The organism is Oerskovia enterophila (genome assembly GCF_044748475.1).
Classification (GTDB): Bacteria; Actinomycetota; Actinomycetes; order Actinomycetales; family Cellulomonadaceae; genus Oerskovia; species Oerskovia enterophila.
Genome location: NZ_JBIVFZ010000006.1, coordinates 56,295 through 110,693 on the forward strand (window position 1 = coordinate 56,295; position 54,399 = coordinate 110,693).

Sequence of the window (54,399 nt, forward strand, 5' to 3'; positions counted from 1 at the left end):
GGATCCCGTCGACCCTGACCAGTCCGCTCGCCACGTGCGGGTCGGCGTCGAGCGTGACCGCCGTCGTCCCCGGTGCGACGCGCAGCTCGTACTGCGCACGCGCGGGCGAGAACTCCGGCGCGAGGACCCCCGTGTCGAACGAGAGCGCCGAGAGCTCCGGGGTGCTGTCGAACACCGCGGACCTGTCCGTCCGGACCCCGAACAGCCCGCCGACCAGACCACCGGTCGACTGGAAGCGCACCGTGACGACGGGGATCTTCTGGCCGTCCTCGTCCAGGACGAGGTTCCCGCTGCTGTCCTTCTTGTAGCGGGTGTCCGGGCCGGGCTCGAGGAACCGGGCCGGGATCTCGGTCGAGTCGACGTAGAAGCCCTGCTCGTCCTTGTTCTCGGCCTTGTCGGTCACGGTGACGGTCTTGAGCCGCACGTCGTCGACGTACACGTCGAAGCTGCGCCCGCGGTCGCCCGAGTAGAACGTCGCCCCCAGGTAGTTCTTGTCCGCGCTCGGGTCGATCACCAGGTCGTAGCTGAACCATCCGCCCGCCTGGGCGTCGCGGTACTGGCGCCCCGCGAAGACCCCGACGCCCGACGCGCTCGAGCGCAGGTTCTTCGCATTCTCGAAGTTGTTGTTGTCGAAGCTCGCGAGGCTGTCGATCGTCAGGTCCTTCGCGCGTTCCTCCTGCTTGGCCCGCAGGATCCGGTCCTGCGCGGCCTGGCCGTCGGGCTCCTCGAGGTTCATGTAGATCCCGTACCGCTCGTCCCAGCGCGAGGTGTGCGAGGCGTACACCAGGTCGCCCGCGTCCGAGGTGTTCTTCAGGACGAACTGGACGTCGCCGGCCGCCGAGTCCTCGATGCGCACGACGTTCTCCGCGAGGCGCTCCTTCCAGGTGGCCGCGTCCATGCCCGCCGTGGTGATGGTCGTCTGCGCGTCCGGGTCGAAAGTCGAGATGCGCACGAGGATCCCCGTGCCCACCGAGCCCCCCTGGTCCCGGGTGCCGAGCCCCGCGCTGAGCACCACGGGCCCGTACTTGAAGGCCACGAAGCTCTCGTTGTCGGCCGTGCTGTGCAGCGTGACGTCGAGCGGCATCGTGTACTCGATCACGTCGCCTGCGCGCACGTCCGTCAGGACCACGTACCCGCGCGAGAGCGTCGGGGTGACCGCGGCGCCGTTGACGGTCACGGCCGGCTCGCCCGCGATCCAGTCGGGCACGCGCAGGCGCAGCGCGGTGCCCTCGGCGACCGCTCCGCCGTCGAGCGCCCCGACCGTGAACCGGACCGTGTCCTCGTTGGGGAGGTTCGCGGTCTGGGTCAGCACCAGGTTCTGCTCCGCGTGCTCGAACGTCGAGCTGAAGAACATGTTGACGTAGACCGACCCCTCGCCCGTGAAGTAGATCGAGTCACCGAGCTTGGAGAAGTTCTCCATGCCCGTGCCCGTGCAGCACCAGAACTCGGTGAAGGGCAGGTTGAACACCTTGTGGTACCCCGGCGCCATGGGGTTGAAGTACGTCGTGGTGCCCGTCTCGGGGTTCTGCGAGGCGAGGATCGTGTTGATGAACGTGTTCTCGTAGTAGTCCGCGTACCGCACGTCCTTGCTCAGCCGGAAGAGCTCGCGCGACAGCTTGAGCATGTTGTACTCGTTGCAGGTCTCGGACGTCTCCGCGTTGGCGCGGGTCCCCTGGTTCGCGGCCCGGTCGAACAACGAGTCCGCCGCGTGGAAGTGCTCCGACTGGCTGTTGGCCCCGGTCACGTAGGTGTGGTGCTCGACCACGATGTCGAAGAAGTTCTCGGCCGCCGCGAGGTACATCGGCAGCTCCTCCTTCTCCTGCGGGGTCAGCAGGTCGTAGTACTCGGGGTTCTGCGTGAACACCGTGTACCGCTTGAGCGCACCGATGAGCTTGGGGATCGTCGTGTTGGCGTGCTTGCCCGCCAGGACGTCCTGGCCCGACGCGAGCTGCCGGAAGAGCGTCACCTCGTCGAACGCCTCGGCGGCGTCCTTGATACGGACGTCTCCCGTGAGGTCGAACAGCTCGTAGAGCGCCTCGTTCATGCCGCCGTACTCGGTGCGCAGCAGCACGTCGGTGCTCGGGAGCTTCGCGACCCGGCCGGACACGTAGAGCCCGAACCCGGTCGCGACCTCGCGCGCCTTGTCCCCCGTGGGCCCGTCGACGTACTCCGCGACGTCGAGCAGGCCCGCCAGGACCTTGTGCAGGTTGTACCAGGGCACGATCACGTTCTCGTCGGACGGCCCGGTGCCCTGCACCTGGTCCAGGACGCTCTCACGGAACGCCGAGACGTAGCCCGCGCTGCCCGGGTGGGCCGCACCGTAGGCGTCCTGCACCCGCTCGAGGCCGTCGACGGCCGCGACGATCTCGGCCGCCAGCGCGTCCTTGGTGGCCCCGTCGGGCGTGCCCGAGTACGACATCGCGAGGGCCGACATGTAGTGCCCGAACGCGTGGCCGCGGAAGTTCACGGCGTCGCTGCGCTCCCAGCCGCCGTACCCCTGGGGGGTCGTGGGCTCCAGACCGGCGACCTTGTAGAACTCGTAGAGGAACTTCTCCGAGCTCAGGCTCAGGAGGTAGTCCTGCTCCTTGGACGCGGCGTTGTCCAGGAAGTCGTCCGACAGCAGGACCGTGGGCAGGCCGCTGTTCTCGAGCGGGTCCATCGACACCAGTGCGGGGACCACCACGTGGAGCTCGCGGGTCACGGGCGGCCCGTCGAGGTACCGCGCCGTGGCGGTCAGCGTGACCTCGGCGTCGTCCTGGCCCTCGGCGGGCCGGGTCACGGTGCCGTCGGTCGCGACGACGTCGGGAGCCGACGACTCCCACGTGATGGTCGAGCCGCGCGAGCCCCTGGCCGCGAGGACGAGCGCGACCGTGACCCGCTCGGGCAGCGAGAGCCCGTCGGCGTCGGCCTGCGCGACCGCCTCGCGGTCGATCACCCGTCCGGACTCCTCGTAGAGCCCGACGACGTCGGCGAGCGACGCGACGCCGTCGTACAGGCGGTACTGGTCCAGCCCCGCCCGCAGGTAGGACCCGTTGTAGGACGGACCGTTGAACCCGATCGTCTTGGGCAGCGTGGGCGACGAGCCCAGGACACCTGTCGCGCCGCCCGAGCCGATCGGGCTCGCGACGGTCGCCGGGACCTGCTCACCGTTGCGGTAGAACGCCACGTCCTTGGTCGCCGCGTCATACGTGACCACGAGGTGCGTCCACTCGTCCGCGGGGAGGAACGACGCGCGGTCGGCCGAGGCCACCCGGACCTTGTACGGCTGGCCCGACGCCGGGCCGATCGACAGCGCGAGCGGCGACGTGTCCGACTCCGAGGACAGGTACCAGCCGTCCGAGTTGTACGCGCCCTTGTTCCAGCTCACGACCTGCTCACCGGTCATCTTCCCCGTGGGTCGCAGCCAGAACGACAGCGTCAGGTCCTCGGGCTGCAGGTCGGTCGACGCCCCGAGGTCGAGGAACGTGCTGCCTCCCAGCTCGACGGCCTGCGAACCCTCGGCGACCCCCGGGACCCAGCCCAGGTTCGTCGTCGTCGAGCCCGCGTGCCCCTTGGCCACGACCGGGTGCGCCGCGGGCGAGACGTCGGCGAGGTCCCCCTCGAAGCGCAGGTCCAGGACCGGGGCGGGCAGGCCGGCGTCGGCGGCTGCGGCGACGGGCGCCCAGCCCGTGAGGACCAGTGCGGCCCCGAGGAGCGCCGCGACGGCGCGTGCTCCCGGGTGCGGTCTCGGTCGGCGCGTGACGACCGCTTCTCTGTGCGTGCTCATCGTGCTCTCTTCCGTTCGAACGACAGTGTTCGGAACCGGCCCGTCGACAGCTGACGGGCCGGACGTTGCGGGGAGCTCGCAGGTCCCGCTGGTGCAGGTCACGAGCTCTGACGGGTCGAGCGTGCGGGCTCGGGCATGCCCGCGATGTGCAGTGCGGGAGCGTTCGAGCCCCGTGCATGAACGTCCGACAACCCGACGGCGCGCCGTGCGCATGGTGGCCTGCCCCGGGTATCTCCCCCGTCCGGTCTGCTGCATGTTAGCGCTCACACACGGCAGGGTGTCAAGGTCGCCCCCTCGGCGACGCAGGACATGTCCCTGCCGCGTGCGAGCCGTCGCGACCCGGCCTACGGTGCGGAGACCTCGAACCCTTCTGGAGTCGCCTTGACCGCACTGCCCACCACGGCGCGGCCCACCGCCGTCGTGCTCGACCCCTCCCGCCCGGACGCCGGGCGGGCTCTCCGACTGACGGCGGCACTCGCCGACGTCCCCGTCCTGCGGGGAGACGTCGGCCCGGCCCTCGCCTGGGCGGCCCGCGTCGGGCGGACCGTCCCCGTCGCCGGCACCGGAGGGGTGCTCGAGCCCTGGGAGCTGCTCGCCTCGACCGCAGCGGTGGACGTCGGAGTGGCCCGCGTGCTCGAGCCGCACCTCGACGCCCTCTCGATCCTTGCCCAGGCCCCCGGTGGCGTGGACCTGGCCTCGATCGGCGCCGACGAGGACAGCACCTGGGGGGTCTTCGCCGCCGAGGGGCCCGGGGCACGCCTCGAGGCGGCACGGTCGAAGGAAGGCTGGCAGCTGACCGGCACCAAGCCGTGGTGCTCGCTCGCCGCCTCCCTCTCCCACGCACTCGTGACCGCATGGGCCGGGGACGGACGTCGGCTGTTCGCCCTCGACCTCCGGGCGCCGGAGGTCAGCCCCGACCCGGGACCATGGGTGGCTCGAGGGCTCCCGGAGATCGTCAGTGCGCCCGTGCGTCTGCGGGCGGCCCGCGCGGTGCCTGTCGGCGGCCCGGGGTGGTACCTCGAGCGGCCGGGCTTTGCGTGGGGCGGCATCGGTGTCGCCGCCTGCTGGTGGGGTGGGGCCGTGGGCCTGGCACGCGAGCTCTTCGCGTCGACGCAGCGTCGAGACCCTGATCAGCTCGCGCTCGCCCACCTGGGCGCGGTCGACGTCGCTCTCTCGGGCGCCCGGGCCTCGCTCGCAGAGGTGAGCCGACTCGTCGACGAGGCCACGACCGAGGCGCTCGCGCCGGGGGTGCTCGCCCGTCGAGCGCGAGGTGTCGTGGTCCGGGCCGTGGACGAGACGGTGAAGCACTGCTCCCACGCTCTGGGTCCAGGGCCGATGACCGTCGACGAGGGCTACGCGCGCCGGCTCGCCGACCTCACACTCTACGTGCGCCAGCACCATGCCGAGCGCGACGACGCCTCGCTCGGACGTGATCTCGTCGCCCGCACGAGCGCACCGTGGTGAGGTTCGACCACCGGGACGCCGGGACCACCGAGGCCGCGTGGCGCGCCGGCGGGTTCCTCGACCGTCTGCCCCCACTCGTGGTGTCCGCGGCCACCCCGCACCTCGTCGTGCTCGCTGCGCACCCCGACGACGAGGCGCTCGGGGCCGCGGGCCTCCTGGTACGGTCCTCGCGCCAAGGAACTCCTGTCACCGTGGTCGTCGCGACGGACGGCGAGGGGTCGCACCCCGGCTCCCCGACCCACTCTCCGGCGGACCTCGCAGCACGGCGTCGCCTCGAGCTGATCGAGGCGGTCGCCTGCATGGCACCAGACGCCGACGTGCGCTTCCTGGGCCTGCCCGACGGCGGCCTGCGCGAGCATCGGGCCGCGCTGCACTAGGAGCTGAGCAAGGTGCTGGTCTCGGTCGGACCGAGCGACAGAGCGCCCACCGTGGCCCCACCGGGTCGGCTGCTGCTGTGCGCGCCGTGGCGCGGGGACGGACACCGTGACCACCGCATCGCGGGCGAGGTGGCGGCCGCGGTCGCTGCGGAACAGGATGCGCAGCTGGTGCAGTACCCGATCTGGTGGTGGCACTGGGCCTCTCCCGATGACGTCGGCGACCAGGTGACGATGAGACGGCTGACGCTCACACCGGACGAGAGGGCCGCCAAGTCCCGGGCTGTGTCGGCGTACCGGTCCCAGGTGAGTCCCCTCTCACCCGACCCCCGAGACGCCGCGGTGGTCGGCCCCGAGATGCTCCTGCGCGCCGAGCGTGAGGTGGAGGTCTTCGTCGCGGACGAGCCGCGGGGCGCCGCCCCCGGCCAGGCTGCCGCCAGGACCACGGCGGAGACTCTTCCGGTGGCCTTCTTCGACGACTTCTACCGGGGGCGGAGCGATCCGTGGGGGTTCGAGACCCGGTGGTACGAGAGGAGGAAGCGGGATCTGATGCTCGCCGCGCTGCCTCGGCCTCGCTTCCGGGCCGGGCTGGAGATCGGTTGCTCGACCGGGGTCCTGACGGCCTCCCTGGCCGCCCGGTGCGACCGGATGACGGGTGTCGACCTCGCGCAGGCTCCGCTCGACGCGGCCCGCAGGCGTCTCGGGCAGGCCGTGGAGCTCTTGCGCCTCGAGGTGCCGCGAGAGTGGCCCCCGGGGCGGTTCGACCTCGTGGTCCTCTCCGAGGTCGGCTACTACTTCAGCGCAACCGACCTGGAAACGGTGATCGACCGGGCCCTGGAGTCCATGAGCGACGACGGCGTGCTGGTCGCCTGCCACTGGCGGCACCCGGTCGCCGGGTACCCGCTCGGCGGGGACGAGGTGCACGCCGCCCTGGCCGCCCGACCTGGTCTCGCCCGGCTCGCACGTCACCTCGAGCAGGACTTCGTGCTCGACGTCCTCGTCCGCCCTCCTGCCGTGTCCGTGGCCACCGCGGAGGGGCTCGCATGACCCCGACGGACCGGGTGACGGGGCTCGCCGTCGTCGTCCCGGTGAACGACGAGGAACCGCTGCTGCCCCGGTGCCTCGCCGCGCTGGGGGTGGCCGTCGGAGCGTTGAGGAGCGCGCGACCCACGGTCCGGGTCGAGGTCGTGATCGTCCTCGACGACTGCGTGGACGGCTCGGTGAGGATCGCGAGAGCTGCACCGTTCACCGTGATCGAGACGTGCCACCGCAGGGTCGGAGCCGCACGCGCCTCGGGCGTCGCCGCAGCGCTCGAGCGACTGGGCCCGGGTGGGTCAGGCTCCTGGGTCGTCAGCACCGATGCGGACTCTGCTGTCCCCGCACGGTGGTTGACCCACCAGCTCGATCTGGCCGAGGACGGCGCGGACGTGGTGATCGGCACGGTGCGCCCGGACTTCGCGGACCTCTCTGCGGAGCAGCGCGAGGCATGGGTCGCGACCCACGCCCCGGGCCACGCGAACGGGCACGTGCACGGCGCCAACCTGGGGATCCGCGCGGACGTCTATCTCGCGGCAGGCGGGTTCCCGGGGGTCGCCGAGCACGAGGACGTGGGCCTGGTGGAGCGCGCCCGGCTCGCGGGCGCCCGCATCGTCGCCTCGGACGCGGGCTGCGTCCTGACGTCGGGCCGCTCGACGGGTCGCACTCCCGGCGGGTACGCGCGGCACCTGCGGGAGGATCTCGTGCCGGCATCTCGGGTCGGTTGAGTCGGCCGCGTACCGGGCCGACGGCGCCTCCCGGACGCGCCGGCCCCGTCACCACCGCACGGGTCCAGGGACGACGCGTCCCCCTGCCCGCAGGTGCGAGCAGGGGGACGGCGCGTCGTCGGTCAGGCTTCCTTCTTGGCTGCGGCCTCCGCCTTGCGAGCGGCACCGGTCTCGGTCGTCGCGCCCGAGGTCGAGAGCTCTCCGCCCGAGGACTCGAGGTGCGCGCGGACGAACCAGTGGAACAGCTCGAGGTCGCGCAGGTGACCGACCAAGAGGTCGTTGGTCACGGTGTCGAGGTCCTCGGTGTCGGCGGCGGCCTGGCGGTGGTCGGCGATGACGCCCCGGTAGACCTCGTCGAGGGCACCGAGATGGGCGATCGTCGACGCACGGCCCAGGCTGTAGTCCTCCCAGGTGCGCTCGGCGACGATCGCACCCGGCGTGCCGCGCGGCGGGACGCCCAGCGTGGCGATGCGCTCGGCCGTGCTGTCCACCATCTCGCGGACGGCATCGACCTGCGGGTCGATCATCTCGTGGACCGCGATGAAGTGCGGTCCCACCACGTTCCAGTGGATGTGCTTGAGCGTCAGCGCCAGATCGTTGAGCGCGTGGAGACGCCCCTGCAGGATCGCGGCGACCTTCCCCCCGTCCTCCAGGGTCAGCGACGGGACGGTGTACTCGGGCAGCTCCTTGCGGACAGCCATGTAGTCCTCCTCGATGCTCGTTCCTTCAGCTTCCTTCAGCGCAGTGCGCTTCCTCCATCGTGGCCGCGTGGCAGAGGCCTTGCAGCGCGAGCCGTGGTGAGACGCGCCACGTCCCCCGTGCGCTAGGCCTTGCTGGTCGGTGCGAACAGCGGTTCGGCGGCCGTGGCCATCTCGAGGTCGGCCGTCGCCTGGATGAGCGCGAGGAGCTCGGGATCGAGACCGGGAGAGAACTCCTCGTACCGTTCCCGGGCGATGGTCGACGGCACGCCGGGCGGGGCCTGCTCGGTCGCGTCGAGCTCCGTCCCGTCGTTCGAGGGCGACATCCCCTGGAAGATCCGCCCGGCCTCCGAGGCACCCTCGAGGTCGAACGTGTACTGCTTGGACTGAAGCCCCAGGTCGACGAGCTTCTTGACCTCGGGGAACTTCTCAGCGTTCGTCTTGGGTATGGGCAGCAGCTTGCCCCAGTCGACACCCAGCGTCTCGAGGGCCCGGGCATAGGCGTTCTCGTGCGCCTGGTCCCTGACGATCAGGTAGGAGATCGTCGACCGGGCGGTCTTGTTGTCGGTCATCTCGTAGATCCGGCACTTCTGCAGACGTCCCGTGGACTCGAGCATCAGGTTGTAGAGCAGGTCCAGGACGAGGTTCCCCGAGTTGTAGACGTAGCTGCCGCTCCACGGGTTGCCGGCTGCGTCGACGGGCAGGGCACCTTGCGCGGCGACCAGGTAGTGATGGATGTTGCCCTCCCCCAGGGCCAGGTCGAGCGGTGTCTTCCCGCCGGCGCCGGGCGTGTCCAGGGGGTCGGTCTTCTTCCCGTTGTAGCGCGGTGAACCGTCGAGGAGTCGAGCGATCGTCGTGCCGATCAGCTCGACGTGGCTGATCTCCTCGGTCCCGATCCCCTGGAGCAGGTCCCGGTACGGCTTGCCCGTCGGGCCGCGGAAGTTGATGCTCTGGAACAGGTACTGCATCATCGTCCGCATCTCGCCGAACTGGCCACCCAGGCCTTCCTGGAGGGCGTTCGCGGCCGCCGGGTCGGGTTCGTCCGCCACGATGTCGTTGATCAGTCGCTGCACGTGCAGATACATCTCGAGCCTCCTCGGTGAAACCGATGTGGATCCGTCCACCGTGCGCTCCACGTGCACCGCCGGCCTCTGGGGCGCCCGGGCAGCCCTGGGGACTGCGAGTCGCCCCACCACCGTCTACGGTCGTCAGAGGACCGTCCTGTCACGGACGCGGCGCGCACCGCGGTCCCCCCGACCGGCCGCCGTACCGCCGCTCGACCGACCGCACGGGGCGGGGTGACCTGGTCGGGCGTGCGGGGCGCGCGGCCGTCTCAGACCCCTGCGCCCCGGTCGACGCCGAGCGTCGCGACGAGGTCCTCGTGGAGCTCGAACCACACCCGATGGCACGACTCGACGTCGGTGCGGTCGACCCAGCCGCCGTCGCCCGCCTGCACCCGGTGGAGCGCGGCGGAGAAACGCACGTCATAGCCCGAGAACCGGGAGAGCACGTCGCCGAGCCGTCGCACGAGCGGTGCGAGCGCGCGGTCGAGCGCGGCGAGCTCGCCCAGCACCTCGGCGTCCCACGCCGGGTCGGTGTGGTCGTTGGCGGCGAGGCGGTCGCCGGACGTGGGCCGCAGCTGCCAGGACGTGCACGCCTGCTGCAACCGCGCGTTGAGCGGGAGGAAGTCGCGGTGGACCTCCCTCACGTCCTCGGCGCGCCCCGTGCGCGTGAGCTCGGCCGCGAGCTGCCGCTCGTTCTCGACGCGCCCCGCGACCGTGAGCGACCACCCCGCGAGGCCCGCGAAGCCCGATCGCTGGACCCAGCCGCGCGCCTCGGCGTCCTCGAGCAGCTCCCCCGTCTCGTCCTGGTCTGTCCCGAACCGGCGGGCGAGCGACGGGACGCCGGCGAACCCGACGACGCGCACGGCGTGCAGGACGAGCAGGTCGACGGGCGAGTCCTGGGTCACGTGCGCTCCTCCTGCTTGGCCGCGAGCCGCTGGTAGTGCTGCTGGCACGCCTGCGGCGAGTTGAATCCCATCGCGTCGGCGATCTGGGCCCAGGTCAGTCCCGCGCTGCGGGCCGTGAACAGCAGCGCGTCCTCGAGCCCGGCCACCTCCGCCCGGGCCGCGGGCAGGAGCGCGAGCGCGCTGAGCAGGTCGGTCGGAGCCAGCTCGGACGAGCGCCAGAGCGCGAAGCGCGCGAGGTCCACGGCCGACGGCGGCACGGGGGCAGGCTGCCACGGGCGGTCCGCGAGCGCGTCCGCACCGAGGCCCAGGAGGTGGGTGCGCGCGTCGTGCTCGCGGCGCGCCTGGTCCTGGTCGGCACCCGCCGTCTCGTGCCCTGCGCTGGCCAGGTCCTTCTTGCGTGACATGCGACGATCCTGCACAATCAACAAATTGTTGTCAACAATCTGTTGAAGGCGGTACGGATGATCATCCCCCTCGCACAGGCGGAGCGGGAGACGTGCGGAGGCAAGGCAGGCACGCTCGGGATGCTCGCGCGCGCGGGGTTCGCGGTGCCCGACGGGTTCGTCGTCCCCTTCGGCGTGCCGCTCGACGTGCACGGGCTCGTGGGCCGGCGTCCCGAGCCAGGCCGGTCGGACGCCGACGTCCTGCTCCCCACTTCCCTGGTCGACGCGCTGGCCCGGGGGCTCCGTGCGCTGGGCGACCCGCCCGTCGCCGTGCGCTCGTCGGCGGCCGGCGAGGACACGGCCCGGGCGTCGGCCGCGGGGCAGCACGAGTCGGTCCTCGCAGTCCAGGGGCCCGACGCCGTCGCGCACGCCGTGCGCACCTGCTGGGCCTCGCTGCACTCGCCGCGGGCGACCGCCTACCGCCGAGGCAGCGCGCAGGACGCTGCGGAGGACGGCGCATCCATGGCAGTCCTGGTCCAGCGCCTCGTGGACGCCGACGCCTCCGGGGTCCTGTTCGCCCCCGCCGCACCGGGCGGCATGACCGAGATCGAGGCCTCGTGGGGACTCGGGCCCAGCGTCGTCGAGGGCAGGGTCGCCCCGGACTCCTACCGGGTCCGGGGCGACGGTGCCGTCGAGCTCACCGTCGGCCGCAAGGGGACCCGGCTCGACCGGAGGGGCCCGGGGGTCGTCGCGACCCCGGTGAGCGCGGACGACCGGGACCGCCCCGTGCTCGACGTCACGACCACCCGACGGCTCGCCCACCTGGGGCAGCGCGTCGTCGAGGCGCTCGGCGGGGCCCAGGACGTCGAGTGGGCCCTGGCCGGGGAGACTCTCTGGATCCTGCAGGCCCGGCCCGTCACTGCGGACCTCCCTACGTGGTCACCGGCGCCTGCTCCGCCGGCTCAGGGCCCGGGGAACGGGGTCCTGACCGGCACCCCGGGAAGTCGTGGCGCGGCGACCGGGCCAGCGCGGATCGTCCGCGATGCGTCCGACTTCTCGCGGGTGCGTCCGGGCGACGTCCTGGTCTGCCCGTTCACCGACCCCGCGTGGACTCCCCTGCTGCACGTCGCCGCGGGAGTCGTCACCGAGACCGGGGGCGTGCTGTCGCACGCGGCGATCGTGGCCCGCGAGCGCCGCATCCCCGCGGTCCTGGGCGTCCCCGGAGCGACCACGTCGATCCCCGACGGCAGCATCGTCACGGTCGACGGTTCGAGCGGCACGGTCACGACGGGGTCGAGCACGTCGACGCCTCCTGCACCTCCCGCGAACACCTGACCCCTGAGAGGACCGTCCGTGGGAACACGACATCTCTACCTCGTCCGGCACGGCGCGGCCGACGCGTTCGGCGAGCTCACCGCCGTCGGTCGCCGGCAGTCGCGGCTGGTGGGCGAGCGCCTCGCCCGGGTGCCCGTGACGGCCGTCTGGCACTCCCCTCTCCCCCGCGCCGCCGCGAGCGCGCGCGAGCTGGCCAGGTACCTGCCGCAGGCGCGCACGAGCGAGGCGGCAGAGCTCGTCGACCACGTCCCCTACGTCCCGCCGCCCGACGAGATACCCCGGTCCTGGGCCGGGTTCTTCGACGGCTGGGACGAGGCCGAGGCGAGCGCGGGGCGCCGGACCGCCGACGCGCTGGTCGCACGCTTCGCGTCGGCGCCCGACCCGGCGGTCCACGGCAGCGACGACGTCCACGAGGTGCTCGTGACGCACGACTACCCGATCGCGTGGCTCGTGCAGCACGCCCTGGACGCGCCGCCCGCGCGCTGGCTCGGCCTGAGCAGCGCCAACGCAGCGCTCACGCTCGTCGAGTACCGGGCCGGGCTGCCCCCCACCCTCGTGGTGCTCAACGACATGGCCCACCTGCCGACCGATCTGCGCTGGACGGGCTTCCCCGGCCCGGCGCGGCCGTGACGGCACGGGGACGGGCCCGCCCGGTCAGCCCAGGTCCAGGCCGTCGAGCGACGAGCGGGGCGTCTGGTCCGGCAGGCGCAGCATGCGGAACGAGTTGGCCAGCCCGAGCAGCCCAGCGAGGAGCGGGACCAGCAGGGCCACCTGCAGCGACCGGTTGCGGGCGCGGTCGTTGATGGCCAGCACCTCGGCCTCGACCTCAGGGGGCTGCCCCGTGATCTGCTCGGCGAGCCGGGACGTGCTCATGACCTCCGCGTCCTCCTCGAGCGTGGCGGCGATCTGCTGCTGCTCGGCGGCCGGGATGACCTCGCTGCTCTGCGTCATCTGCGTGAACCCCAGCGAGAGCGAGGCGAGCATGATGCCCCCGGCCATGGCGAGACCGAACGACAGACCGAACGACCCCGCGGCCGAGTTGACGCCTGCCGCCTCGCTGACACGCTCTTCCTCGACGGGCGCGAGCGTGTAGTTGTTGAGCTGCGACACCAGCAGGCCCAGTCCGCAGCCGGTGATCGCGAGCGGGAGGACGAGGTACCACCCGCTGTCCACGCGGGGGACGAACGGGATGACGAGCCCGATCCCGATGCTCGCCAGGAGGAAGCCCGTGCGGATGATCGCCGCGGGACGACGGGCTCCCGAACGCCTGCCCGCCACGACCGCTGCCGCGAACATCGTCAGGGACAAGGGGGCGAGGGACAGTCCGGCCTGGAGCGCGTCGTACTCGAGGGTCATCTGGAAGAAGAGCGGAAGCGCGATCATCGCGCCGCCCAGCGTGATCTGCTGCAGCATCTGCCCCGTGACGCCCGTCGTGAAGTGCGGGTGGCGGAACAGGTCCGGGTCGAGGAGCGGGACCCGGTGCGCACGCTTGCGGCGTTGCAGCCATCGCGCGAGCAGCACGAGCGCGACGACCCCGACGGCCATGAGCACGCCCACGAGCTCGCCGCCCTCCTGCCAGACGAGGATCCCGAGCACCACACCACCCATGCCGATCACGGACAGCACCGCGCCCACGACGTCGACCTGTCGGGAGCCCGTGAACGGGACGTCCCGGACCAGGCCGATCTGGCTCAGGACGACCGCGATGATGACCACCTCGAGCGCGAACCCGACCCGCCACGACAGGTAGGTCGTGACGAACCCGCCGAGGAGCGGGCCGACCGCTGCGGCGATCGCTGCCGACGCCCCGACCAGCGCGTACGCCTTCTTCTGGTCCGTGCCCGAGAAGTTGCCGTGGATCAGCGACTGCATCGCGGGCAGCAGCAACGACGCGCCCAGCCCACCCACGATCGCCCAGAACACGACGATCGCCGTGAGGCTCTGCGCGAGCGTCATGGCCAGCGCACCGGTCGCGTACGCGAGCAGGCCCAGGACGTAGGCCCGCTTGCGGCCGATCAGGTCGCCCACCTTGCTGTTGATGAGGATGAACGCCGCGGAGACCAGCGCCTCGAGGGCGATCGCGGACTGCACCCCGCTCGCGGTGGTGCCCAGGTCGTCGACGACCGCCGAGATCGACACGTTCATGAGCGACGTGTCGACGACCAGGACGAACATCGCCGCCGCGAGCAGCAGCATGAGCCGGCGGCTCCCCGTGGACTCGGGAGCGGCGCCCTCCGGTGTGGTGCTCATGTGACCGCCTCGGCTACGGGTGCCTCGCCCGCTCGTGCGGGCGGCGTCCGGGTGACGGTCGAGGGCGCCCTGGGGCCAGCCTAGGGACACCGAGGACGTCGTGCGCGGCGGGTCAGCCCGCGGCCCCCACCAGGCGCGCGACCTGGGCGGCCAGGTGCCGCTGCTCGGGAAGGCTCGTCGCGCGGGCCCCCGCCCGACGGTAGTGCTCGAGCGCCGCCGTCGGGCGCCCGGCGCGTTCCAGGAGGTGCGCGCGGACGACGTCGACCCGGTGCGGGTCGCCCGGGACCGGGCCGAGCCCGTCGAGGACCACGAGCCCCGCGACCGGTCCTTCGACCATGGCGACCGCGACCGCGCGGTTGAGCGTGACCACGGGACTGCCCGTCATGCGCTCGAGCAGCCCGTAGAGGCCGACGATCTGCGGCCAGTCCGTGTCCTCCGCCCGGTGCGCCCGGTCGTGCGCCGCGGCGATCGCGGCCTGGAGCTGGTACTCGCCGACGTCGCCGCGCGCGAGCGCCCGGTCGAGCAGCGCCAGCCCCTCGGTGAGCAGGGTGGCGTCCCAGCGCGCGCGGTCCTGCTGGGCGAGCGGCACGACGTCGCCGGCCGCGTCGGTCCGGGCCCGTCGTCGGGCGTCCGTGAGGAGCATGAGGGCCAGCAGGCCGCTCACCTCGGGGTCCTCGGGGACCTCCTGGTGGAGCCGACGGGTCAGGCGGATCGCCTCGTCGGTCAGGTCCACGCGCTGGAGCACGGGGCCGGCCGAGGCCGTGTGCCCCTCGGTGAAGACGACGTACAGCACGTGCAGGACCGACCGCAGACGCGCGGGCCGCTCCTCGGGGCCCGGCACGGTCAGCGGCTCGCCCGACGACGCCACCTTCTGCTTGGCGCGGCTGATGCGCTGGGCCATGGTCGCCTCGGGGACGCCGAAGGCCCGGGCGATCTCGAGCGTGGTGAGGCCACCGACCGCTCGCAGCGTGAGAGCGACGGCCGACGGCGGGGTGAGCGCCGGGTGGCAGCAGGCGAAGAGGAGCGCGAGCGAGTCGTCGCGCGCGGAGGGCTCGGCGCCCGGCACCTCGCTCGCCGCGAGCGCCCGCTCGCGCCGGCGGCGAGCGATCTCGCTGCGCTGGGCGTCGACCAGGCGCCGCGAGGCGACCTGCTGCAGCCACGCACGGGGGTGCTCCGGGAAGCCCTGCGCGGCCCAGCTCGTCACGGCCGCGAGGAGGGCCTCCTGGACGGCGTCCTCGGCCCCGGCGAAGTCGCCCGAGCGGCGCGCGAGCGTGCCGAGGACCTGCGGCGCGAGCTCGCGCAGCAGGTCCTCGACGGCAGGGTCGGACGTCAACGGGCTCCCTTCGCCGTGTCGAGGAACGCCGCCATCTCGGCAGCGTCCGACGGCGAGTCGTCCATGATCCGTCGCACCTGGATCGGCTGCTGCGTGGGCCGCCCCCCGCGCCCGGGCACGGCCGAGACCCGCGCGGCGATCTCGAGCGCCCGCGCCTCGGACTCCACGTCGACGATCTGGTAGCCGGCGAGCCACTCCTTGAACTCGGCGAACGGCCCGTCGGTGACGACCGGTGCCGAACCGTCCGACCGCACCACCTTCGCGAGGTCGGGGCCCGTGAGGACCACGGTCTCGACGAGCTCCCCGCTCGCGACGAGCTCGGCGTTGAGCGCCCCGTAGTACTCGAGGTGCGCCGTCACCTCCTCGGGCGTCCACTCGTCCATCGGCGTCTCGTCGCCCCCCGACCGGAAGTCCACGCCCACCAGGTATCTGGCCATCGGTCTCTCCTCACGTCCGTCGTGCCCAGCGTGGCACGCTCACCCCGTGGTCGGAACCGGTCGAGCGTTCTCGACAGGGGGACACGGTCGAGAGGTCGAGGCTGACGACGCGCGGCCGCGGGCACGTGCTGGGGCGAACGGACCCTGCGAAGAAACCTCGAAACCCGATCGAGCCGAGAGGGAACCGATCGGTGGGCTCGTGCGTGGTGGAAGGGTATGCAGGGATGTCGTGGGTCAGATGATGAGCACTGAGGCAGGCGTGACGGAGGACGAGATCCTGTGGGCGGACGGCGCCGCGGACCGGTACCTGGCTGCCGGGAAGGTGAACCGCGACGCGGAGTTCGTCGACTTCGTGGAGACGCACGGCGGCCGCCTGGAAAGGATCGCGTTCCTGATCAGCGGCGACCACCACCGGGCCGAGGAGCTGTGCCAGGCCACGCTCGAACGGACATATCGGTCCTGGGCGCGCGCGCGGGACGGCGACCCCTTCGTCTACGCGCGAAAGATCCTGACGAACCTCAAGATCGACACGTGGAGACGCACCCGGCGTGAGGTCCTGCTCGAGCCCGAGGGCCGCCCCTCGGGTGCGGTCCCGGATCACACGGCGGAGATCACCGTGCGGGACGAGCTCGTGCGCGCCTTGCTGCTCCTGCCGGTCCGGCAGAGACGCGTGGTCGTCCTGCGCCACCTGCTCGACCTGTCCGAGGCCGAGGTCGCCCGCGAGCTGGGCCTGCCGCACGGAACGGTGAAGTCCAACGCCTCGCGGGGGCTCGCCCGGCTCCGCGCAGAGCTGACCAGCACGACCACCCCGACGGCGGGAGCAAGCCATGACTGACGACGACGACTTCGCAGCGGACCTCCGCACTCTCGCCGATGAAGCGATCCCCGTCGGGCACATGTCCGGCCCGCCGACTCTCGCCCTGGTCAAGCGCCGCTCGCGCAGACGCTCGGCGCGGGTCGCTCTGGTGTCCGTCATGTGCGGAGCACTGATCGCCCTGGGCGCCATAGCCCTGCCGCGTGTCGGGATCGCCACGATGGCGCCGGCGTCCTCGACACAGCTCGCGCCCGGGATCGAGGTACCCGCCGACCCGACGACGTCCGCGCGCACCGGCGGGGGGCTGGTCGTCGACACCAGGGTGCCCGGCTGGACAGCCGGCACGCGACTCTTCGTCGTCAGCAGACTCAGCACCCAGGATCGAGCCGTCAACGCCGTGTACGAGGGGGACGACGCCGACCTCCGAGAGCTCCGGGCCGGGAACGCCGCCGGCACGATGCTGCTGAGCTCGGACGCCACCGCGGCCTCGGCGACCTCTCCCGACGGTGACCACCAGGTCGTCATCGGCCTGGGAGTCCCCCCGGAGGCCTCCGCCGGCGGGCCGCCCGGCCGGAACGAGCGGCGTCTGATCTCCTGGGACCTGTTCCCCGCCGCGGACGGCACCCTCGTCTCCTCGGTGGTCCTGCCCGACTCGCTGATGAAGGACGCGGCCGGCCTGCCCCTCGACGTCATCTCGCTCAGCAAGGTCGATGGCGAGATTCCCGCGTTCGGTGGCTTCTACTCCATCAGCGCCTACCGCAACGGGGTCGGCCTGGACGGCTGCCTGGGTGACTGCTCTGCCATCTTCACCGACGAGAGCTCGACCGCCTTCCCGAACGACGGCCCCCAGGGCGTCGCACGGGCGCAGCGCCTGACCGTCGCGAGCGCCATCGAGGACGCCGTCGCCAGGGCAGAACTCGCCGGGGAGTCCCGACCCTCACCCCGCGAGGTCTGCGTGGACGTCCGCGAGGACCTCGACCGCGCCACCGGGACCGAGAGGACCGCTGACGATCGCCTCCTCCAGTGCTTGCTCAGCGCCACGGACTGGTACGCACACCAGGCGGAGCTTGCCTCCTCGGACAGGTCCGGCTGACAGTCCGGCCTCGACTCCGACGGACGCACTACCCGATCGGCCAAGCGACGGCCGAGGCCGAGCCGCCCGTGGAGACCCAGGAGCCGAAGGGTTCGTCAGGCATGTCCTCGTCGGTCTGCTCGGTCCCGCAGACCACCAGGCCCCGCGCCTGGTAGTTCGCCAGCGCGGCGGGACCGTCGAGCGTGCAGGTGTGGACCCAGACGCGGACGGCCGGCGGGAGGTCGGCCCGCTCGGCGAGAGACCAGGCGGCCGCGATGCCGTGCTCGAGGAGGCGGCCGCCCAGGCCGCGGCCGATCGCCCGCTCGGCCAGGCCGAAGTACCGGATCTCGACGTGCGTCCCGCTCGCATCCACGAGGGGCTGGAGTTGGACGTAGCCCCAGGGACCGCCCTCGCCGTAGAGGACCCAGAACTCCGTCCCCGGCACCTCGAGCTCCTGGACCCACTGCTCACGCGTCCAGCCGAGCCGCTCGGTCCAGAACCACGGTCCGCCCACCAGGCCGTAGAGGAAGCGGGCGTACTCGGGAGCGACGTCGACGGTCCGCTCGAGGCGTACCTCGTCGGGCAGGGCGCGCGGCGTGGCCACGGGCGGCTGGAGCATCTGGAGCGTCGTGATGGTGACCTTCACGGGACTCAAGGGTAGAGGCCCCGCCCGGGACGTCGCCTGCCGACCGTCCTCGGGCCGCGACGCACCGCGAAGGCCCGGCGACGCCGCGGCGGTCAGGCGACGCGAGCCGCGCGGTCTGGGCGGCGGCTGCTCCTGATCCTCAGGGTGGTGCGGGAGCGGAGCCTGTCGTCGGGCAGGACGGTCGCGGCGTCGGCGAGGAGGCGGTCCAGCCGGGCGGCGAGAGCGGGCAGGTCGGTCGCCGGGTCGACGGTGACGACCAGGCTCAGGACGAGCTCGGGCCCCTCGTCGTGCAAGGTGGCGGTCGCTCGGTGGACGGAAGGGATCTGCTGAGCCGCGTGGGCCGTCGCGTTCGCCACGGCGTCTCGGGAGATCCGCAGGCGCATGGTCCGGGTGGAGCCGGGCAGGTCCTGTTCGGGGACGGAACGGGCCGGCAGGTGGGCAAGCATCCACCACAGCGAGACGACCGCGAGGAGGACGGCGACCGCGCCGGCCGCGTAGGGCCACCACGGCTGAGTCACGGCATCCTGGGTGGCTGTCGTATCGATCGCGTCGGGGACGCCGTCGAAGAGCTCGGCCAGGGTTCCGGTGGTCCACAGCAGGGCGGTGGCACCGACGACGACGAGCACGAGGCCGGCGAGGGCGAGCAGGGCGCGGTCGAGTCGCAGGACGGTGCGGTTCATGATCGTTGCCCTTCGCCGGGTCGCACGGTCAGGCGCGGCGGTTGCTCGAACGCCGAGAGCTGGTGGGAGACCTCGGCACGGACGTCGTCGAGGATGTCCGCGGACCCGGTCGAGCGGACCGTGACCCGCACCGCGGTGCGGGAGACCGACGTGCTGGCGCCCAGCACCCCGGGCACGTCGCGGGCCGTCGCGTTCACCCAGCGCGCGACATCGGCGGAGCGCACGTGGATCCCGCTGGTGGCGGCGATCCGCCGGGTGGTCCGCGGACGGGGGCGGACGGCCTGCCACACCAACCAGAGGCCGAGCAGGGCGAGCACCACGCCGGCCGCTCCCACCCACGTCTCGGGCTGCAGGCCGTCCAGGGAGTCCGCGAGCGAGGCGATCCAGCTGGTGCCGGCGCCCCGCAACGCCACGAACGACGCCTGTCCGGCGAGCACCGCGACAGCCAGCAGGACGACCGCCAGGAAGAAGGCCCACGAGGTCAGCGCGAGCCCGGCCCGAGGCGACCTGGCCGGAGCGGGGACGTGCTGCGTGGATGGTGCCGTGGGTGTGCTCATCGGACTCGCTGCTCCTTGGGCGGACCGGCGACGTCGGACGCGTCGACGATGCGGGCCACGGTCGTACGGACCTCGTCGACCTGCACCCCGGCAAGGACGAGGAGCTGGTCGGTCACGGCTTCGCACACCTCGCGAGCGACACGTGCGGCCGGGTAGGGCCAGACCAGGGCGATCTCGAGGAGGACGCGGGCACGGTCACCGGCTCGTGAGCACACGACCTGGGGATAGCTCCTGCCCAGGGCTCTCCCCACCGTCCCGGCCGTGGCAGCAGCAGGCGCGACGCCCGCGACGCCGAGCACCGCCGCGCGGGTGACCTTGTCGACCACCCGGTCGGCGACCCGCAGCACTCCCCGGTCCGCGGCGTCGACCGCCTCGGCGCGGACGTCGGGCCGCGGTTCGTCGAGGAGGACGTCGCCGCCCCGAGCCGGGTCAGACATGACGTCGGCTGCGGAAGGCTGCGCCGAGGTCGATGCGGCCCTCGATCTGGGCCGCGACGAGCCATCCGACGCCCCCGAGGGCGACGGCGAGCAGGAATCCCCAGAATCCCCCGAGGATCGCGGCGATGGCGAGCAGGAGGCCGGTGAGAAGACCGGTCGTGGACACGGACATGTGTACTCCTTGGACGGCGCCCGGTCAGGGCGGGGACGATCATGTCGGCGGGGGCTCGACGTCCTCGACGAAGACGTGGACCGGCTCCGAGACCAGGGCGCGCACGGCCTCGTGGACGTTGCCGGCGACCTCCGGGATGGGGCGCCCGGCGGAGACCACCAGGTGCACCTCGGCCTCGTCGGGCCGGAGCCTCACCCCGGTGACGGCACGACCCGGCAGGTAGGTGGCGACCTCCCCGAACGCCCCGGCGTGCAGACGCACGACTCCCGGCACGGCGAGCACCGCCGCGACCACCCGGTCCGCCAGGTCCTCCTGGTCGGCGACATCCGCGTCGTCCTCAGCAGAGGCACGAGGTGGACGAGGAGGAGAGGCGGCGAGAGGCCGCCCCACGGGCGAGGTGTCGAACGCTGCCGCGACGTCCAGGGGTGTCGGGGCGACGGGCTCGGCGTCCCGGCTGGACGTCGGAAGCCCGGAGGATCCCGGTGACGAGGTGGTCATCGCACTCGCCCGCCACCTTCCTCGCCCTCACCGCCGGCCGAGGACTGCTCCCGCGACGAGGACCGCCCCGAGCTCGAGTCGGCGTCGTCGTCGGGCAGATGGACGTCGTTGACGTCGATGTTGACCTCGGTGACCTCGAGCCCGGTCATGCGTTCGATCGAGGTGATGACGCTCCGCCGGACCGCCTGCGCCAGGTCGGCGATCGAGACCCCGTAGTCCGCGACCAGGTCCAGGTCGACTGCGGCCTGTCGCTCGCCGACCTCGACGTGGACGCCGGAGGTGGTGTCGCTGCCGCTCCCGGGGATGTACTCGCGGAGGGCGCCGAACGCCCGGGCCGCTCCCCCGCCCACGGCATAGACGCCCTGGACGTTGCGGGTCGCGATGCCCGCGATCTTGGCGACGACCTGGTCCGCGATCGTCGTGGTGCCGTGCTCGGAGGCCAGGGCCGACACGTGCTCCGAGCTCTCGCGCGGCGCACGTGCCAGGCTGTTGTCCCGGGGTCGTGCTGAGGCCCCAGCAGCCGGGGTTCCCGTGGTGGGGGTGCTCTGCTCGCTCATCGTCGGCTCCTCGTGCTCAGGCTGACCCGCCCGGTCCGGGCGGTCTGGACGTTCCCCAGTGAGTGCTGACCTGGGACCGATACGTCACGCGCTCGCGAGTGTGATCTGCGTCACACTCGCGCCGCGGCTGGCGAGTCCGCCGGGGATCGATATCGTCGGACGGATGGAACCCCTCGACGCGGGTGGCGGCTCGGGGACGGCCTCGGACCTGTTGCTCGCACGCCGGGCTGCGCTCCGTGACCGAGATGCGTTCACCCAGCTCGTCGACCGGCACGGCCCGGCGCTCTACCGGTACGTCCTGCGGATGGTCCACGATCCCGAGGTCGCCGCCGACTGCCTCCAGGACACCCTGGTGGCCGCGTGGACCGGGTTCGCCGAGTTCCGCGGAGAGTCCACCCCCCGCACCTGGCTCTTCGGGATCGCCACCCGCCAGGCCTATCGGCACCGGAGCCGCGTCGCGCTGCAGCCCGGCCCCCTGCCCGACGACCTCGTCGAGACCGCGACGCACCGACCCGACCAGGACGCCGTGGACAGCGCGCTCGTCGAGGCCCTCGACATCGCCCTGCTCGGTCTGCCACCGTTGCAGAGGTCGTGCTGGCTGCTGCGCGAGATCGAAGGACTGCACTACGCCGAGATCGCGCTGATCCTCGGCACGAGCCACGACGCCGTACGCGGGCTCCTCCACCGGGCCCGCTCCACGCTGGCCGAGACGATGGAGGGATGGCGATGAGCGACGAAGCCGTCCTCGACCGCGCCACGCAGGCACTGCGGCGTCACACCGACCGAGGGTGGACCGTCGTGCGGGAGAACGCACTCCTCAGGGCGCTGTCCGCCTTCCGCCCCTCTGCCCCGGTCCGCGGTCGCACGGCCACCCCCGCCGGCGCTGCGGACTACTTCGTCGCGGCCGACGTCGTGGTCGCGGCGCTCCGCGAGAGCGTCGCCGCGGTGCCGAGCGCCGCGCCGCTCACGATCACCTGCTCGACCGACGACCACGACCGGCTCGTGGCCGTCACGATCGAGATCGTCGCCGCGTTCGACGATCCGCTCCTCCCGCTCGCCGCCGCCGTCCGTCGCGCCGCGACCTCCCGCCTGCGGATCGTGCTCGGCGACCTCGCCCCCCTGGCCGGCGCGGTCGCCGTCCACGTCGCCATCACCGACGTCACGGACGACCCGCGCGAGCTCTAGGTGTGCGCCCGTACCAGCGCCGTTGCCCGCGCCGCCGCCGGACGACCAGCGCTGTCCCGTTCCCGCGCGAGTCACCGTGAGCGTCGCTAGGTTTGCCCGATGACCACCGGCGAGATCCGCGGACGCAGCACAGCGTGGACCGCCGCGGGTGACCTCGTGCGGGTCCTCGCCGGGATCGCGGTCCCCGTGGGCGGCCTGCTCTACGGCCCGGTCGGGATCGCCCTGCTCTCGCTCGTGCTGCTCGGCACCGTGCTCCCCCGCGCGATCGGGCTCGACGGGCCCGTCGACCCTGCCATCGGCCTGACCCTGTCGGCCGCGGCCTGGATCAGCCTCCTGGACCTCTATGCCCTGGCCTCCTGGCTCGATCTCGTCGTGCACCTGGTGGCGACCGCCGTCCTCACGATCCTCGCCTGTGCCCTCCTCGTGTTCCTGGGGGCCCTTCCCGTGCCCGGTGCGATGCTCGCCCGATCGACCGGGGCAGGCGCTCGCCACGACGGGTCCGGCCTCTCCCGCCCACGTCTCGGTGGTGTGGTGACGGCGACGGCGCTCGGCGTCCTCCTCTCGCTGCTGTGGGAGGTGGGCGAGTGGGCCGGCGCCACCTTCGTCGACGAGTCGATCAACGTCGGCTACCGGGACACGCTCGGCGACCTCGTCGCAGGCGGGGTCGGCGCCCTCCTCGCCGGGCTCTTCCTGGTGAGGCGTCCGTGAGCCGGGCGGCCTCGGGCTGCGCCGTTCCGATGACGGTCGTCATCCCCGTCAAGGACGACGCCGTGCTCCTCGAGAGCTGCCTGTCCGCGATCGGTCGACAGACCCGGCCCCCGCACGAGGTGATCGTGGTCGACAACGCCTCCTCGGACGACAGCGCGGCCGTGGCGCGACGCGCGGGCGCGCGCGTGATCAGCGAGACTCGGCCCGGCATCGCTGCAGCCGCGTCCACCGGGTACGACGCCGTCCTGACCGGCATCATCGTGCGCTGCGACGCCGACACCCTTCCTCCCGAGGACTGGCTCGAACGGGTGCACCGAGCCTTCGCCGACGACCCAGGGCTGGCCGCCCTCACCGGTTCGGGCTTCTTCTACGACCTGCCGGCGGTCCGTGGTCGCCTCGCCCGGATCTTCTACCTGTGGGGCTACTACGGGGGGATGCGCGCCGCCATCGGCAACGTCCCCCTGTGGGGGTCCAACATGGCGGTGCGCGTCGACGCCTGGCGCGGGGTCCGTCGCCACGTCCACCGGTACGACGCGCTGGTGCACGACGACACCGACCTCAGCTTCCAGCTCGGCAGCACCGCCCGTGTCCGCTACGACCCCCGGCTCGTCGTCGGCGTCTCAGGGCGTACCTTCGAGTCCGTGGCCGCCGTGCGCCGACGCTTCCGGCTCGCGTGGCACACGCTTGCCGTGAACTGGGCCGACAGCCCGCCCTGGGAGAGGTGGTCGGCGCGGATCGCGTCCAGGTGGCGCCGCCACCCACCCCCCGCCCGGGGCGCGGCTCGGCGGCGGCCACGATCACGTCGGCCTCCACGAGACTGAAGCCACCGTCACGGCCGCGCCGTGACCAGACCCGACTCGTAGGCCAGGATCACCAGGTGCGCCCGGTCGCGCGCGTGCACCTTCGCCATGATCCGGTTGACGTGCGTCTTCGCGGTGTGCGCGGAGATCACGAGCCCGGCCGCGATCTCCTGGTTGGTCAGTCCGCGCGCCACGAGCAGGAACACCTCGCGCTCGCGCTCGGTGAGCCGGTCGAGCCCCTCGTCCTCCCACGCTCCCGCTCGAGGGCTCTGCCGGCGCACGAAACGCTGGACGAGCGCCCGCGTCGCGGCCGACGACAGCAGCGCCTCGCCCAGGTGGATCGTGTGGACCGCGCGCACGATGTCCTCGGGCTCGGCGCCCTTGCCGATGAACCCGCTCGCTCCCGCGCGCAGCGCCGCGACGACGTACTCGTCCTCCTCGAACGTCGTCAGGACGAGCACGCGCGTGGTGGCACCCGTCGGACCGGCGCAGATCTGCTCGGTCGCGGCGATCCCGTCGAGCTCGGGCATCCGGATGTCCATGAGGACGACGTCGGGAGCCAGCTCCGCGGCGGCGCGGACGGCCTCGCGGCCGTTCGACGCGTCGCCGACGACCCGGATCCCTCCGCTGTCGGTGAGGATGTCGCGCACGGCCTGGCGCACCAAGGGTTGGTCGTCGACGACGAGGACCGTGATCATCGCTGTCCCCTTCCCCCGGCGCTCTGCGCGCTCGTCTCGGCGGGCAGCGTGATCTCGAGCCGGAACTCGCCGTCCGTGTCCGACGTCGTCGCGCGCCCCCGCACGGACGCGACCCGCTCGCGCAGCCCGCGCAGGCCGTGACCGCTCGAGGGCGCGTCGGCGTCCTCGGCGCGCAGCGGGCTCGTGATCGTCAGGGCGAGCGCACCGTCGCCGGCTCGGACGTCCACGACCGCCCGGTCGCCACCCCCGTGCTTGTGCGCGTTCGTGAGGCCCTCCTGGACGGCGAGGTAGGCGACGTGGTCGCAGGCCGGCGAGAGCGCGACGAGGACCGGTTCCCGCCGCAGTTCGACGTGCAGGCCCGCGTCGGCGAAGCGGCGGACGAGCGCGTCGAGCTGGTCCAGCCCCGCCTGCGGGCGGAGGTCGGGCCGTTCGCCGTCGTCGTCTGCGCGCAGGAGCGCCATGAGCCCGCCGATGTCCGCGAGGACGGTCCGTGACGCGCTCCGGATGGTGGTGAGGGCCTCGCGGGCCCGTTCGGGCCGGGACTCGAGCGACGACGACGCGACGCCCGCGCTCAGGCTGATCACCGAGATCTGGTGGGCGACGACGTCGTGCAGGTCGCGGGCGATGCGAACCCGCTCCTCGACCACGCGCCGTCGTGCCTCGTCCTCGCGGCCCTGCTCGGCCCGTTCTGCCCGCTCAGTCACGGCCGCGATCGCCTCGCGCCGCGACCTCGTCGCGTCACCCAGGGCTCCCGCCAGGACGATGAACGTGACGAACTGGACCGCACGCGAGTCGAACAGCTCCCCGTCGAACGGTATTGCGCTCACGAAGAACACCACGAGGGCCGCTGCGGCCACGCACACGAGCCCGAGGGACCGCCGCGTCCGGTCGGCGACCGAGAAGGCCGTGATCATGACGGCGACGAGCGCGCTCGGGGCCAGCGTGCCCGCGAGCGCTACCGCGACGGTGCACGCCAGAGACACCCCGAGGGCGACGAGCGGGAGCCGCCGACGCAGCGGGATCACCACGACGGGCACGAGCGCGATCACGAGCAGCAGCCCCCGGGCACGGAAGAGCTCGTCGGGGAACGGCAGCACGCCGAAGAGCACGACGGCGGCGACCGCGACGACGTCGCTCAGGGGTACTGCGGCAGCTCGAGGGGACGGCACTCCCCCAGTATCCCGGCCGAGCGGTCCGGACGGATCGCCCCCGAGGGTGACGTGCGCGTACCGCGAACGCACTACCGAGGTGACCACGCGGGGCTGACGCGCGCGGCAACCCGGCCGACGATGCTGGACCGGAGGGCGGAGCACATCAGGTGCTCCCCGGGGAGGGACGTGTGAAGAAGTCTGCGAAGAGAGCGCTCGTGACGGTGACGGCGATCGGCGCGGTGCTCGCGGTCGGCCTGGCCACGACGACCGTGGTGAACGCCGTCGCGACCGGTCGGGAGAGCGACCGGATCGAGTCGTACGGCCGGTCCGTGACCGTCGACGGGCGGCAGATGAACGTCGTCGTGACCGGGAGCGGTCCGGTCGACGTCGTGCTCCTGCCGGGGTTCGGGACGTCCTCCCCCGCACTCGACTTCGAGCCGCTCGTCACCGATCTCGCCCAGGACCACCGGGTCGTCGTCGTCGAGCCCTTCGGCTACGGCCTGAGCGACGGCACCGACAGGGCGCGCACGACCGAGAACATCGTCGCCGAGGTCCACGCGGCGCTCCAGGAGCTCGACGTCGACCGCTACGTCCTCATGGGTCACTCAATCGCCGGGATCTACGGTCTCGAGCTCGCCACGCGGTACCCGGACGAGGTGGCGGCGTTCGTCGGGATCGACACGAGCGTGCCCGGCCAGCCGAACATGGACACGACGTTCCCCACGGGCCTCATGGCCGCAGCGAAGAACCTGGGCCTGGTCCGCGTCCTCGCCGCGGTCGGCGGGGACGGGCTCGACGGCTCGGTGTACTCCGACCACGCGCGCGAGCAGATGACGATGTTCACCCACCGGAACTCGATGCGCCCCACGTATCTCGACGAGATGGCGCACATCGGCCCGAACTTCGAGCGCGCGCTCGGGACGACGTTCCCTGCCGACCTGCCGCTCCTGCTGTTCGTCGAGGCGGACAACGCGGCCAACCCCGACTGGCTCGCGCTGCACGAGCGGCAGGCCGCGAGCGTCGAGGACGGCACCGTGGTGCCTGTTCCGGGCGACCACTACCTCCACCACACGCACGCGCCGGAGATCGCTGACGGGTTCCGGCAGTGGGAGGCGGCTCGCGACCTGACGACGGGCTGAGGACAGGTGCGCACCGGGTCGTCCCGCCGCCGTCGGGGCGGGACGACCCGGTCGGACGCGCGATCGATCGATCAGCCGAGCCCGCTCCGCCGCCGTCGCAGACGGGGCCCCGCGCTGTGGGCCTCCTAGGACGCGGTGCGACGGTCTCGCCGCCGGACGGCATGGAGGATCAGGAGCGCTGCGAGGGCGGCGAGCACGTCGCCGGCGGCGAGCGCGATCCACGTACCGACAGCCCCGGTGGGTCCGAGGACGAGGACGAGGGGCACCTTGATCCCGACGAGCGTCCCGAGGGAGATCAGGTAGGACGGGCGTGCGCGTCCGAGCGCCTGGAAGTAGGCCGAGACGAGCGGGGCGATCCCGGAGACCGCCAGGCCGACGGCGAGGACCCGAAGCGCCGCCGCCCCGGTGCGGACGACGTCGGCCTCGTCGACGAAGAAGGACACGAGAGGCTCTGCCAGGGCCGCGAGCACGATCGCGGCGAGAGCGCCGTAGAGCGTCGTGGCCCGGAGCGCCAGGGTGCGCGCCCTGCCGACACGGTGCGCGAGGTGAGCCCCGGCGTTGTACCCGACGACGGGTTGAAGCCCTTGGCTGATGCCGGTCTGGGGCATGGTGGCGAAGGTCTGCAGGCGGGCGCAGACCGCGAAGGCGGCCAGGGCGGTCACGCCACCTGTTCGAACCAGCGAGAGGTTGACGAGCACGACGAGCAGCGTCGTGCCGAGTCCCGCGAGGAACGAGGGAGCCCCGACGCCGAGGATCGCACCGAGGGTCGGTCCGTGCGGACGCAGGTCGGACCAGGTGATGCGATAGGGACGTCGGCGCTGGAGGAAGAAGAACCACAGGCTCATCGCTGCCGAGACCGCCTGGCCGCCGACGGTGCCCAGAGCCGCGCCCCGCACACCGAGGTCGAGCACGAAGATGAACAGGGGGTCGAGAGTGATCTGGACGGCGACCGGCACGAGCCAGAGCATCGTGGAGAAGAGCATGCGGCCCTCGGCGCGGACCAGGCTCGAGAAGCCCGTGGAGACGATCGCCCCCGCGAGGAGGATGACCGCGTAGTCCCGTGCGTAGTCGAGCGTCGGGCCCGTCGCACCCAGAGCGGACAGCAGCGGCTCGAGGAAGACCATGCCGACAGCCGTGGTGACGAGGGCCGCCGCCCAGAACATGACGAACGCGTTGCCGGCCGCACGCGCCGCGCGTGCAGGATCGGCGGCGCCGAGGCTCCGCGAGACGACGGAGGCCGCACCGACGCCGACCGTGGTGGAGACCGCGCCCAGGGCGAGCAGCAACGGGGCGACGAGGTTCACGGCCGCCATGGCCGTGGGACCGACGCCCCGCGCGACGAACCAGGCGTTCGTCAGGGCATAGACACCGTAGACGCCGACCGAGAGCGTGGTCTGCGAGCACGTGTGCCACAGGAGCCGCCCGACGGGCTTGGTCCCCAGGAGGTCGACCCGAGCAGGAGGTGTGCGCGCAGTCGCGGTCACCGTCACGTCGTCCGGCCGAGGAGCCCCATGGCGATGTCGAGCTGTTCGCACGCCCAGCGGTACTGCTGAGAACTCTGCTGCCGGTAGGTCGTCTCGACGAGCATGGTCACGGCGAGCCACAGCGTGTAGAGGTGGCGCCTCGTCCGCTGCGAGTCGTCGAGCGCGGCGAGGCGGAACCCACGCATGAAGGGCGCAGGGTCGGGGAACGAGGGCAGGTCCAGTCCGGTCAGGCCGGCCTCCATGAGGGGGTCGCCGAACATCGCGCGCTCGTGGTCGATGATCGCGACGACGCGGCCGTCCCGCATCATCGAGTTCTTGGCCCACAGGTCGACCTCGACGAGGCGCGGCTCGATCACGTCGTCGAGCACGTCGGCGTGATCCTCGAAAGACTTGAGCACGACGTCCGGATCCCACCCGAGGTCGACCGCCGCGCGCACCCCGTCGGCCAGGACGGTACGGAACATCGTCGTGGCGGCCTCGCGCCAGGTCCCGAACCCTGGGCCTCGAAGCTGGCCGAAGTGCGTCCCGACGATCGCGTTCAGGTCCCGGTTCAGAGAGCCGAGATGCTCGAACCCGGCCTCCACGACATGTGGCGGGAGCCGGCCCGCGTCGGCCGCGATGCCGAAGCACGTGGCGTCCACGAGCTCCATGAAGAAGTAGTCGGCGTCGCACACCTCGCGGGACAGGTCGACGTGGAACAGCTCGGGTACCGGGACGAAGGACTCGCGTCGGACCAGGTCCATCGCCGCGACCTCGTTGCGCATCATGTCGTGCTCATGGGTCAGGACCGGGACACCGGCCGGCGGCGCGATCTTCAGGACGACCTCCTTGCCGTCGGCCAGGCGGATCCGGTACAGGGCGTTGAAGAAACCGTCGGTGAGCTCTGTGGCGAAGCCGTCGCCTCCCGGCACCTGCTGCGGTCCGAAACCTCGCTCGACCATCGTCCGCAAGGTCTCGATCGACTGGCGGTTCTTGGTGACGCTCTCCATGGTTCAGCCTTCGTTCTCGATGGATGGGACAGCCAGGTGCTTGCCACAGCTCGCCCTCAGCTGGACGGTCACCGGGGACGTGGTGACCGTCGGGCGGCGGCGCGGCGCTCCGATCCGAGCCGTCAGGCGCTCGACCGCGAGACGCCCGAGCTCGGCGGTCGGTTGCTCGACCGTCGTGATCGGCGGTGCCGACGTCCTTGCCGCGTCGATGCCGTCGAAGCCCGTGAGCACGACGTCCTCGGGCACCCGCACCCCCTGCGCGACGAGCACATCGAGCAGGCCGAGCGCCGTCTCGTCGTTGCAGCACACCAGCGCCCGAGGGAGCGGCCTGGGGCCACCGAGGAGCTCGGCCCCCAGCTCGCGGGCGCGTCGGCGCGAGAAGTCGCCACGCAGCGACGGCTCGGCAGGCGGGTCGATCCCCTGGATCATCAGAGCCTCGCGGAAGCCACGGAACCGCTCGACGTCGTCCGGGGTGCCGTCACGCCCGGCCACGTAGGCGAGGTCGCGGACTCCGTGGTCCACGACGAGGTGCTCCACGAGCCGGGTCATGCCCGCGGCGTTGTCGACCGTGACGTGGTCGTAGCGGTCGGTGATCAGGGGGCCGGCGAGGACGACGAGCGGGACGCGCCGGGCGACGTGATCGAGCAGGTCGTCCGGGAGGGTCTGGGCGACGACGACGAGGCCGTCGACACGACCGGCCATGGCCAGGACACGAGCCTCGAGGTCGGGCTCGCGCGCCGTCGCGACGGTGAGGGCCAACCCCGCTTCCCAGGCCGCGTACTCGGCCCCACGCAGCACCTCACCGAAGTACAGGCCGCCCCACGCGATCTCGCCGTTCGGCCGCGGGTCGAGGAGCACGCGCACCGAGGAGCCTTCGCACGCACGGTCGCCGAGGTCGTCCGGCCGTCCCGTGTCGGGCAGGCACAGCCCGACCATCCCGCTCTGTCGGGACGCGAGCCCTCGCGCGGCGGCCGACGGCACGTAGCCGAGGTCGTCGATCGCCTCGAGCACCGCGAGCCGCGCGCCGTCGCTCACGAATCCCTTGCGGTTGACGACCCTCGACACCGTCGTCGTCGACACCTCTGCACTCCGTGCGACGTCCTGGATCGTCGCGACACGTGACCTCATGTTTCACCCCTCTCGTGCGGCCAGTGGATCATGGAAGCGCAACCACACCCCTCGGGTGCGGTCGGCTCACCACGACCGGAGGCCGCTCTGGCTGCCCGACGGCGCCGGGCGCCCTCGCGCGGTGCGCACAGCGGCCCGGCAGGCGGCAGGCGACGCGCGTCAGCCCCGGGGGGCCCGACGCGTGTCGAGGACCTGCGAGGCCAGCACGACGATCAGCCCGGCCGCCGGGACCACCAGGAGGCCGGCCCGGAGCGACGAATGGTCGGCGACGAGGCCGACGAGCGGCGGGGAGAGCAGGAAGCCGATCCGCATGAGCCAGCTCACGACGGCCAGCCCGGTCCCGGGGCGCAGGCCCGGCAGCTCGTCCGCGCCGTGCATCGCCGCGGGCACGAGGGTCGCGATGCCCAGTCCCGCCGCGGCGAACCCGGCGATCGTGCCGGGCACGGTCGGGAAGGCCAGGGCGAGTCCCATGCCGACCGCGGCCAGGGCGCCGCCCGTGCGGGCCACGGCGCGCTGGCCGAACCTGTCGACCACACGGTCCCCCACGAGGCGACCGACGAACTGCGCGCCGGTCAGCGCCACGAAGCCGAACGCTGCGAGCGAGAGCGGCGCTCCCAGCGACTGCGAGAGGTAGACGGCGGCCCAGGTGCTGCCCGAGTCCTCCACCACGGCGCCGGACGCGGCGATGAGGACCAGGGCCGCGAGCGTCCCGACGCGCACGAGCAGGCCCGGGACACGGGAACCATGCGTCGCGCGGTCCGTGGCGGGTGCCACGCTCGTGGACCCCGTGCCCGAGGCGGCCTCGCCCGCGCCGTCGGCGGCCGCGACGCGGTCCGCATCCTCGGGGCCGGGCAGCAGGAACCGGTAGCACGAGAGCGCGACGGCCGCGAAGACCAGGGCCGACAGGCCCAGGTGCAGCCCCCGCGACATGCCGATCGCGACCGCACCGGCGCCCATGAGCCCGCCCGTCACGGCACCGATGCTCCACACCGCGTGGAACGAGTTGAGGATCGACCGCCCGTAGCGTCGCTGGACCCGCAGGCCGTGCGCGTTCTGGGCGACGTCGGTGATCGCGTCCATGGCCCCTGCGAGCAGGAGCCCGACCGCGAGCATGGTCCACGTCGAGGACGACCCTGCGCCCAGGACCCCCAGGCCGGTCAGGATCGTTCCCACCACCGCGACGCGCGAGGAACGCAGACGCCGGATCAGGACGCCCGCGGCGAGGCCCGCGACGAGGGCTCCCGTGGGGAAGGCCGCGATCGCCAGACCGTACTGCGCGTTGCTCAGACCGAGCTCGGCCTTGATCGCCGGGTACTCGGGGAACAGGTTGGCGAAGATGGCGCCGTTGGTGAAGAACAGCGCCGCGACGGCGACGCGGGCCCGGCGCAGCTCACGCGGGACGGCTGCGCCCCGGGCGGGGCGGGGACGTGGGCGGGCCACGGTGGTGTCGGTCATGGGTGAGGTCTCTCAGGGTCGTGGGTGGGAGGCGTCCGCCGTGCGTCGCCCCGGTCGACAAGCCGGTCAGATGCCCAGGACGTCGACGCCGGCCTGACGAATCTGGGCGACCGCATCAGCGGGCGCGTCGGGGTCGGTCACGAGCACGTCGAAGTCGGTCACCTCGCACACGACCGCGAGCGCCGTGCGCGAGAACTTCGCGGCCTCCCCGACGAGGATCGTGCGCCGCGCGCTGGACATCGCGGCACGCTTGGTGGCGGCCTCGACGTCGTCGTACGCGGTGACGCCGTCGGTGGGAGACAGTCCGCAACAGCTGATGATCGCGGTGTCCACGCGCAGCGAGCGCAACGAGGCCTCGGCCATGGGACCGACGAGCGAGCCCTCCCCGAAGCGGGACGTCCCCCCGGGGACCTTGAGCGTGGTCGAGGCGCTCGCGGAGAGGACGTGAGCGGCGGGGATCGACAGGGGCACGACGGTCAGGCGCCGCCCGACGAGGGCGCGGGCGATCGCGAGACCCGTGGTCCCGCTGTCCACGATCACGGCCTCGCCGTCGCTGAGCAGCCCTGCGACCGTCTGTGCGATGCGTTCCTTGGCCGGGGTCGACTCGATCTCGCGCAGCGCGAACGGCAGCTCCTCCCCCCTCAGCAGCAGGCTGACCGCACCACCGTGGACACGGCGGAGCGCACCCGCGGACGCGAGAGCGTCGAGGTCACGGCGGACCGTGACCTCGGAGGTATCGAGCTCGAGGGCCAGGTCGGCAACCTCGAGTCTTTCGGTCTCGCGGAGGCGCTGGACGATCCGCTGCTGTCGGGTGGCACTGTCCATGACGTCAAACGTACACAGCGTAGTTCCGAATGTAAATGTCGTGCTTTCGTTTCGAGCCATCAGGCGCGCGCAACGCGGCGGTCGGCACCCCTGGTGCGAAGGCCAGGGGTAAGGGCGGCCGTCGATCGAGAACTCCGCCGCACGCCATCGCGACCTCGGCGCCTCGTCAGCGCCCACTTGGACCCAGGGCGCTCCGCGGCGCCTTCAACCCTCCTGGTGCGCGAAGCGCTGTCGCGAGAGCGGGCTGCTCGCCCACCTGGTGGTCTGACCGATGCTCTCCGACCCGCTCGACGCGGATGCACGAGCAGGTCATACCGGGCCGATGGAGAGGCTGGTCCCGAGCTCGTGGAAGCGGGGCGGACGACGGCGGCACGCCGAGTCCGCCGTCGGGGGCACTCATGCACGTGGGCGAACGACCCGGAACTGATCCGCCCAAGCACAGTCTGTGGTGAGCGGTAACGGCGCACACACCTGGGCCGGACGTCAGCGTCAGGAAGTCAAGGCAGTCACGGCCGGTGGCCTGCTAGAGCGCGGGAGGGACGACGGCTCCGGGCGTCGCGAGCGAGCCTCAGCCGCCCGTGAACATGGAGATGGTCAGCTCAGAATCGACCGCCAGGCAAGGCTCGTCGAGGGCGGAAAGGGCATCCCGCCAGGCGTCCGACCTGATGACGGTGGGTTCGGTCCTCGCCCAGAGCTCGACCGAGGGGACAGCCTCCTGCAGGTCGGCGACCCCTTGGCTGACGGCACTGTCGCCGCTCGAGGGGATGCGGTGCAGTACATGTGTCGCGACCTCGTACCAGCCCTGCTGCTCCTGGACGGCCACGCGGCCCTCGCTCAGGGCGATGTCGGCGTTCTCCACGATCGACATGACGTCGGAGACAGCCGCGCACGCGGCGGCGTCCTGCGCTGCGTCGTCCACGGGTGCGTCGGCCTGGACCACCTCGCCCGTGGGCTCGGGAAGGGCGCTGCTCTCGCCGCTGCAGCCCGCCACCATCAGAGCCACCAGCACCAGAGCCGAAGCCCCGGCCACCTGCTTTCCTCGCATGAACGCACCCCCGTCGTGACCGTGTGTGCCCTGAGACTACACAGCCTGTCCGACGTGATGCGCACAGGGTGCCGAGGAGCAGGCTCACCGGACGACCAGGCGTGGCGACGCCCCGCACAGAGACTTCACCCCAAGGCCCTCGCGGCACTGTGGACTGGATCGGCAACGTCCCTGCTTTGGAGACCCCACGAACAGTGAACGCCGTCCACAGCCGCTGAATCGCGACACTGCGAGCCCGTTGCCCAGGACGGTAGGGTGATCTCGGCAGAACCGGGACCTACTGGGCAGTGGCGTCCTGCAGGCTGAGTGAGGATTCAGGTGGCAAGAAAGCATCTGGTCACAGGGCATCGCGTTCGTGTGGACTTCTCGCGCTTCGACCTTGCGTCACCTGACGCATTCGACGGGTCCGAGTGCCTCCATCACGTCGGAGGCCTAGCCATGTCCTCGCCCACCGGCGTGGCGATCTTGACCGGCATCAACAGCGGGGTCGTCACCGTCGACGTGGAGACACATGACGACGCCCCGGAAGACCCTGCACCGAGCTGGGAGGACTGCGTCGAGGTCAGCCTGGAAGCCGCCGACCTGACGCTCTCAGGCCCCATGGACGAGAGCCCCGTTGACCTGCCACTCCTCGATGGGCCCTCACGAGTACGGCTCCTCGCGCGCGGTCGTGGACGCAACCGCGACGGCGTCGACCTCGAGCCGCACGAGCAGTACCTCCTGCAACTGTGGCCCGCGCAGAGCCGCGCTGCCACGACGATCCGCGCGACCAGCTCGGCCGCGACCAGCTGGGACCTGTCCTTGCGGCGCCAGACCCCGAGGGCTCACCCGGGCGTCGAGGTTTCCTTCTCGTCCCGATCGATCACCGACGACAGCGAGATCGCGCGCAACATCAGGCGCCAGATCGAACGCCACGAGCGCTGACCGACGTCGATGTGCGCCCGGTCATGCCGCACATGTGACCGTCATGACCTTCGACGCCACCTCCGGACACCATGACCTCACAGACCGGCAGCAGTTCATCGGTGATGCTGTGATGTCCGGGCGTGACGCCGTCGTGGTCAAGGCCTAGCCGGGCCGAGGCCGAGGTTCATGGTCCAGATGCCCTCGCCGAGCGTGGCGATCTGCTCCTCGAGCGGGCCGAGCTGGATCTCCATCGCGTGAACCTGAGCGGTGAGCTCGTCCTGCTGCCGCTTGATCGCCTCCTTCGCTCGCTCCTGGGCGGCGACGACATTCGACACGCCTTCGCCAGGATGGCGTGCGCCCCGGACATCTGCGCCTTCACCCGGTGCGCCTGGTCAGCGCCGATCTGTACAAGCGCGGAACTGGCCTGTGCCGTCTGGGCGGCAGCGATTGCGTCCTCGGCAGCGGCGCGTGCGAGCTCGCGTGCGGTGGCGACGTCGATCGGCTCGTCGGCGCGAGGGGTGTCCATGCCCGCAGTGCGGCAGCCGGCGCTACTCGCCTTGCTGCTCACGCGCCCCAGGTGTCGTCGTGGTCTGCCGGAGTGCTGGTCTGGTCGACGTGCTCGTCGGCAGGAGAGGCCGTCGGGATGTGCCGACGCTGTCCCGGAAGTGTTTCCATGAACTTCGTGACGATTCGCCCGCCGGTGCGCCGCGTGCTGATGAGACCTTCGCGGGTCTGAGCGGCGACCGCAGCGATGTTGGCGGCCACGGTCCCCGCAAGGAAATCGGCATCAGGAGCCCCGGTCTCTGCTGCGGCCTTCTCGAACGCAGGCGGGATCGAGGTGGTGAGCTCGTCGACCCAATCGATGACTTGTGCTGCCGGCAGGCCGACCACTCGGGCGAACTTCTCCCAGTTGGCGCGTTCGACGTCCCCGAAGAGACGCTCCCCCCCGATGGACATGGCGCCCTTGGTGTAGCGGAGCCGGCCGTTCGCATCGGGGATCAGTCCGGTGGCGACGTCGTACAGGGGCGTGAGGCTGACGGTGTCGGCGATGAGGAGCAGCCCGTAGTTCTTGCCGTGGGCGTCCGGGGCACCGAGGATCTGGTTGGCGATGACTGCACGGACGAACCTGTCGAGCGAGGCAGTGTCTGCGGTGGCGCGCAGGAGGTCTGCGATGAGCCCCACGCCTGGGCCGCCATCAGCCTCGTACTTCTTGCCAGGGCTCAGGGCGAAGGCCTGGATCAGGTCCTCCTGGTGGATCCGGACCGTGGTGCCGGCGGCAGTCGTACGCCGGTCAAACCGCCTCACGACGATGGCGTCCTGGTCCTCGAACGTCAGGTACTGGGTCTCGGCCACGTCGAGGCCTGCGATGGCGAGCGCACGCATGCTGACGTGCTCGGAGAGCGCTTGGGCCCGGATCTTGCCGATACCAGGTTTGACGATGTGGGTGGATGGCTCGTTGCCGTCGGCGAACGCCCAGTCCCCGTCGGTTCGGGCGAGCGTGAACTTGGACTGGGCGCCGGCCAGGCTCCAGTGCTCCTCGTCTTCGTCGTCCTGCCAGGCGGCGTCGTCCTGGCGAACGCGACGCAGTCTCTCGGCTATGGCGCTTTCACTGGCGCGGCGGAGGGTCCCGGGGCGCGAGAGGGCGTCGTCGATCTCATCCTCGGGGGCGAAGATCGCTCCTCCCGAGACGTCGAGTCCGACGTGTGCGACCAGGCCGAGGGTGTTGCCGGCAAGCACCCCGGCCTTGCGTGCCCACCGCTCGCGCACTTCAGCGTGGTCGGGCAGGAGCCCCTTGAGATAGGCCTCCACGGACCGGTTCGTGTAGGTGGTGGAACTGACCGGCATAGACAGTGACAGCGGGGTGCGGCTCCGTCGGGTGAGGTACTCCGGCAGGTACTGCAGGGTCGTCCGCCCGGAGTTGCGTTCAATGACTCCGGCCACTTGCCCGTAGAGGGCGAACGCGAGCCTCATGACTCCCCCAGCAGGTCGGCCAGCGCCTGTTCGGGCGTCTGGGCGTGGTGGTCAGTCAGGGTGATGGCGGCGTCCAGGGTCCGCATGACGGCGAGCACGCGGTTCAGCTCTGCCCTGGGTCGGCGTCCACGCTCGATGTCGATGATGAAGCCACGGGACACGCCGGCTCGCGATGCAAGCTGGCCTTGGGTCAACCCGGCGCGCTCGCGTCGCTCGCGCAGCGCGGCGCCGAGTTCGATCTCGTTCCGGATCACAGCCATAGGTGTCACAGTACCACGACAATGACAATTGTTGCAGTTCTGCGACTTTGGATATTGTCGCGGTATTGCGACACTGAGCACGCCCGCACCCCCGTCACGCCGTCACGACGGCGAGCCGCACGACGCGCACGACCACCTTCGCGCTGATCTTGCGCCGCACCTTCCTTCGGCCGTCGCTCGACTTCTCCACTCACGATGGTGGATCCACGCCAGCACGAGGAAGATCGCGGCCCTGAGGACGGCACCGGCTGCGGCACAGCGGATCGCGTAGCTCACGTCGAGAAGCCGGCTGAGCATCGCCTGACCTGGTGAGGCCGTTGCTGCAGAACGTGATCAACACCCTGCAGTCCGCCGACGCGGACGCGGTCGAATGGGGCGCAACCAAGGCGTCCGGGCAAAAAAGAAACCGCAGGTCAGAAGGTGTTGTACCTTCTGACCTGCGGTTTCACTGTGTCGGGCTGACAGGATTTGAACCTGCGACCCCTTGATTGCCCATCGAACGGTCAAGTTCCGCCGGATCGCTTGGCTTTCCTCCTGCAACTCGTGTCTTTGCACCCTTCCCCCGTGCCGCCCTGTGGCACGCTGAGCCGCAGTACGCCGGGTTCTAGGACACCTTCTTGGACAGATTAGCGGTAGCCACCGACAGCCCGATACGTGAACCTCAAATGCACATGACCAGCGGGTTACTCCGGCGCAGTTCGCTGTATTCAGAAGTCCCAAGAATGCGCGGCCGGCTCGCTTGAACAGTGCGACGACAATACGTCTGATCTCGGCTCGTGGTCGGGCCAGCACTGCCGCACGGACCCGTCCATGGGGATGCCTGGTCCTGTGGCGGGTCGCGTCTCGAGGTGAGGCCGGTTCACACGAGCCCGAGCCGGTGGAGCCGCACGCCCGGGTCCATGGAGCCTGGGCCTCACGTGCGACTCGCCTTCGAGGCTCGTGAGAGGGGGGCCTTCCCCTGGTTCACACAGCCCCGGCGCATGAGCCAGGCCGAGAGCCTCTCTTATGACAGAAGGGAGCACAATGCCACATCGCCTGTTCGTCGTATGAGCCGGTGTGAAAGCGTGAACGCAGGCCACCACGGGCACCGGCCCCGGGCCGCCGTCACCTCGACGAGAACTACCGGGCCTGAAACAGGTCAGGCGCTACGTCGCGCACGAAGTCGCCTCGCGCCGGACTGATTCACTCGCCGACGGGCCATCTGGATACTGCAGCCACATTGCTCGGCTATCTGTTCCTCACTCAGCCCTCGACGCACGGCCCCTCGGGCAGCCTTGCCAGGGATGATGATGGTGCTGGCTAGGTAGTCCGCCTCGTCTTCGATCTGGTCATCCCAGTCGCGGCATCCACGACCGTCGAGGGCAGGCCTAGGCGTGTGCAGCAGCAGGCCGTGGGCGACCTCGTGGCAGAGGTTTGAGACCTGCCGGCCGGGGCTGTGCGAGTCGTTGTGCACGATCACGCGTCTGCTCTGGAAGAACACGGTCGCGGCCGAGAACTCATCACCCCCCTGCCCCAAGGAGCAGGTCGATGCTGGCCTCCAGCCGAGAGTCGCCGCCGATGCGCAGTCGCAGGTCTCGTAGCGCCATCACCGGAATCGCGAGTGACGCAGCGAGGGCGTAGGCGTCGATCCTGACAAAGAGGCTGATGCCGAGCTCCGTGCGGATCCGCTCCGCCTCGGTCTCTGCGAGTGTGGTGAATCCGCGCGGTAGGGCCATTACGTACGCTTGCCGCTACCGGCGCTCGCCATGTGCGCGCTGGCGCGTGGACACTCGTCGTCATTGAGTCCCTCCAAGGGTTGTGTCGCCCACGACAGTACTGCGTGCGGGCTTCTCACCCCGCGAGGCATTCAGCCATCGATATGCCGCGAGTATGTCAGTGCATGCCGACGCAACTGCGAGACACTCGTGCGCATCTCGATATACAGGGCGGTCTCAACCCACCAACGCACCACAGGGTGGAAGAGTAGCGGAGGCCTCGTGCTGAGGAAGTCGGGTCGCCTCCACCCAGGCCCTGGACCTCAGTGGCTGTGTGTGACAAGAACTGGCCACTTGGCGTGGCGAAGGATGGTCTGGCTCACCGATCCCAGGACTGGGCCCCGGAACTCGCCATAGCCGCGAGAGCCGACGACCACGAGAGATGCGGCGACCGCGGCTCGCGCTATCTCACGAGCCGGTGGCCCTTCTAGGACCTGAGCTCGCACAGCCAGGGTCTGGCTGACGCGTCGAGCATTCTCGGCAGCCGCTGCTGCGGCCTCTTGCGCGCGAATCCGGAAGGCTGTGCGGAACTCGTCGATCGAGGGTGTCAGCGAGGTGACGAGCGGGTCTGCCGGGATCGTGTAGGCAACGACGATGTCGAGCGGCGAATGCCGGCGGGTTGCTTCGTTGGCGGCCTCGACGAGCGCGACGTTGCTCGCGGGAGAACCGTCGATGCCGACCACGACGGGGCCCACGGTCGAGAATGTCGTCTCTGCGGGTACCACGACCACCGGTACGGGCGACTGGGCTGCCAGCTGCACGCTGACCGAGCCGAGAAAGACCGCCCCGAAAGCTCCTAGCCCGCGCGAGCCCACCACGACCAGTCCCCCGCCCTCGCTCGCCGCGTCCAACAACGCGAGGGCCGCTGGGCCTGGGCGGGCCGTGGTCTCCACCTCCAGTTCAGGTTCGACCTGCTGAGCCATCTCGGAGGAGACGCGCAGAACCTCGTCGATCTCGTTGCCCTCAGCGGCCACGGGAGGCAGGTAGAAGCCTCCGGCGAAGATCGGGTCGTAGGCGGGCCGGAATCGCGAATGCACGATCAGCAACGGAACACCTCGCAGGCTAGCTTCATGCGCGGCCCAGGTCAGCGCAGAGCGGCTGTTGGTCGACCCGTCGACCCCGACGATGACCCTTGTTCCGGTCATGGTTCACGTCCCTCGTGACACGCGTTCCAGGTGGCCCGCACGATGCTCAGAACGCAGGAAACGGTGGAGGGTGATCCACCACATCGGACAGGGATCTCATCTTGAGTCTTTGCCCGATGTGCTGGCCGGGCAACTGGTGAGCGCAGGTCCAACGGATGGCCGGCAAGGGGCCATCACGCCCTGGTTCGCGGGAGGAAGGACTGATGGGCTAGACACGGGCCCCGTGTTGGAGCTGCTTATACCGGTGCCAGATGGAAGGAAGAGCGACATGGACGTCATCGACGCTCGCATCGAGCGAATCATCACTGCTGCGGCGCATGCCCCCAGCGTGCACAACACTCAGCCCTGGCGTGTCGAGCTGGAAGGCAACCGAATGCTCGTTCACGCCGATCCGTCACGGCAGCTGCGCCACAGCGACCCGGCAGGGCGCGAGATGTACATCAGCTGCGGAGCGTTCCTCTTCAACGTCCGCACGTCCGCACGGCGTGAATCGCTGACAGCCCAAGCCACGATCCTGCCGAGTCCCCATGACAAGCTGCACGTCGCCTCGATCCGGTTCGACCCTGCCCTGGGGCCCGACATGGACGAGCTGGAGCTGTCAGTCGCGATCGACCGACGGGCCACATCACGCACTCCCTTCGACGACCAACCCCTGGATTCTGACGTGCTGCTGGAGATCCAGATGGCCGCCCGCGACGAAGGCGCCGACCTGCACCTGATCCACCCCTCGGACCCGACGCGATCGAACGTACTGACGCTCGTGCGTCGGGCCGAGGCCCTTGCGGGCGAAGACGCCGTGGCGCGAGGTGAGGAGGCCGCCTGGACCGCCACGACGGCCGCGCGGCATGACGGCATCCCTCAGGATCTCCTCGGCCCATCTGCCACGGACGAGCAGGCGCCCGTGCGGCACTTCTTGGCCAGCGGCGGTGACGCGGAGTTCGAGCACCGCTCGACCATGGCCGTCCTCTCGACACCTGACGACACTCCTCGGGACTGGATCGCCGCCGGCGAGGCGCTCGAGCACCTCCTGCTGGTGGCGACCACCTACTTCGTGCACGCCTCCTTCGCCACCACCGTCCTGGAGAACCCCACCACCCGGCACGACCTACGACGCGCCCTGTCCTTGGACGGGTGGCCGCAGATGCTCATGCGCATGGGCTACAGCGCGACCCACCCGCACACACCCCGACGCACGATCGAGGAGATCGTCGCACCCGGTGAACCGGAGACCGCCGCGGAGTGAGACAACTCCGGCGCCGCGTCCAGGCCGAGCGAGGCCAGTGGCTTGGACGCGGCACCGTGCGTGGTCAGGGCACCTGTCCTGTACCTGCAGTCAGGACGACCTTCAAGGCCCCGCTGTGGCCTGCGTCGGCGAAGACCTCGTACGCTTCGTCGAACGCTTCGAGATCGAACCGGTGAGTGACGAGCTGGGCAACGTCGAGTTGGCCCCGTTCCACCATGCGCAGCAGGGTCGGTGTGGTGCGGGTGTCCACGAGACCGGTGGTGATCGTCAGGTCCCGGATCCAGTCCCTCTCCAGGTGCAGCGTCGCCGGCTTGCCGTGCACACCGACGTTGGCCACGTGGCCCCCTGGGCGGACCATCTCCACGCACGTCTCGAAGGTCGGCGCGATTCCGACGGCTTCGATCGCGACGTCGGCTCCCAGCCCGTCGGTCAGCGCCTTGACCTGCGCGACGACGTCGGAACGGGCGTCGATCGTGTGCGTTGCGCCAGCACCGCGGGCGGCGGCCAGGCGCGATTCAGCCAGATCGACGACGGCGAGCACCGCCGGGCTGAACAGGCGAGCGGTGAGTACGGCGGCGAGACCGATCGGTCCCGCACCGACGACGACAACGCTCTGTCCGGGCCCCACACGTCCGGCAAGTACCCCTACCTCGTACGCCGTCGGCAGGATATCGGCGACCATGAGCGCTTCCTCGTCGGTGATCTGGTCGGTCAGGCGGTGCGTGGAGGTCTCGGCGAAAGGTACCCGGACGTACTGGGCCTGGGTGCCGTCGATCAGGTGGCCCAGGATCCAGCCGCCCCCGCCCAGACACTGGCCGTACCGGCCCTGGCGGCAGTAGCTACAACGGCCGCACGACGTGATGCACGAGACGAGCACCCGGTCACCTGCAGCCAAGGTCCTCACCCCGACCCCGACCTCGACGACCGTACCGACAGCCTCGTGCCCCAGGATCCGTCCCGGCTCGACCGTGGGGACGTCGCCCTTGAGGATGTGCAGGTCCGTTCCGCAGATCGTCACCGCGTCGACGTGGACGACCACGTCCTGCGGATCTTGCACGGCAGGGTCGGGTACCTCGCGCCAAGCGCGTCGCCCCGGGCCGTCGAACACCAGTGCTCTCATGATTGCCTCCGCGTGTGTAGACCTCCCACGTCAGCATGAGACCACCCCCGACCGATAGGACCGGACGGCCCCACCCCAGGGGTGCCACATGTCCCCCGCAGCCCTGCGCAGGGTGTCGTCGATCGAGAGCCCCGCAGGCACCGGGCCGAACGGCCCGGGACTCAAGGGGCCTCCCGGCCCTGCCTCAGCGTTGATCCCCGGAGAAGGGTGGGAGTGGAAGCTCGTTCCTACGCGCCACGGAGGTCACCATGCGCACCAGACTCGACCGACCGATCGTCGTCGGCCTCGACGGATCCCCCGACTCAGCGCGCGCGCTGCGCTACGCCGCGCAGGAGGCGCAGCGGGCCGGATGCGGACTGTGGCTCGTCAATGCGATCCACGAGATCGTCCCTGTCGCCCCGATGTGGCCGCTGCTCACGAGCGACACGCTCGTCGACGTCGGGCACGAGCTTCTCGACGACGCCCAGCTCGTGGTGGAAGACCTCTCCCACGCCACGGTGCCGGTCGAGGTGGAGACGGCACTCGGTCCAGCGGTACAGATCCTGACGACAGCCAGCGAGAAGGCCCGCATGGTCGTCCTCGGCCACAGGTCGGCCGGGATCGTCGAGCGTCTGTTCACCGGCAGCACCACGTTCGGCGTCATCGCCCGCTCCGCATGCCCGGTCGTCAGCGTCCCCCACGAGTGGGACCAGAACCGCGAAGAACATCGGATCGTCGCCGCGATCGACGGTTCATCGGTCTCCTCGGCAGTCCTGGCCTACGCCTTCGCTGCGGCCTCCGAGCGTTCCGCCCGACTCGAGGTCGTGCACTGCTGGCGCCTCGACCCGTTCTACAGCTATCTGGTGGACGAATGGTCCGTCGAGCAGGAATGGGACGCCCAGACCCACGGGATGATCAGAGGGTTCATCGACGAGTGGTCCGGACGCTACCCCGCCGTACCTGTCGAGAGCCGACTGGAGTACGCCCCCATAGCTGACACCCTCGTGCGCTACTCCAAGGACGCCGACCTGCTCGTCATGGGCCGTCACGGCCACGGCGGCCTCGGCCTACGGGTGGCCATGGCAGCCCCCGGCAGCGTCACTCGTACAGTCCTGCAGCACACCCACTGCCCGCTCGAGGTCATCCCTGTCCTCACCCGTGCCGACTCCACCGACGACCTCGTCGCCGCCACCTCCCACGCGCGGACCCCTGCCGAGGCTGACGCACCCGAGAACTGAGCACCCATCCGTCGTCCCGATGGACGACACGTCCCACAGGAGGCACATCATGAGCACGACCCACGAACCGCACCCCACCAGCCGGTCGGGAGCATCGGGATCCTCCATGCCTGACCCGGACTTCATCCACCCCGAGCTCGTCCGACCGGAGACACGTGCCCAGCGCGCACTGCGCTACGTCGGCGCCGTGATCCGCCTCAGCCTGGGGTGGGTCTTCTTGTGGGCATTCCTGGACAAGACGTTCGGCCTCGGCCACGAGACACCGGCCGATGGCGCGTGGATCAACGGCGGACACCCCACCGCCGGCTTCCTCGGCGGCGCCACCGCCGGCCCGTTCGCCAGCTTCTACCAGGACCTGGCCGGCCAGACCTGGGTGGACTGGGTCTTCATGATCGGCCTCCTCGGCATCGGCCTCGCACTGATCCTCGGGATCGGGATGCGGATCGCCGCGGTCGCCGGAACGATCATGCTCGTCCTGATGTGGTCCGCGGTCCTACCGCCGGCCAACAATCCCTTCATGGACGACCACCTCATCTACGCCCTGGTCCTGGTCGCCCTCGCCCTCGGCAACGCAGGCGCGACACTCGGACTCGGGACCTGGTGGCAGCAGACCCGACTCGTCCAACGCTGGCCCTGGCTCACCTGAGCCACCAGTAGCTCGCCACACCGCACGAAGACTTGAGCGCAGCGTGACGACAGCTGAGGCCCCGGGCGCCGGACGTCGACCCCGGGGCCTTACGCCCGGCCAGAGTTGACCAGGAGGCCACCGTGGAACAGGCATACGCTCAGGACGTGGACAAGACCTCGGCCGAGGTTCAGGACGCGATCCTTCAAGCCGTCAGTGGCTTCTCTTCCGACTTCGACCTGCGTGACCTGCTCGTGGGCGTGGTGCGCGCCGCGTGTACTCTGTCGGGCGCCCGCTACGGCGCGTTGGGCGTCATCGGGCACTCCCGCCGACACCTCGTCGAGTTCGTCGCCGAAGGAATGAGTCACGCCGAGCGCGAGAGGATAGGGCACCTGCCCACCGGGCACGGCCTCCTCGGTCACCTGATCGACCATCCTGAGCCTCTCCGCGCCGAGGACCTGACCACTCACCCGGCCTCGACCGGCTTCCCGCCAGGACACCCGCCCATGACAACCTTCCTCGGGGTTCCTGTCCGGGTGCGCGGCCGCGTGTTCGGCAACCTGTATCTCACCGAGAAGTCCACGGGGCCCGTGTTCACTCCCCAGGACGAAAAGGCCGTCATCGCCATGGCCGCTCTGGCCGGACTGGCCATCGAGCACGCAAACCTCCTGGTCATGGCCGAGCGCCGCGCACGGTGGCTCGAAGCAACCGCAACGATGTCCTCCGACGTCGTGCGCGCCGAACGCCCCCTCGAAGCGCTGGAGGCCGTTCTCCGCGGAGCGCTCGACGCCGCAGACGGGACCGCCTGCATCGCGATCACCCCGGCCGACTCGGATCGATTCGGCGTACTCGCCGCTGTCGGTGACCGGAGTATCGATCCCGCCGAGACGCTCAAGGCCCTGCACCCCGCGTTGATGCTGGCGATGGCCACCAACACGACCCGTTCGAGCGATCTCCCCGTCGGTGGGGCAATCATGACCCGGCTCGCCCTCGACCCGCTCACCCGTGGCGCGCTCGTCCTCACGGTCCCCCCTCGCCGATACGTCGAGAACCTCGCCGAGGACTTCGACCTCATCGAGAACTACGCATCCCAGGCCTCGCTGGCCCTCGAACGCCACCACACCCGCGCCGTCCAAGAGCAGCTCGCCGTCCTCGCCGAACGCAACCGCATCGCCCGCGATCTGCACGACGTCGTGATTCAACGCCTGTTCGCCCTCGGCCTCCAGCTCAAGGCCCTTGCTGCGCACGCTGATCCCACCAGCCGGACGAGCCTGCACACCGTCATCGATGACCTCGACGCCACCATCGGCGAGATCCGACGCTCGATCATCGACCTTCGCCCCACACCCCAGCTGCACTCGTTGCGCTCCAAGATCCGAGCCCTGGTCACCGAGTACTCCCACGTCCTCGGATACACCCCGTCGCTGACCATCACCGGGCCCTTGGACACCCTCGTCGACCCCGCCCTGCACCACCACGTCCTCGCCGTCCTACGCGAAGGGCTGTCCAACAGCGCCCGTCACGCAGCAGCAGACCGGGTCTGGCTGAACCTCGACGTCACCACAGCCGAACTCACCTGCACCGTCACCGACGACGGCACCGGGATGGACCAGTTCGACATCCGCAGCGGGCTGCGCAACCTCGCCGAACGCGCCGCTGAACTCGGCGGGACGCTCGAGGTCACCGACCATGCCCCGCGCGGGTGCCGTCTTGCCTGGCAGATCCCCCTGAACCGTCGTGACGGAGAGCCCTAGGTCTGGAGCTTCGTCGCCAGCACAGCCGCCTGAGTCCGCGACTCCAGACCCAGCTTCGTCAGGATGCTCGACACATAGTTCTTGACCGTCTTCTCCGACAAGACCATCTGGGATGCGATCTGCCTGTTCGTCATACCCTCAGCGATCAACGTCAGGACGTTGTGCTCCTGCTCGCTCAACGCCGCGAGGGCCGGCTCCTCGACCGGTCCGGACCGCACACGCTCCAGCACCCTCGCAGTCAAGGCAGGATCGATCAATGACTGACCGTCCGCCACGCGTCGCACCGCGTCCACCACATCGGAACCGGCGATGACCTTCAACAGGTACCCGCTCGCTCCGGCCATGATCGCCGCAAACAGGGCCTCGTCGTCGTCGTACGAGGTCAAGATCAGCGAACGCACCTTCGGGGCCGACGAGTGCAGATCACGACACACCTCGACCCCTGAGCCGTCCGGGAGCCGGACGTCCAGCACCGCGACATCCGGGCACAAGCTCGGAAGAACACGCATCGCCTCGCGGGCAGACCCCGACTCCCCCACGACCACCACCTGACCGTCCGCCTCGAGCACGCCCTTGAGCCCGCGCCGCACGATCTCGTGGTCATCCAGCAGGTAGACCCGGATCGGCTCCATGCCTCCGTTCTACTCCTCTTCACACCCAGGCACCATCGCACACCGACCGCCCCGAGAGCCGAACAGCCCTACCAGGTCGCGCCGAAAGGACCTGGCATGAAGTCGCAGGTCCAGCAAGGCTGGAAGCAAACCAGGAGGGCACCATGGAAGCCGTCGTCATCTACGAGTCGATCTTCGGCAACACCGGCGCGATCGCCCAAGCGATCGCGGACGGTCTCGCGCAGAACCTGACCGTGCGCACCGTGCAGCTGCCCTCGCACTCCCCGGCCGACGACGTGGGCGCCGCCGATCTCGTCGTGCTCGGCGGCCCCACCCACGCCTTCGGCATGTCCCGACGCAGCACCCGAGAAGAAGCAGCCCACCGGCAAGGCCATGGCCACCCCGTCGAAGCCAGCGGCCTACGTGAGTGGCTCGAAGCCCTGACCGACGAAGCCGGCGGACGCAGCGCCTGCGTCTTCGACACCCGCGCCAGGTCCTTCCGCTACCTACCCGGAAGCGCCGCCGGCTCGGCCTCTCGCCTCATGCGTGAGAGAGGCTTCCACCTCATCGACGAACCCCGCTCCTTCTACGTCACCGACATGGAAGGCCCACTGGCCGCCGGAGAGATCGCACGCGCCAAGGACTGGGGCGCCCACCTGGGCAAGGCTGTATCCCTCACCCAGCAGCACGACTGACCCCGCTACATCGCGCAGCGATTCGCGGCCGGTACCGGACCATCGTTCAGACGTACACCCGGCGCTCATCGCCCCGCCGTACTGCATCGATCTTCATCGATCTTGACTTTGGCGATCTATATCGACGCGTGTCAACATAGAAGCATGTCGATACAAGATGTGCGGAACGTCATCATCGTGGGTTCGGGCCCCGCCGGGTACACGGCCGCCGTGTACGCCGCGCGTGCGGGCCTCGAACCCCTGGTCCTGGCCGGTTCCATCACGGCCGGTGGCGCGCTGATGAACACGACCGAGGTCGAGAACTTCCCCGGGTTCCCCGACGGGATCATGGGTCCTGAGCTCATGGAGAACCTGCAGAAGCAGGCCGAGAAGTTCGGCGCGCAGGTCGAGTGGGACGACGCGATCGAGCTGCGGCTCGAGGGCCCGGTCAAGACCGTGGTCACGGGTAACGGCGAGACCTACACCGCTCGCGCCGTGATCCTCGCGACGGGCTCGGCGTACCGTGAGCTGGGCCTGGACGACGAGAAGCGGCTGTCCGGCCGTGGCGTGTCCTGGTGCGCGACGTGTGACGGGTTCTTCTTCCGCGACCAGCACATCGTGGTCGTCGGTGGCGGAGACTCCGCGGTCGAGGAGGCGACGTTCCTGACGCGCTTCGCGTCCAAGGTCACCATGGTGCACCGGCGCGACGAGCTCCGTGCGTCCAAGATCATGGCCGACCGCGCCAAGGCCGACCCCAAGATCGAGTTCGCCTGGAACAGCGAGATCGTGGCCATCCACGGTGAGAACAAGGTCGAGTCCCTGACGCTGCGCGACACGGTCACCGGCCAGGAGCGCTCGCTCGACGCGACCGGCCTGTTCGTCGCGATCGGGCACGACCCGCGCACCGAGCTCGTCAAGGACCAGATCGACCTGGACGACGAGGGCTACATCCAGGTCCAGGGCCGCACGACCCTGACCAACATCGAGGGCGTGTTCGCGTGCGGCGACGCCGTCGACCACACCTACCGCCAGGCCATCACCGCGGCCGGCTCCGGCTGCTCCGCGGCCCTCGACGCCCAGCGCTACCTCACCGAGCTCGCCGACGATGTGGGCCTGGCCGAGGTGGCCGGGACCCCCGACGTCCCGAAGCCTGACGACCTGCCCGCCGCACTGGAGAAGATTCGATGAGCACCGTGACCGTCACCGACGAGACCTTCGAGCAGGTGGTGCGGGGCTCCCCGATCCCGGTCCTGGTCGACATCTGGGCGACCTGGTGCGGGCCCTGCCTGCAGATCGCCCCGATCCTCGAGCAGCTCGCGACCGAGTACGAGGGGCGGATCACGATCGCCAAGCTCGACGCGGACGCGAACCCGGCGACCGTGGCGGCAGCTGGTGTCGTCTCGATCCCGACCTTGAACATCTACTCAGGGGGCGAGCTGGTGAAGTCGATCGTGGGCGGACGCCCCAAGCCGGTGCTGGTCGCCGAGATCGAGGAGGTCCTGGCATGAGCCGCACCGCGGCTCCGGCCACCACCGCGAGCGTCCAGGGCGCCGGACGTCTGTCGACGCTCGACCGGTGGCTGCCGGTGTGGATCGGGCTCGCGATGGTCGCCGGACTGCTGCTGGGCCGGTTCGTCCCGGCCCTGTCGGACGTGCTGGCCTCGATGGAGGTCGGGGGAATCTCGGTGCCCATCGCGATCGGCCTGCTCGTGATGATGTACCCGGTCCTGGCCAAGGTCCGCTACGACAAGGTCGCCTCGGTCACCGGGGACAAGAACCTCCTATTCTCGTCCCTGGTCCTGAACTGGCTCGTGGGCCCCGCGCTGATGTTCGCCCTGGCGTGGATCTTCCTGCCCGACCTGCCCGAGTTCCGCACCGGCCTGATCATCGTGGGCCTGGCCCGCTGCATCGCGATGGTCGTCATCTGGAACGACCTGGCCTGCGGGGACCGGGAGGCCGCGGCGGTCCTGATCGCAATCAACTCCGTCTTCCAGGTCCTCGCGTTCTCGCTCCTGGGCTACTTCTACCTCACGATCCTGCCCGGATGGCTCGGCCTGGACACCGCCGGCCTCGACATCTCCATGGGACAGATCGCGCTCAACGTCCTGGTCTTCCTCGGGATCCCGCTCGTAGCCGGGTTCGCCTCGCGCCTGATCGGTGAGCGCACCAAGGGCCGGACCTGGTACGAGGACAAGTTCCTGCCCACGATCGGCCCCTGGGCCCTGTACGGGCTGCTGTTCACGATCGTGCTGCTCTTCGCCCTGCAGGGCGAGGCCGTGACCTCCAACCCGCTCGACGTCGCCCGCATCGCCCTGCCGCTGCTGGTGTACTTCGCCGTGATGTGGGGCGTGGGCATCATCACCGGGAAGACTCTGGGCCTGGGGTACGCCAAGTCCACGACCCTGGCCTTCACCGCGGCCGGCAACAACTTCGAGCTCGCGATCGCCGTGGCCATCGCGACGTTCGGCGCAGCCTCGGGCCAGGCCCTGGCCGGTGTCGTCGGGCCGCTCATCGAGGTCCCGGTCCTGGTGGGCCTGGTCTACGTCTCCTTGTGGATCGCCCGCCGCTGGTTCGCCGTCGACCCCTACGCCACCCCGGTGGCCGAACCCGAGAAGGTGACCCCATGACCACCACTCCCCCGCCTCTGACGGTGCGCGACGCGGACTGCGGACCGCAGATCGAGTCCCACGCCATCGGCGCCGACATCGCCACCGTCGTCGCGACCGCGCTCAAGGCCCTGGCCGAACCCCTGCGCCTGCGCATGCTGTCCTTCATCGCCACCGCCCAGGCCGGCGAGGCCTGCGTCTGCGACCTGGCCGCCCTCACCGACGTGTCCCAACCGACCGTCTCCCACCACCTCAAGGTGCTGCGCGACGTCGGGGTCCTCGCCTCCGAGCGGCGCGGCACCTGGGTCTGGTACCGCATCACCCCCGGCTACAAGGCGGCCGTGACCACCCTGCTGGACTCCTTCGCCCCCGCAGCCCTCGAGGCATCGGTCACCCAGGAGGTGCTGCGCGGGCTCGAGGACGTCGACCCGGCCCTGGACCACCTGGCCACCGAGCTCGCGACCACGTTCCCCGGCGTGCGCTTCGACGTCGTCCAACGCGTCGTGCGCGAGTCCTACACCGACCTGGCACGCTCGGCGAAGGTCTCCGCCCACCTGGTCACCCTCACCGAACGCTTCGCCCGCCAACGCCTGACCGACATCACCCGCGACCCGACGAGCGGCCCCCAGGTGCTGTTCGTGTGCGTCGCGAACGCCGGCCGCTCCCAGCTCGCCGCGGCCCTCGTGCGCCACTACGCCGGCGACCGCGTCACCGTCCGCTCCGCAGGCTCCACCCCCGCCGCCGAGATCCACGCCGGGGTCCGCGAAGCCCTCGACGACCTAGGCACCGCCCACGACGCGTTCCCCAAGCCGTTGACCGACGACGCCGTCCGCGCGGCCGACGTCGTGATCACCATGGGCTGCGGCGACGTCTGCCCGGTCCTTCCCGGCAAGCGCTACGAGGACTGGCTCGTCGGAGACCCCGCCCTGGCCTCCCCCACCGGGGTCGCCGCGATCTGCGACGAGCTCGACACCCGGGTCCGTGCCCTGCTCGCCGACCTCCTGCCCGACCTCACCCTGCCCACCTGACCCGCACGCACCAGCCTGGAGAGACCTCATGAACGCCCAGCACGCCCCCACCGAGAAGCCGTCCGCCCTGTTCGTCTGCGTCCACAACGCCGGCCGCTCCCAGATGGCCGCCGGGTTCCTGCGCGCCCTGTCCGGCGGGGCCGTCGAGGTCCGCTCGGCCGGGTCCATGCCCGCCGACCAGATCAACCCCGTCGCCGTCGAGGCCATGCTCGAAGCCGGGATCGACATCCGCACCCAGACCCCCAAGGTCCTGACCACCGAAGCCGTCCAGGCCTCCGACGTCGTGATCACCATGGGCTGCGGCGACGTGTGCCCCATCTACCCCGGCAAGCGCTACGAGGACTGGCAGCTCGAGGACCCCGCCGGGCAGGGCATCGAGTCCGTGCGCCCCATCCGCGACGAGATCCGCACCCGCATCCTGACCCTGCTCACCGAGCTCGGCGTCGAGCCCGTCGAGATCCCCGCCACTGCCTGACCCCAGGCGCACCGAAGGGCCGGACGCATACTCGTCCGGCCCTTCGTCATGCGTTCACTCGATGGCCAGAGCCTTCTGCAGCAACGTGGTGCCCGACCAGAGGTCGAACGTGCGACCCACCCGTTCAAGGCGCCCTGCCGGGGTGAACCCGGCCCGCTGGTGCAGGGCAAGAGAAGCCGCGGTCTCGGCGTCGGCGATCACCGCGACGACCTCCCGCGCCCCAGCGGCCTGGGCGTGATCGAGGACCTCGGCCAGGAGCCGGGTGCCGATCCCTTGGCCGGTGACGGCCGGGTCGAGGTAGATCGTGTCCTCGACCGTGTGCGCGTACGCCGGGCGCGGGCGCCAGGGGCCCACGTAGGCGAACCCGACCAGGCGCCCCTCGAGTTCGGCGATGAGGAACGGCCACCCCGCCGAACCCAAGTCCTCGACCTTCTGCGCCCACACGACCGGCCCAGGCGCGGTCAGTTCGAACGTCACGGTGGAGGTGGTGACGTAGTGGTCGTAGATGCGAGCGAGCCCCGCCGCGTCGGCGGGGCTCGCTGCGCGCAGGTTCAGGCTCACCCGCAGGTGCTCGCCGGCGCCGGCTCGTCGCCGGAGCGCCCGTGGACGACGCCGGTAGCGAACCCGGACCCAGCCGGTGCCCCGACCCCGAGCGTGACGAGCTGGGGCTCGGCAGTTCCTGTGCCGCAGCACGAGCCGCCGACCTCGTCGTCGGTCTCCAGTGCCAGGTCGGTCGAGCACACACCGGTGGCGGGCAGGTTCAGCTGGACCAGGTCCGCCGCGGCCCGGTCGCCCGCGAGAGCGGCGGCGATCGAGCGGACCTGCTCGTACCCGGTGGCGAGCAGGAACGTCGGGGCCCGCCCGTAGGACTTCATCCCGGCCAGGTAGAACCCGTCGTCAGGGTGCTGGAGCAGCTTCTCCCCGTGCGGGGGAACCGTGCCGCACGAGTGGAAGTTCGGGTCGATGAGCTCGGCCAGCCGGCTCGGGGACTCCACCACCGGGTCCAGGTCCAGGCGCACCTCACGCAGCATGTCCAGGTCCGGGCGGAACCCAGTCGCGTTCACGATCGCGTGGACGTCCAGGTCCAGCACCTCCTCGCGCGAACGGCCCAGGACCAGCACCGTGTCCTGGCCGGGCACGAGCTGTTCGATCGAGATCCACTTCACCAGGGTCAGCCGGCCCGCCTCCACGGCGGCCTGCAGGCGGGTGCCCAGCAGCCCGCGCGCGGGCAGCTCGTCGTCGGCCCCGCCGCCGAACAGGCGCCGCGCAGAACCGCCCCGGATCGCCCAGGTCACCACGGTGCCCGGCGCGGACTCCGCGAGCTCGACCAGGGACAGCAACGTGTTCGCCGCCGAGTGCCCCATCCCGACCACCAGCGTGTGCCGGCCGGCGAACCGCTCCCGCTGCGAGCCCAGGACATCAGGCAGGGGGCCGGTGACGAAGCCCTGCACCTGGTCCTCGCCAACCGCTGGAAGGCCGCTGGTGCCCAGCGGGTTCGAGGTCGTGAACGTCCCGGACGCGTCAATCACCGCACGGGCCAGCACATCCTCGACCTGCCCGTCCGCACCCACGGTCCGCACCCGGTACGCGCGCCGCTCCCGGCCCAAGGACCGGGTCTTGTCCGCACCGTCACGGGCCACGGCCAGTACACGGGTCCCTGTCCGCAACCGCGAGGCGATCGCCGGGATCGCGGCCAACGGCACCAGGTACTCGTCCACGAGCTCGCGCCCCGTGGGCAGCTGGTCCAGGTCCGGGGCCCTCCATCCGGTGGGCTCGAGCAGTCGGCGCGCAGCCTCGTCGATGTCGTAGCGCCACGGCGAGAACAACCGCACGTGTCCCCACGACGCCACCGCCGCACCCGGCCCCTCGCCCGCCTCGAGCACGACCGGCTCCAGGCCCCGCTCCAGCAGGTGAGCAGCAGCGGCCAGCCCCACCGGTCCCCCACCGATCACTACGACCGGCAGGTCAGCACGCACGACCTCGCTCATCACCACTCCTCGCATCGACAACCATCAATGAACTCCATGACGACAACGTATCCACAAACTTCGATACGTGGCAAGATGGGTTCATGACCACGACGACGGACCTGACCCTCGCACCAGCCGGCACCGCTGGCGCCGCCTGCTGCGCGCCGCTGGTCCGGCAGGCGGCGGACCCCCAGACCGCCCGCGCCCTCGCGCACACCTTCAAGGCGCTGGCCGACCCCACCCGGGTCCAGCTGCTCTCGATCGTCGCCTCTCACGAGGGCGGCGAAGCCTGCGTGTGCGACCTCACCGAGCCCGTCGGCCTCTCCCAGCCGACCGTCAGCCACCACCTCAAGATCCTCGTCGACGCCGGCCTCCTCACCCGCGAGCAGCGCGGACGCTGGGCCTACTACTCCCTGATCCCCGGCGCCCTGACACAGCTCGCGACCACCCTGACCGAGACCACCCTCAGCAGCTGACTCTCACGAGCGCCGCGTCTCCCGGAGGCGGCAATGATCGACATCCCCGGACGACGACCACCCCTGTTCACTCACCACCGGCCACTCGGCTGCCCCGCTCCTGCCGGAAGCTCCCAAGGTTCTTCGACGTCGCAGAACCGACGGCGGTCTCAACCGATCAACGCACCACGAGGGTGGATGATGCGTGGTTGTGGAGGCCGGGATGAGTGTTGGGACGTCGTTGTCGGTGCCAGAGCAGGTTGTGGTGTGGGATGCGTGGGGTGAGGGTGAGTCGCTGCGGCGGATCGCTGATCGGGCCGGCCTGCAGGAGCAGCAGGTGCGCCGATACCTGCTGCGCCATGGCGGGGTCCGACCTTCACTGCCGAGGCGTTCGCTGCGGCACCTGAGTCCTGGGGAGCGGGAGGAGATCTCGCGCGGGATCGCGAGTGGGCTGTCTGGACGGGCGATCGCCGCAGGGCTTGGCCGACCGCCCTCGACGGTGTCAAGGGAGATCACGCGCAACGGCGGCCGCGGCGCCTATCGCGCGACGGGCGCGGAAGCGCGCGCCCTGGCTGAGGTCAAGCGGCCGCGGGTGCCGCGCCTGGCAGGGGACGAGCGGTTGCGGACCGTGGTGCTGTCGCGGCTCGAGCTGGACTGGTCCCCACAGCAGATCGCGGCGTGGTTGCGCCGCGAACATCCCGATGAGCCGGGCATGTGGGTCTCGCACGAGACGATCTACCGAGCGGTGTACCTGCCGAGGTCACGTTCGATCCC

At 71.0% G+C, this 54,399-nt stretch carries 59 protein-coding genes (2 of these 59 running past the window's edge); 26 read left to right on the forward strand and 33 right to left on the reverse strand.

Annotation, left to right across the window (positions count from 1 at the left end; genetic code table 11):
* Window positions 1-3,766, reverse strand: partial view of a beta-L-arabinofuranosidase domain-containing protein gene (locus ACIPWA_RS17540; RefSeq protein WP_400291839.1) — the 5' portion only. It extends 434 nt beyond the left edge of the window; only the first 3,766 of its 4,200 coding nucleotides appear in the window; the start codon lies at window positions 3,764-3,766; its stop codon lies off the left edge, out of view.
* Between the two features lie 381 nt (window positions 3,767-4,147).
* Here ACIPWA_RS17540 and ACIPWA_RS17545 point away from each other — a divergent pair, with 381 nt between their 5' ends.
* The 4 genes from ACIPWA_RS17545 (at window position 4,148) to ACIPWA_RS17560 (ending at window position 7,367) form a co-directional block, all read left to right on the forward strand.
* Window positions 4,148-5,230: an acyl-CoA dehydrogenase gene (locus tag ACIPWA_RS17545; protein ID WP_400291840.1), complete on the forward strand. Its 1,083-nt coding sequence runs from the start codon at window positions 4,148-4,150 to the stop codon at window positions 5,228-5,230.
* Complete coding sequence (locus tag ACIPWA_RS17550; protein ID WP_400291841.1) at window positions 5,224-5,607, forward strand: PIG-L deacetylase family protein; 384 nt, start codon at window positions 5,224-5,226, stop codon at window positions 5,605-5,607. The genes ACIPWA_RS17545 and ACIPWA_RS17550 overlap by 7 nt, the downstream gene beginning before the upstream one ends.
* 303 nt (window positions 5,608-5,910) lie before the next feature.
* On the forward strand, window positions 5,911-6,651 hold the full coding sequence (locus ACIPWA_RS17555) for a class I SAM-dependent DNA methyltransferase (RefSeq protein WP_400291842.1): 741 nt from the start codon (window positions 5,911-5,913) through the stop codon (window positions 6,649-6,651).
* Window positions 6,648-7,367, forward strand: coding sequence for a glycosyltransferase family 2 protein (locus ACIPWA_RS17560; RefSeq protein ID WP_400291843.1), 720 nt, complete (start codon window positions 6,648-6,650; stop codon window positions 7,365-7,367). Before ACIPWA_RS17555 ends, ACIPWA_RS17560 begins: the two co-directional genes overlap by 4 nt.
* Window positions 7,368-7,489: 122 nt before the next feature.
* Here the strand turns inward: ACIPWA_RS17560 and ACIPWA_RS17565 are convergent, their stop codons facing one another.
* The 4 genes from ACIPWA_RS17565 to ACIPWA_RS17580 form a co-directional block, all read right to left on the reverse strand.
* Window positions 7,490-8,068, reverse strand: coding sequence for a Dps family protein (locus ACIPWA_RS17565; protein WP_056763696.1), 579 nt, complete (start codon window positions 8,066-8,068; stop codon window positions 7,490-7,492).
* Between the two features lie 122 nt (window positions 8,069-8,190).
* On the reverse strand, window positions 8,191-9,150 hold the full coding sequence (locus tag ACIPWA_RS17570) for a manganese catalase family protein (protein ID WP_056651775.1): 960 nt from the start codon (window positions 9,148-9,150) through the stop codon (window positions 8,191-8,193).
* A gap of 248 nt (window positions 9,151-9,398) precedes the next feature.
* Window positions 9,399-10,034 (reverse strand): transcriptional regulator, encoded by a 636-nt coding sequence (locus tag ACIPWA_RS17575; RefSeq protein WP_400291844.1) that lies wholly within the window; start codon window positions 10,032-10,034, stop codon window positions 9,399-9,401.
* Window positions 10,031-10,438, reverse strand: coding sequence for an SANT/Myb-like DNA-binding domain-containing protein (locus tag ACIPWA_RS17580; protein WP_354505776.1), 408 nt, complete (start codon window positions 10,436-10,438; stop codon window positions 10,031-10,033). The genes ACIPWA_RS17575 and ACIPWA_RS17580 overlap by 4 nt, the downstream gene beginning before the upstream one ends.
* Window positions 10,439-10,495: 57 nt before the next feature.
* Between ACIPWA_RS17580 and ACIPWA_RS17585 the strand changes: the two genes are divergently transcribed.
* Together ACIPWA_RS17585 and ACIPWA_RS17590 are read left to right on the forward strand one after the other, a co-directional pair.
* Window positions 10,496-11,752 carry a PEP/pyruvate-binding domain-containing protein gene (locus tag ACIPWA_RS17585; protein WP_400291845.1) on the forward strand — a complete coding sequence of 419 codons (1,257 nt, stop codon included), beginning with the start codon at window positions 10,496-10,498 and terminating at the stop codon, window positions 11,750-11,752.
* A gap of 18 nt (window positions 11,753-11,770) precedes the next feature.
* Window positions 11,771-12,382, forward strand: coding sequence for a histidine phosphatase family protein (locus ACIPWA_RS17590; protein WP_400291846.1), 612 nt, complete (start codon window positions 11,771-11,773; stop codon window positions 12,380-12,382).
* A 24-nt stretch (window positions 12,383-12,406) separates the two neighbouring features.
* Here ACIPWA_RS17590 and ACIPWA_RS17595 read toward each other — a convergent pair whose 3' ends face one another.
* The 3 genes from ACIPWA_RS17595 to ACIPWA_RS17605 form a co-directional block, all read right to left on the reverse strand.
* On the reverse strand, window positions 12,407-14,002 hold the full coding sequence (locus tag ACIPWA_RS17595; RefSeq protein ID WP_400291847.1) for an MFS transporter: 1,596 nt from the start codon (window positions 14,000-14,002) through the stop codon (window positions 12,407-12,409).
* Between the two features lie 112 nt (window positions 14,003-14,114).
* Window positions 14,115-15,335 carry an RNA polymerase sigma factor gene (locus ACIPWA_RS17600; protein ID WP_400291848.1) on the reverse strand — a complete coding sequence of 407 codons (1,221 nt, stop codon included), beginning with the start codon at window positions 15,333-15,335 and terminating at the stop codon, window positions 14,115-14,117.
* On the reverse strand, window positions 15,332-15,772 hold the full coding sequence (locus ACIPWA_RS17605) for a YciI family protein (RefSeq protein WP_068625675.1): 441 nt from the start codon (window positions 15,770-15,772) through the stop codon (window positions 15,332-15,334). Before ACIPWA_RS17605 ends, ACIPWA_RS17600 begins: the two co-directional genes overlap by 4 nt.
* Window positions 15,773-16,010: 238 nt before the next feature.
* Between ACIPWA_RS17605 and ACIPWA_RS17610 the strand changes: the two genes are divergently transcribed.
* Both ACIPWA_RS17610 and ACIPWA_RS17615 read left to right on the forward strand, forming a co-directional pair.
* Entirely contained in the window at window positions 16,011-16,607 is a 597-nt protein-coding gene (locus ACIPWA_RS17610) for a SigE family RNA polymerase sigma factor (protein WP_400291849.1), read from the forward strand.
* A complete protein-coding gene (locus ACIPWA_RS17615) occupies window positions 16,600-17,679 on the forward strand; it encodes a hypothetical protein (protein WP_400291851.1) in 1,080 nt (359 codons plus the stop codon). The genes ACIPWA_RS17610 and ACIPWA_RS17615 overlap by 8 nt, the downstream gene beginning before the upstream one ends.
* Window positions 17,680-17,707: 28 nt before the next feature.
* Here the strand turns inward: ACIPWA_RS17615 and ACIPWA_RS17620 are convergent, their stop codons facing one another.
* The 7 genes from ACIPWA_RS17620 to ACIPWA_RS17650 all read right to left on the reverse strand — a co-directional run bounded on the left by ACIPWA_RS17620 (window position 17,708) and on the right by ACIPWA_RS17650 (window position 21,205).
* A complete protein-coding gene (locus ACIPWA_RS17620; protein ID WP_400291852.1) occupies window positions 17,708-18,304 on the reverse strand; it encodes a GNAT family N-acetyltransferase in 597 nt (198 codons plus the stop codon).
* Window positions 18,305-18,396: 92 nt separating this feature from the next.
* The gene (locus tag ACIPWA_RS17625) at window positions 18,397-18,984 is read right to left on the reverse strand and encodes a hypothetical protein (RefSeq protein WP_068708840.1); all 588 of its coding nucleotides are present in this window, start codon (window positions 18,982-18,984) and stop codon (window positions 18,397-18,399) included.
* Window positions 18,981-19,541: a DUF6286 domain-containing protein gene (locus ACIPWA_RS17630; protein ID WP_400291854.1), complete on the reverse strand. Its 561-nt coding sequence runs from the start codon at window positions 19,539-19,541 to the stop codon at window positions 18,981-18,983. The genes ACIPWA_RS17625 and ACIPWA_RS17630 overlap by 4 nt, the downstream gene beginning before the upstream one ends.
* Complete coding sequence (locus tag ACIPWA_RS17635; protein WP_400291855.1) at window positions 19,538-19,978, reverse strand: Asp23/Gls24 family envelope stress response protein; 441 nt, start codon at window positions 19,976-19,978, stop codon at window positions 19,538-19,540. Before ACIPWA_RS17635 ends, ACIPWA_RS17630 begins: the two co-directional genes overlap by 4 nt.
* Window positions 19,971-20,150, reverse strand: coding sequence for a hypothetical protein (locus ACIPWA_RS17640; RefSeq protein WP_056651733.1), 180 nt, complete (start codon window positions 20,148-20,150; stop codon window positions 19,971-19,973). The genes ACIPWA_RS17635 and ACIPWA_RS17640 overlap by 8 nt, the downstream gene beginning before the upstream one ends.
* A 39-nt stretch (window positions 20,151-20,189) precedes the next feature.
* Window positions 20,190-20,648: an Asp23/Gls24 family envelope stress response protein gene (locus ACIPWA_RS17645; protein ID WP_157516394.1), complete on the reverse strand. Its 459-nt coding sequence runs from the start codon at window positions 20,646-20,648 to the stop codon at window positions 20,190-20,192.
* Entirely contained in the window at window positions 20,645-21,205 is a 561-nt protein-coding gene (locus tag ACIPWA_RS17650) for an Asp23/Gls24 family envelope stress response protein (protein ID WP_056651731.1), read from the reverse strand. The genes ACIPWA_RS17645 and ACIPWA_RS17650 overlap by 4 nt, the downstream gene beginning before the upstream one ends.
* Window positions 21,206-21,368: 163 nt before the next feature.
* Between ACIPWA_RS17650 and ACIPWA_RS17655 the strand changes: the two genes are divergently transcribed.
* From ACIPWA_RS17655 to ACIPWA_RS17670, 4 genes are all read left to right on the forward strand, one after another.
* Window positions 21,369-21,935, forward strand: a complete 567-nt coding sequence (locus tag ACIPWA_RS17655) for an RNA polymerase sigma factor (protein ID WP_056651728.1) — start codon at window positions 21,369-21,371, stop codon at window positions 21,933-21,935.
* On the forward strand, window positions 21,932-22,390 hold the full coding sequence (locus ACIPWA_RS17660) for a hypothetical protein (protein WP_157257642.1): 459 nt from the start codon (window positions 21,932-21,934) through the stop codon (window positions 22,388-22,390). Before ACIPWA_RS17655 ends, ACIPWA_RS17660 begins: the two co-directional genes overlap by 4 nt.
* A gap of 99 nt (window positions 22,391-22,489) precedes the next feature.
* Entirely contained in the window at window positions 22,490-23,098 is a 609-nt protein-coding gene (locus ACIPWA_RS17665) for a DUF2238 domain-containing protein (RefSeq protein ID WP_400291856.1), read from the forward strand.
* Between the two features lie 29 nt (window positions 23,099-23,127).
* Window positions 23,128-23,919: a glycosyltransferase family 2 protein gene (locus ACIPWA_RS17670; RefSeq protein ID WP_400291857.1), complete on the forward strand. Its 792-nt coding sequence runs from the start codon at window positions 23,128-23,130 to the stop codon at window positions 23,917-23,919.
* Between the two features lie 8 nt (window positions 23,920-23,927).
* Here ACIPWA_RS17670 and ACIPWA_RS17675 read toward each other — a convergent pair whose 3' ends face one another.
* Together ACIPWA_RS17675 and ACIPWA_RS17680 are read right to left on the reverse strand one after the other, a co-directional pair.
* A complete protein-coding gene (locus ACIPWA_RS17675) occupies window positions 23,928-24,596 on the reverse strand; it encodes a response regulator (protein WP_068708848.1) in 669 nt (222 codons plus the stop codon).
* A complete protein-coding gene (locus tag ACIPWA_RS17680; RefSeq protein ID WP_400291859.1) occupies window positions 24,593-25,765 on the reverse strand; it encodes a sensor histidine kinase in 1,173 nt (390 codons plus the stop codon). Before ACIPWA_RS17680 ends, ACIPWA_RS17675 begins: the two co-directional genes overlap by 4 nt.
* A 170-nt stretch (window positions 25,766-25,935) precedes the next feature.
* Here ACIPWA_RS17680 and ACIPWA_RS17685 point away from each other — a divergent pair, with 170 nt between their 5' ends.
* On the forward strand, window positions 25,936-26,886 hold the full coding sequence (locus tag ACIPWA_RS17685) for an alpha/beta hydrolase (RefSeq protein WP_400291860.1): 951 nt from the start codon (window positions 25,936-25,938) through the stop codon (window positions 26,884-26,886).
* Between the two features lie 125 nt (window positions 26,887-27,011).
* Here the strand turns inward: ACIPWA_RS17685 and ACIPWA_RS17690 are convergent, their stop codons facing one another.
* From ACIPWA_RS17690 to ACIPWA_RS17715, 6 genes are all read right to left on the reverse strand, one after another.
* Window positions 27,012-28,370 carry an MATE family efflux transporter gene (locus ACIPWA_RS17690; protein WP_083201359.1) on the reverse strand — a complete coding sequence of 453 codons (1,359 nt, stop codon included), beginning with the start codon at window positions 28,368-28,370 and terminating at the stop codon, window positions 27,012-27,014.
* A gap of 2 nt (window positions 28,371-28,372) precedes the next feature.
* On the reverse strand, window positions 28,373-29,359 hold the full coding sequence (locus ACIPWA_RS17695; protein WP_400291861.1) for a phosphotransferase family protein: 987 nt from the start codon (window positions 29,357-29,359) through the stop codon (window positions 28,373-28,375).
* Between the two features lie 3 nt (window positions 29,360-29,362).
* Window positions 29,363-30,487, reverse strand: coding sequence for a LacI family DNA-binding transcriptional regulator (locus ACIPWA_RS17700; RefSeq protein WP_400291863.1), 1,125 nt, complete (start codon window positions 30,485-30,487; stop codon window positions 29,363-29,365).
* Between the two features lie 159 nt (window positions 30,488-30,646).
* On the reverse strand, window positions 30,647-31,942 hold the full coding sequence (locus ACIPWA_RS17705; RefSeq protein WP_400291864.1) for an MFS transporter: 1,296 nt from the start codon (window positions 31,940-31,942) through the stop codon (window positions 30,647-30,649).
* Between the two features lie 66 nt (window positions 31,943-32,008).
* Window positions 32,009-32,767, reverse strand: a complete 759-nt coding sequence (locus tag ACIPWA_RS17710) for a DeoR/GlpR family DNA-binding transcription regulator (protein WP_400291865.1) — start codon at window positions 32,765-32,767, stop codon at window positions 32,009-32,011.
* Between the two features lie 568 nt (window positions 32,768-33,335).
* Window positions 33,336-33,797 carry a hypothetical protein gene (locus ACIPWA_RS17715; RefSeq protein WP_400291866.1) on the reverse strand — a complete coding sequence of 154 codons (462 nt, stop codon included), beginning with the start codon at window positions 33,795-33,797 and terminating at the stop codon, window positions 33,336-33,338.
* A 453-nt stretch (window positions 33,798-34,250) separates the two neighbouring features.
* On the opposite strand from ACIPWA_RS17715, the gene ACIPWA_RS17720 reads away from it, so the two are divergent.
* Entirely contained in the window at window positions 34,251-34,736 is a 486-nt protein-coding gene (locus ACIPWA_RS17720; protein ID WP_400291867.1) for a hypothetical protein, read from the forward strand.
* A gap of 137 nt (window positions 34,737-34,873) precedes the next feature.
* On the opposite strand, the gene ACIPWA_RS17725 is transcribed toward ACIPWA_RS17720, so the two are convergent.
* From ACIPWA_RS17725 to ACIPWA_RS17750, 6 genes are all read right to left on the reverse strand, one after another.
* Window positions 34,874-35,053, reverse strand: coding sequence for a hypothetical protein (locus ACIPWA_RS17725; protein WP_400291868.1), 180 nt, complete (start codon window positions 35,051-35,053; stop codon window positions 34,874-34,876).
* Between the two features lie 229 nt (window positions 35,054-35,282).
* Window positions 35,283-36,689, reverse strand: coding sequence for a type II toxin-antitoxin system HipA family toxin (locus ACIPWA_RS17730; protein ID WP_400291869.1), 1,407 nt, complete (start codon window positions 36,687-36,689; stop codon window positions 35,283-35,285).
* Entirely contained in the window at window positions 36,686-36,949 is a 264-nt protein-coding gene (locus ACIPWA_RS17735; RefSeq protein WP_400291870.1) for a helix-turn-helix domain-containing protein, read from the reverse strand. The genes ACIPWA_RS17730 and ACIPWA_RS17735 overlap by 4 nt, the downstream gene beginning before the upstream one ends.
* Before the next feature lie 1,138 nt (window positions 36,950-38,087).
* Window positions 38,088-38,429, reverse strand: coding sequence for an ImmA/IrrE family metallo-endopeptidase (locus ACIPWA_RS17740; protein ID WP_400291871.1), 342 nt, complete (start codon window positions 38,427-38,429; stop codon window positions 38,088-38,090).
* Between the two features lie 19 nt (window positions 38,430-38,448).
* Entirely contained in the window at window positions 38,449-38,664 is a 216-nt protein-coding gene (locus ACIPWA_RS17745; protein WP_400291872.1) for a hypothetical protein, read from the reverse strand.
* 302 nt (window positions 38,665-38,966) lie between these two features.
* Window positions 38,967-39,848 (reverse strand): universal stress protein, encoded by an 882-nt coding sequence (locus ACIPWA_RS17750; protein WP_400291873.1) that lies wholly within the window; start codon window positions 39,846-39,848, stop codon window positions 38,967-38,969.
* A gap of 268 nt (window positions 39,849-40,116) precedes the next feature.
* On the opposite strand from ACIPWA_RS17750, the gene ACIPWA_RS17755 reads away from it, so the two are divergent.
* The gene (locus ACIPWA_RS17755; RefSeq protein ID WP_056651704.1) at window positions 40,117-41,091 is read left to right on the forward strand and encodes an Acg family FMN-binding oxidoreductase; all 975 of its coding nucleotides are present in this window, start codon (window positions 40,117-40,119) and stop codon (window positions 41,089-41,091) included.
* A gap of 64 nt (window positions 41,092-41,155) precedes the next feature.
* On the opposite strand, the gene ACIPWA_RS17760 is transcribed toward ACIPWA_RS17755, so the two are convergent.
* The gene (locus ACIPWA_RS17760) at window positions 41,156-42,211 is read right to left on the reverse strand and encodes an alcohol dehydrogenase catalytic domain-containing protein (RefSeq protein ID WP_400291874.1); all 1,056 of its coding nucleotides are present in this window, start codon (window positions 42,209-42,211) and stop codon (window positions 41,156-41,158) included.
* 248 nt (window positions 42,212-42,459) lie between these two features.
* Between ACIPWA_RS17760 and ACIPWA_RS17765 the strand changes: the two genes are divergently transcribed.
* The 3 genes from ACIPWA_RS17765 (at window position 42,460) to ACIPWA_RS17775 (ending at window position 45,807) form a co-directional block, all read left to right on the forward strand.
* Window positions 42,460-43,428 carry a universal stress protein gene (locus ACIPWA_RS17765; protein WP_400291875.1) on the forward strand — a complete coding sequence of 323 codons (969 nt, stop codon included), beginning with the start codon at window positions 42,460-42,462 and terminating at the stop codon, window positions 43,426-43,428.
* A gap of 49 nt (window positions 43,429-43,477) precedes the next feature.
* Complete coding sequence (locus ACIPWA_RS17770; RefSeq protein ID WP_082608948.1) at window positions 43,478-44,074, forward strand: DoxX family membrane protein; 597 nt, start codon at window positions 43,478-43,480, stop codon at window positions 44,072-44,074.
* A gap of 146 nt (window positions 44,075-44,220) precedes the next feature.
* Entirely contained in the window at window positions 44,221-45,807 is a 1,587-nt protein-coding gene (locus ACIPWA_RS17775) for a GAF domain-containing sensor histidine kinase (RefSeq protein ID WP_400291876.1), read from the forward strand.
* On the opposite strand, the gene ACIPWA_RS17780 is transcribed toward ACIPWA_RS17775, so the two are convergent.
* Window positions 45,804-46,439 carry a response regulator gene (locus ACIPWA_RS17780; protein ID WP_400291877.1) on the reverse strand — a complete coding sequence of 212 codons (636 nt, stop codon included), beginning with the start codon at window positions 46,437-46,439 and terminating at the stop codon, window positions 45,804-45,806. The genes ACIPWA_RS17775 and ACIPWA_RS17780 overlap by 4 nt on opposite strands.
* A gap of 143 nt (window positions 46,440-46,582) precedes the next feature.
* Here ACIPWA_RS17780 and ACIPWA_RS17785 point away from each other — a divergent pair, with 143 nt between their 5' ends.
* The 6 genes from ACIPWA_RS17785 to ACIPWA_RS17810 all read left to right on the forward strand — a co-directional run bounded on the left by ACIPWA_RS17785 (window position 46,583) and on the right by ACIPWA_RS17810 (window position 51,200).
* Entirely contained in the window at window positions 46,583-47,113 is a 531-nt protein-coding gene (locus tag ACIPWA_RS17785; RefSeq protein WP_400291878.1) for a flavodoxin family protein, read from the forward strand.
* A gap of 144 nt (window positions 47,114-47,257) precedes the next feature.
* A complete protein-coding gene (gene trxB / locus ACIPWA_RS17790; protein WP_400291879.1) occupies window positions 47,258-48,280 on the forward strand; it encodes a thioredoxin-disulfide reductase in 1,023 nt (340 codons plus the stop codon).
* A complete protein-coding gene (trxA, locus tag ACIPWA_RS17795; protein WP_056651677.1) occupies window positions 48,277-48,600 on the forward strand; it encodes a thioredoxin in 324 nt (107 codons plus the stop codon). Before trxB ends, trxA begins: the two co-directional genes overlap by 4 nt.
* Window positions 48,597-49,718 (forward strand): ACR3 family arsenite efflux transporter, encoded by a 1,122-nt coding sequence (gene arsB / locus ACIPWA_RS17800; RefSeq protein WP_400291880.1) that lies wholly within the window; start codon window positions 48,597-48,599, stop codon window positions 49,716-49,718. Before trxA ends, arsB begins: the two co-directional genes overlap by 4 nt.
* Window positions 49,715-50,725, forward strand: coding sequence for a metalloregulator ArsR/SmtB family transcription factor (locus ACIPWA_RS17805; protein ID WP_400291881.1), 1,011 nt, complete (start codon window positions 49,715-49,717; stop codon window positions 50,723-50,725). Before arsB ends, ACIPWA_RS17805 begins: the two co-directional genes overlap by 4 nt.
* A 28-nt stretch (window positions 50,726-50,753) precedes the next feature.
* Window positions 50,754-51,200: an arsenate reductase ArsC gene (locus tag ACIPWA_RS17810; protein ID WP_400291882.1), complete on the forward strand. Its 447-nt coding sequence runs from the start codon at window positions 50,754-50,756 to the stop codon at window positions 51,198-51,200.
* Between the two features lie 54 nt (window positions 51,201-51,254).
* Here the strand turns inward: ACIPWA_RS17810 and ACIPWA_RS17815 are convergent, their stop codons facing one another.
* Window positions 51,255-51,761: a GNAT family N-acetyltransferase gene (locus ACIPWA_RS17815; protein WP_400291884.1), complete on the reverse strand. Its 507-nt coding sequence runs from the start codon at window positions 51,759-51,761 to the stop codon at window positions 51,255-51,257.
* The gene (locus ACIPWA_RS17820) at window positions 51,758-53,188 is read right to left on the reverse strand and encodes an FAD-dependent oxidoreductase (protein WP_400291885.1); all 1,431 of its coding nucleotides are present in this window, start codon (window positions 53,186-53,188) and stop codon (window positions 51,758-51,760) included. The genes ACIPWA_RS17815 and ACIPWA_RS17820 overlap by 4 nt, the downstream gene beginning before the upstream one ends.
* 83 nt (window positions 53,189-53,271) lie before the next feature.
* Between ACIPWA_RS17820 and ACIPWA_RS17825 the strand changes: the two genes are divergently transcribed.
* A complete protein-coding gene (locus tag ACIPWA_RS17825) occupies window positions 53,272-53,646 on the forward strand; it encodes an ArsR/SmtB family transcription factor (RefSeq protein WP_400291886.1) in 375 nt (124 codons plus the stop codon).
* A gap of 202 nt (window positions 53,647-53,848) precedes the next feature.
* Window positions 53,849-54,399 carry the 5' end (the start) of an IS30 family transposase gene (locus ACIPWA_RS17830; RefSeq protein ID WP_449870967.1) on the forward strand. 679 nt of this gene lie beyond the right edge of the window, so 551 of the gene's 1,230 nt are visible here — the first part of the coding sequence; the start codon lies at window positions 53,849-53,851; its stop codon lies off the right edge, out of view.

Excerpts from the sequence above, each read along its gene's own strand:
- ACIPWA_RS17630 (WP_400291854.1), bottom strand. The coding sequence starts at position 19,541 with ATGAGCACACCCACGGCACCATCCACGCAGCACGTCCCCGCTCCGGCC.
- ACIPWA_RS17695 (WP_400291861.1), bottom strand. The coding sequence starts at position 29,359 with ATGGAGAGCGTCACCAAGAACCGCCAGTCGATCGAGACCTTGCGGACG.
- ACIPWA_RS17625 (WP_068708840.1), bottom strand. The coding sequence starts at position 18,984 with ATGAACCGCACCGTCCTGCGACTCGACCGCGCCCTGCTCGCCCTCGCC.
- ACIPWA_RS17820 (WP_400291885.1), bottom strand. The coding sequence starts at position 53,188 with ATGAGCGAGGTCGTGCGTGCTGACCTGCCGGTCGTAGTGATCGGTGGG.
- ACIPWA_RS17580 (WP_354505776.1), bottom strand. The coding sequence starts at position 10,438 with ATGTCACGCAAGAAGGACCTGGCCAGCGCAGGGCACGAGACGGCGGGT.
- ACIPWA_RS17750 (WP_400291873.1), bottom strand. The coding sequence starts at position 39,848 with ATGACCGGAACAAGGGTCATCGTCGGGGTCGACGGGTCGACCAACAGC.
- ACIPWA_RS17585 (WP_400291845.1), top strand. The coding sequence starts at position 10,496 with ATGATCATCCCCCTCGCACAGGCGGAGCGGGAGACGTGCGGAGGCAAG.
- ACIPWA_RS17755 (WP_056651704.1), top strand. The coding sequence starts at position 40,117 with ATGGACGTCATCGACGCTCGCATCGAGCGAATCATCACTGCTGCGGCG.
- ACIPWA_RS17645 (WP_157516394.1), bottom strand. The coding sequence starts at position 20,648 with ATGACCACCTCGTCACCGGGATCCTCCGGGCTTCCGACGTCCAGCCGG.
- ACIPWA_RS17615 (WP_400291851.1), top strand. The coding sequence starts at position 16,600 with ATGACTGACGACGACGACTTCGCAGCGGACCTCCGCACTCTCGCCGAT.
- ACIPWA_RS17770 (WP_082608948.1), top strand. The coding sequence starts at position 43,478 with ATGAGCACGACCCACGAACCGCACCCCACCAGCCGGTCGGGAGCATCG.
- ACIPWA_RS17595 (WP_400291847.1), bottom strand. The coding sequence starts at position 14,002 with ATGAGCACCACACCGGAGGGCGCCGCTCCCGAGTCCACGGGGAGCCGC.
- arsB (WP_400291880.1), top strand. The coding sequence starts at position 48,597 with ATGAGCCGCACCGCGGCTCCGGCCACCACCGCGAGCGTCCAGGGCGCC.
- ACIPWA_RS17735 (WP_400291870.1), bottom strand. The coding sequence starts at position 36,949 with ATGGCTGTGATCCGGAACGAGATCGAACTCGGCGCCGCGCTGCGCGAG.
- ACIPWA_RS17565 (WP_056763696.1), bottom strand. The coding sequence starts at position 8,068 with ATGGCTGTCCGCAAGGAGCTGCCCGAGTACACCGTCCCGTCGCTGACC.
- ACIPWA_RS17765 (WP_400291875.1), top strand. The coding sequence starts at position 42,460 with ATGCGCACCAGACTCGACCGACCGATCGTCGTCGGCCTCGACGGATCC.
- ACIPWA_RS17665 (WP_400291856.1), top strand. The coding sequence starts at position 22,490 with ATGACCACCGGCGAGATCCGCGGACGCAGCACAGCGTGGACCGCCGCG.
- ACIPWA_RS17570 (WP_056651775.1), bottom strand. The coding sequence starts at position 9,150 with ATGTATCTGCACGTGCAGCGACTGATCAACGACATCGTGGCGGACGAA.
- ACIPWA_RS17650 (WP_056651731.1), bottom strand. The coding sequence starts at position 21,205 with ATGAGCGAGCAGAGCACCCCCACCACGGGAACCCCGGCTGCTGGGGCC.
- ACIPWA_RS17610 (WP_400291849.1), top strand. The coding sequence starts at position 16,011 with ATGATGAGCACTGAGGCAGGCGTGACGGAGGACGAGATCCTGTGGGCG.
- trxA (WP_056651677.1), top strand. The coding sequence starts at position 48,277 with ATGAGCACCGTGACCGTCACCGACGAGACCTTCGAGCAGGTGGTGCGG.
- ACIPWA_RS17660 (WP_157257642.1), top strand. The coding sequence starts at position 21,932 with ATGAGCGACGAAGCCGTCCTCGACCGCGCCACGCAGGCACTGCGGCGT.
- ACIPWA_RS17640 (WP_056651733.1), bottom strand. The coding sequence starts at position 20,150 with ATGTCCGTGTCCACGACCGGTCTTCTCACCGGCCTCCTGCTCGCCATC.
- ACIPWA_RS17710 (WP_400291865.1), bottom strand. The coding sequence starts at position 32,767 with ATGGACAGTGCCACCCGACAGCAGCGGATCGTCCAGCGCCTCCGCGAG.
- ACIPWA_RS17655 (WP_056651728.1), top strand. The coding sequence starts at position 21,369 with ATGGAACCCCTCGACGCGGGTGGCGGCTCGGGGACGGCCTCGGACCTG.
- ACIPWA_RS17560 (WP_400291843.1), top strand. The coding sequence starts at position 6,648 with ATGACCCCGACGGACCGGGTGACGGGGCTCGCCGTCGTCGTCCCGGTG.
- ACIPWA_RS17675 (WP_068708848.1), bottom strand. The coding sequence starts at position 24,596 with ATGATCACGGTCCTCGTCGTCGACGACCAACCCTTGGTGCGCCAGGCC.
- ACIPWA_RS17730 (WP_400291869.1), bottom strand. The coding sequence starts at position 36,689 with ATGAGGCTCGCGTTCGCCCTCTACGGGCAAGTGGCCGGAGTCATTGAA.
- ACIPWA_RS17780 (WP_400291877.1), bottom strand. The coding sequence starts at position 46,439 with ATGGAGCCGATCCGGGTCTACCTGCTGGATGACCACGAGATCGTGCGG.
- ACIPWA_RS17670 (WP_400291857.1), top strand. The coding sequence starts at position 23,128 with ATGACGGTCGTCATCCCCGTCAAGGACGACGCCGTGCTCCTCGAGAGC.
- ACIPWA_RS17635 (WP_400291855.1), bottom strand. The coding sequence starts at position 19,978 with ATGTCTGACCCGGCTCGGGGCGGCGACGTCCTCCTCGACGAACCGCGG.
- ACIPWA_RS17760 (WP_400291874.1), bottom strand. The coding sequence starts at position 42,211 with ATGAGAGCACTGGTGTTCGACGGCCCGGGGCGACGCGCTTGGCGCGAG.
- ACIPWA_RS17720 (WP_400291867.1), top strand. The coding sequence starts at position 34,251 with ATGTCCTCGCCCACCGGCGTGGCGATCTTGACCGGCATCAACAGCGGG.
- ACIPWA_RS17705 (WP_400291864.1), bottom strand. The coding sequence starts at position 31,942 with ATGACCGACACCACCGTGGCCCGCCCACGTCCCCGCCCCGCCCGGGGC.
- ACIPWA_RS17810 (WP_400291882.1), top strand. The coding sequence starts at position 50,754 with ATGAACGCCCAGCACGCCCCCACCGAGAAGCCGTCCGCCCTGTTCGTC.
- ACIPWA_RS17700 (WP_400291863.1), bottom strand. The coding sequence starts at position 30,487 with ATGAGGTCACGTGTCGCGACGATCCAGGACGTCGCACGGAGTGCAGAG.
- ACIPWA_RS17785 (WP_400291878.1), top strand. The coding sequence starts at position 46,583 with ATGGAAGCCGTCGTCATCTACGAGTCGATCTTCGGCAACACCGGCGCG.
- ACIPWA_RS17805 (WP_400291881.1), top strand. The coding sequence starts at position 49,715 with ATGACCACCACTCCCCCGCCTCTGACGGTGCGCGACGCGGACTGCGGA.
- ACIPWA_RS17745 (WP_400291872.1), bottom strand. The coding sequence starts at position 38,664 with ATGGCCCTACCGCGCGGATTCACCACACTCGCAGAGACCGAGGCGGAG.
- ACIPWA_RS17605 (WP_068625675.1), bottom strand. The coding sequence starts at position 15,772 with ATGGCCAGATACCTGGTGGGCGTGGACTTCCGGTCGGGGGGCGACGAG.
- trxB (WP_400291879.1), top strand. The coding sequence starts at position 47,258 with ATGTCGATACAAGATGTGCGGAACGTCATCATCGTGGGTTCGGGCCCC.
- ACIPWA_RS17825 (WP_400291886.1), top strand. The coding sequence starts at position 53,272 with ATGACCACGACGACGGACCTGACCCTCGCACCAGCCGGCACCGCTGGC.